Source organism: Psychromarinibacter sediminicola (assembly GCF_029168335.1).
GTDB lineage: Bacteria > Pseudomonadota > Alphaproteobacteria > Rhodobacterales > Rhodobacteraceae > Psychromarinibacter > Psychromarinibacter sediminicola.
In genome coordinates this window covers 1-57671 of record NZ_JARGYC010000027.1, presented here as the reverse complement: position 1 = coordinate 57671, position 57671 = coordinate 1, and the positions used below count along the sequence as shown (strand labels likewise).

The following is a 57671-nucleotide window of genomic DNA, read 5'->3' as shown; positions in this document are numbered from 1 at the left end:
GTCGACGCCGAGCGCGGCGACCAGGTCCGGCTCCGGCGGGTGGGCGGTGAAATCGGCCAGCACGGCGCCGTATTGCCGCGCGATGGCGGCGAAGAGCGCCGGGCGCGAGATCAGCCGCCGGGCCAGGAGGATGTTGCCGAACCGGGCGTCCACCTTGGACTGCCGGTCCAGCGCGGCACGCCGGTCGCCGGGCGACAGCGCGCCGGAGGAGACGAGCACCTGCCCCAGCCGTGGCCGCGATGTCCGCGTGGACCGGAACGGCGGCGCGTCGCCGGTCGCTTCGATGCTGTTCAGGTGCGCGGGCTTCTCCACGGCAAAGCCTTTCGAGATATTGCTCGCAGGCTTGTGGAACTTCGTTAATTTTGTCTTAATTCCGGGAGGTTGGCGCCGGGCGGGGGCGCGCGGGTCACGCTTGCCGGGCTAGAGCCGCCCCAGGTAGATCCGGTATTCGACCGGGGTGATCTCGGAAGTCAGCTTGGCGATCTCGTCGTATTTCAGCGTCGCGAAGATGTGGCGGAAGCGGTCGCCGAAGACCTCCGCGATGAAATCGGACGCGGCGAAGGCGTCGACGGCGGTGCGCCAGTCATGGGCGAGCGGCTGCGGCGCCGGGGCCGAGGGGTCGTCGATCGGCAGCGGCAGTTCGGGCGTCGCGTCGAGCCCGTGGAGCACCCCGCCGAGGATCGCGGTGATCGCCAGGTAGGGGTTGCAGTCCGCCCCGCCGATCCGGTGTTCCAGCCGGGCCGCGGCGCCCGCGATGTCGGGCAGGCGCACCGCGGCGCCGCGGTGGTCGAGGCCCCAGTCGGGCCGGTTGGGCGAGAAGGAGCCGGGCGCGAAGCGGCGGAACGAGTTCAGATGCGGCGCGAGGACGGCCTGCGCGTCGGACATCGTCGCCAGCACGCCCGCCACGGCATGGCCCAGCGTGTCCGATATCGCCTCGCCGTCGCCGGCGAAGATGTTGCCGTCGCCGCCGGTCACGGAGACATGCACGTGCATCCCGTTGCCCGGATGCTCGGCATAGGGCTTGGCCATGAAACTGGCCTCCATCCCGTGCCGCGCCACCACCCCGCGCACCAGCCGGCGGAACAGGACGGCGGTATCGGCCGCCTCCAGCGCGTCGTCGGTGTGGTGGAAGTTGATCTCGTACTGGCCGGGGCCGTATTCGGCGATCAGCGAGTCGGTGGCGAGGCCCTGGGCGGCGCTGGCCTGCTGGATCTCGGTCAGGATGTCCTGCGTGCGGTCGAGGACGTTCAGCTCGTAGTTCTGCGCATCCGGCGCGTGGGGCGGCGGGCTGGGCGGCTCGTCGGGGGTCTCGCGGGGGCAGAAGATGTAGAACTCCAGCTCGGTCGCGATGACCGGGGTCAGGCCGCGGTCGGCGAACCGGGCGAGCATCGCCGACAGCTTGTCGCGGGCCGACAGCGGGCTGACGATCTCGCCGTCCTCGGTCATCTCGCATTGCACCTGGGCCACGTGGCCCTCGGCCCAGGGGACGGGTTTCAGCGTGCCCTCAACCGGCACCATGACGGCGTCGGGGTCGCCGACGGCCATGCCCAGCCCGGTCTCGGCGATCTCCTCGCCCATGATGTTGGGGGCATAGGTCGACAGCGGCAGGCGCACGCCGCCATCGGCCAGCTTCTTCGCGTCCGTGCCCGGCAGCCATTTGCCGCGATGGATGGCGTTGATGTCGGGCAGCAGCAGTTCCAGCCGGTCGGGCGTGCCGTGCCGGGCCTCGTAGGCGGCGAACTCGTCGAGAAAACCCTTCATGCAGCGGCCGCCGCGGCGCGTTCGTCGCGCTGCCGTGCCGCGATGGCGCGTTTCGAGACGAGCGACGCGGTGATCACCCCGACCGTCACGATGGCGATCAGGATGGTGGAGAGGGCGTTGATCTCGGGCGAGACGCCGAGACGGACGGAGGACCAGATCTTCATGGGCAACGTGGTGGCCGAGGGGCCGGTGACGAAGGAAGCGATCACCAGGTCGTCGAGCGACAGGGTGAAGGCGAGAAGCCAGCCGGATATCACGGCGGGCGCGATGATCGGAAGCGTGACCAGACGGAAGGCCTCGAACGGGGTGCAGCCGAGGTCGAGCGCGGCTTCCTCCAGCGAGCGGTCGAAGCTGTCGAGCCGCGACGAGACCACGACCGAGACGTAGCACATCGAGAAGGTGGTATGCGCCAGCACGATGGTCAGGATGCCGCGGTCCAGCCCGATGCCGATGAAGAGAAGCAGCAGCGACAGGCCGGTGATCACCTCGGGCATGACGAGCGGCGCGTAGATCATGCCGGAGAACAGGGTGCGGCCCAGGAAGCGCCCGGCGCGGACCAGCGTGTAGGCCGCCATGGTGCCCAGCACGGTCGCGATGGTGGAGGAGACGACGGCGACCTTGAGCGTGACCCAGGCGGCGTCGAGGAACGCCTCGTTGCGGATCAGTTCGCCGTACCAGCGGGTCGAGAAGCCGGCCCAGACGGTGACGAGCTGGGAGGCGTTGAAGCTGTAGACCACGAGGATCAGCATCGGCAGGTAGAGAAAGGCGAAGCCCAGCGTCAGCGACGTCGCGTTGATCCAGGAGAAGCGTCTCATGCCCGTCCCCGTTTTCTTGCAAAGAAAACGGGCCGGATCATTGGCAATGATCCGTTCCGGACTATCGGGACTAATCCGCGCGCGGTCATCCCTCGGCCTCCCGCTGTTTCTGCTCGTTGCGCTGGAACAGGATGATCGGGACGATCAGGATCAGCAGGAGGATCACCGCGACCGCCGAGGCCACCGGCCAGTCGCGGTTCGAGAAGAACTCTTCCCACAGCACCTTGCCGATCATCAGCGTCTCGGACCCGCCCAGCAGCGAGGGGATCACGAACTCGCCGATGGTCGGGATGAAGACCAGAAAGCAGCCGGCGACGATGCCGGGCACCGACAGCGGGATCGTCACCAGCCAGAAGGCCGACAGGCGCGAGCAGCCGAGGTCTTCCGCCGCCTCCAGGAGCGACATGTCGAGCTTTTCCAGCGTCGCGTAGATCGGCAGGATCATGAACGGCAGGTAGGTATAGACGATCCCGACATAGACCGCCGCGTTGGTGTTCAGGATCGTCAGCGGCTCGGCCACGACGCCGAGTGCCAGCAGGACCTGGTTCAGGTAGCCCTCGGAGCTGAGGATGCCCATCCACGAATAGACGCGGATCAGGAACGAGGTCCAGAACGGCAGGATCACCAGCATCAGGAGCATCGGGCGCCAGCGCTCCTCGGCCCGCGCCATGCCATAGGCGATGGGGAAGCCGACGAGCAGGGTGAAGAGCGTGGCGACGAAGGCGATGCGCAGGCTGGAGAGGTAGGCCTTCCAGTAGAGATCGTCGGTCGTCAGGAAGGCGAAGTTCTCGAAATCCAGCCCGGCGAAGAAGTCCTTCAGCCCCTGCCAGCCCTCGGAGAGGTCGAGCGTGGGGGCATAGGGCGGGATCGCGATGGCGGGGTCCGACAGCGAGATCTTCAGGACGATCACGAAGGGGATCAGGAACAGCGCCAGCAGCCACAGGTACGGCACGGCGACGACGACGAAGCGGCGCATCCTCAGCGCTCCAGCACGACGCCGGCGGCATCGCTCCAGCCGAGCCAGACGGTGTCGTCCCAGGTGAATTCGCGGGCGGCCATGCGGTCGGTGTTGGTGGACTGCGCCTTGATGACCTGCCCGCCCGGCAGTTCCACGTGATAGGTGGAGATGTTGCCGAGATAGGCGATGTCCAGCACCTTGCCGGTCACCGCGTTCGGCGCCGTCTCGGGGCGGGTGGCGGAAATGGCGATCTTCTCGGGCCGGATCGCGAAATAGGCGGTGGAGCCGGGGGCGAGCGCGACGCGGGCCTTGGCGTGAATCGACGGCTGATCCTCGGCCCAGGCGATCTCGACCCGGTCGTCGTCCTGCCCGGTGATCCGGCCTTCGAGGATGTTCACGTCGCCGATGAAATCGGCCACGTAGGTGGAGCTTGGTAGCTCGTAGATCACGTCGGGCGTGGCGACCTGGACCAGCTTGCCGTGGTCCATCACCGCGACGCGGCTGGCCACGGTCATCGCCTCTTCCTGGTCGTGGGTGACGATGACGAAGGTGGTGCCGGTCTTCTCCTGGATGTCCATCAGCTCGAACTGGGTCTCCTCGCGCAGCTTCTTGTCGAGCGCACCGAGCGGCTCGTCGAGCAGCAGGAGCTTGGGCGCCTTGGCGAGGCAGCGGGCGAGGGCGACGCGCTGGCGCTGGCCGCCGGAGATCTGGTGCGGCTTGCGGGTGGCGAATTTCTGCAGCTGCACGAGGCGCAGCATCTCGTCGACGCGGGCGTCGATCTCGGGCTTGGGGCGGCGCTCGCGCTTCAGCCCGAAGGCGATGTTGTCGCGCACGGTGAGGTGCGGGAACAGCGCATAGGACTGGAACATCATGTTGGTCGCCCGCCGGTTGGGCGGGATCGGGGCGATGTCCTTGCCGTCGAGCAGGATCGTGCCCTCGGTCGGCGTCTCGAACCCCGCGAGCATCCGCATCAGCGTGGTCTTGCCGCAGCCGGAGGGGCCCAGCAGGGCGAAGAACTCGCGCTCGAAGATGTCCAGCTCGATATTGTCGACGGCGGTGAAGTCGCCGAACCGCTTGGTGACGTTGCGGAACTGGATCAGCGGCTTTTCGTGCGGGTCGTCCCAGGGCGCGAAGACGGTCTGCGGGCTCATGCCGGTGCGCTCCCTTGCGCGCCGTCCCGGCGTCGGAGCCGGGACGGGCCGTGCCGCATGCGTGCGGTCAAGCTCAGGTGCCCGACTTCACGCGGGTCCAGAGGCGCGTGACGGTGCGCTGCACGCGCGGCGGGTAGGGCGTGACGGTGTAGAGATTGTCGAGCGTCGCCTGGTCGGGATAGATCGCGGTGTCGCCGATCACGTCCTCGTTGAGGTATTCCTGCGACGCGAGGTTGCCGTTGGCGTAATAGACGTAGTTCGACGCCTGCGCCATGTTCTGCGGGTCCATGATGAAGTTCAGGAATTCGTGCGCCGCGTCCGGGTTCGGCGCGTCGGCCGGGATCGCCATCTGGTCGAACCACATCAGCGCGCCTTCCTTCGGCGGGTTGTAGACGATCTCGACGTCGTTATCCGCCTCGGCGGCGCGGTCGCGCGCCTGCAGGATGTCGCCGGACCAGCCGAAGGCCACGCAGATGTCGCCGTTGGCGAGCGCGTTGATGTACTCGGAGGAGTGGAATTTCTGGACATAGGGGCGCACGGCCTCCAGCACCTCGGCGGCCTGTTCCAGCTCGTCGGGATCCTTGGAATCCGGATCGAGACCCAGATAGGTCAGCGCGGCCGGGAACATCTCGGTCGGGGCGTCGAGGAAGTGGACGCCGCATTCCTGCAGCTGCTCCATGTTCGCCGGGTCGAAGATCAGGTCGAGCGAGCCGACCGGCGCGTCCTCGCCCAGGATTTCCGTCACCTCGTTCACGTCGGCGCCGATGCCCGTGGTGCCCCACATGTAGTTGATGGAATACTCGTGGCCGGGGTCGTATTTCTCGGTCCGGTCGCGGATCACGTCCCAGAGATGCTCGGCATTGGGCAGCTTGTCATAATCCAGCGGCTGGAACGCGCCGGCGGCGATCTGGCGCTGCAGGAAGGTGCCGGTGGGCACCACGACGTCATAGCCGGAGCCGCCGGCGAGCATCTTGGTCTCCAGCACCTCGTTGGAGTCGAAGACGTCGTAGATCAGCTCGATCCCGGTCTCCTCCTCGAACTTGGTCAGCAGGTCCTCGTCGATATAGTCGGACCAGTTGTAGACATGCACTTCTTCTGCACCGGCAGAAGCGGCGGCCAGCGTCGCGGCGGCCAGCGTGGCGAGGGTGGTCTTCATGGTGTCAGTCCCCTGTTGATCATGCGGAGAGTCGTTGCTCTCTTGGCGGGCATTTGAGCGGATAACGGGCAGCCCCGCAATGGGAGTCGCGCAACAGGCGGCAACGCCGGCCTGCGCTGCGCAACTCCTCGGCAAAGCGCCTTCGGTTCGGGCGCCGCCCCGCCGGGCGCGCTGACGCCGGGGGGCGTATTGACGGTGTCGCGGATGGGCATACTCTGCGGCGCATCACCCCTTGCCGGAGCCGCCCGATGCTGCAGATCACCAATCACATGCCCACCGAGGACCTGCGCGCGCTGGATGCGGCGCATCACCTGCACCCGTTCACGCACGGCGCCGAGCTGAAGGAAAAGGGCGTGCGGATCATCACGCGGGCGCGGGGCGTGTACCTGACCGACAGCGACGGCAACGAGATTCTCGACGCCATGTCGGGCCTGTGGTGCGTGAATATCGGCTATGGCCGCACCGAGCTGGCCGAGGTCGCGGCGCGTCAGATGCGCGAGCTGCCCTATTACAACACCTTCTTCCAGACGACCCACGTGCCGGTCATCGCGCTGGCCGCCCGGCTGGCCGAGATCGCGCCCGAGGGGATGGATCACGCCTTCTTCGCCTCTTCCGGGTCCGAGGCGAACGACACCAACATCCGGCTGGTGCGGCACTACTGGGCGGCGATGGGCAAGCCCGACAAGCAGGTGATCGTCTCGCGCAAGAACGCCTATCACGGCTCGACCATGGGCGGCGCCAGCCTGGGCGGGATGCAGCCGATGCACGCGCAGGGCGGGCTGCCGATCCCGGGTATCGTGCATATCGACCAGCCCTACTGGTGGGGCGAGGGGGGCGACATGGACCCGGCCGAATTCGGCCTCGCCCGCGCGCGCCAGCTGGAGCAGACTATCGAGGAGCTGGGCGAGGACAAGGTCGCCGCCTTCATCGCCGAGCCGATCCAGGGCGCGGGCGGGGTGATCATCCCGCCCGAGACCTACTGGCCCGAGATCCAGCGCATCTGCGACGAGCACGAGATCCTGCTGATCGCCGACGAGGTGATCTGCGGCTTCGGCCGCACCGGCGAATGGTTCGGCAGCCAGGCGATGAACATCCGCCCCGACATCATGACCATCGCCAAGGGCGTGACCTCGGGCTATCAGCCCGTCGGCGGCTCGATCGTGCGCGACACCGTGGCCGAGGTGCTGAACGCGCATGGCGAGTTCTTCCACGGCTACACCTATTCCGGCCACCCGGTCGCCGCCGCCGTCGCGCTGGAGAACCTGCGGATCATCGAGGAGGAAGAGGTGCTGCGCCACGTCCGCGAGGTCGCCGCGCCGCATCTGGCGCGCGCCTGGGCCAGGCTGGGCGAGCATCCGATGGTGGGCGACGTGCAGAGCTTCGGGATGCTGGCGGGCGTGGCGCTGACCCCCGACAAGGAGAGGCGCGCCGCCTTCGCCTCGCCCAAGGGGACGGTCGGCCAGCGTTGTCGCGAGCGGTGCTTTGCCAACGGGGTCGTGATGCGGCATGTCGGCGACCGGATGATCGTCTGCCCGCCGCTGGTGATCACGCCCGAGGAGATCGACACGATGGTCGATCGGGCCTGGCGCGCCATCGACGAGACCTTCGAGCAGCTGCGGGCCGAGGATTTGTTCAGGCCCGCCTAGCGCCGGCCTTCGGGACGGCCGGGGAGCGGTTCTGACCGCGAGGCGCGCCGTGGGGCACGAAACCGGCGCCCCGCCGCCAAGCTTTGACCATCTTTGGGCGTATTCTGGTCCCGGGACCAGCGGGATATGGAGGGCGGTATGCGCTATCTGCTTCTGTTTGCAATTCTGATCGGCGGTTCGGCGACGCTGCCGATGGCGACCATGCCGGACGGGTCCGCGGAGCGCCCGGAGGCCCCCGTCGAGACCGCCGCGCTTTCGGTAAGGCCCGAGACTCCTTCGGCGGCCGCGGTGCCGGACGCCTCGGCCGTGCAGACGGATGTCGCGGCCGGCCCCGGCATGACACGCGCCGCGCCCGGCCCCGGGACGGAACACACAGCGCCCGGCCCCGGGACGACACACGCCGCGCCCCTCGGGCCGCTGCCGGCGCCGGGCCTCGTGCTGCATCTGGTCCGCGCCGCGCCCTTCGGCCGTCTGACCCGGGTCTTCGATGGCGAACCGGCGCCGGAGACGGGCCCCGAGGTCGCCATGGCCGAAACCGGCGCGGTCGGGCTGTCGGGCATGCTGACCGCCTTTTCGGCCCCGGCCGCCGCGCCGCGCGGCGCCCCGGACCAGACCGCGGCCCCCACGGCCCCGGAGGCCGCCGCAAACGCGACTGCGCCGACGCCCGAGCGCGACGGCGTTCCGTTGGGCCAAGCGAACGACGCCTATTCCGAACCGCTCGACCCCGCCGGCGATGCGGTGGGCGAGCTGTCGCTCGACGAAAGCGGCAGCGATCCGATCATCCTGGCCGTGCTGGCGGACGATGCCGGCGCGGTCTCCTCGGAGCGGCGCCCAGAGGACACCGCGGCCGCCGAGTCCCCGGCGCCGAAGCCCGAGGCCACCGCCAGCGTCGAGACCGAGACCGAGACCGAGACGCCCGCACCGATCTCCGACCGGGACATGCTCAAGGTCACTGCGTCGATCCTGAACATGCGCGCCGGGCCGTCCAGCGGACATCCCGTCGTCGCGGGTCTCGCCCAGGGCGCGCTGGCCGAGGTGATCGGTGCGGAGAAGAACGGCTGGGTGCCGGTCCGCGTGCCCGAATCGGACAAGACCGGCTGGGTCTTCGCGCGCTACATGGCCGAGGCGGGCGACGCCTGACCCGGCATCCAACGTCGGCCTGCCTGCGACAATCTGGCGTTGCCCCGAGCGGGGCGGCGCGGTCTGCCGCGGGCCGCCCTGTGCGGCGGCGGCGCACGTTTCGCTAGCGTTCCAGCCGCGCGAGCTCGTTCAACAGGTCGAGCAGCACTTCGACACGGTCCTCGCCGAACGCGGCTTCCAGTTCGCCGTAGATCCGGTTCGATTCCTCGATATGTCGTGCGATCAGCGCCTCGCCCTCCAGGGTGATCGTGACCAGCTGCTTGCGCCCGTCGCTGGGATGGGCGGAGCGCGCGGTTAGGCCTTTCTCCTCAAGCCCTTGCAGGATGCGCGTCAGGCTGGGCATCAGCAGGCACGCCTCATGCGCGATCTCGGTCGCATCGGTGGGCCCGATCTCTTCCAGGACCCGCAGGACGCGCCATTGCGCCTCGGTGACATTGGCCTCGGCCAGCATCGCCCGGATCGGTTGCATCACCCTCTCGCGGGCGCGCAGAAGCGCGATCGGCAGCGAACGCGCCGTCGCGCGGCGCTGCGGGATCTGCCGTTTCGGGGAGGGCTTGTTCATGCGCGACTTTACCTTGGGTCACTTTTTGTGACAGTCGATGCCATGGACGGGCGGTTGTCAAGCAAATCCGCTTGACAAGGAATGTGCTTATGCTTAACACGTTAAGTGAAGGCGGGAGGAGAGTCCAGTGCCGCATATCATTGTCGAGTATTCCGGGAACCTGGAGCCGGAGGCCGATCTGCCGGGCCTGTGCGACGTTCTGCGCCGCACGGCCGCGGCGCAGGAGATATTCCCGCTGACCGGCGTGCGGGTGCGGGCCTATCGCGCGGACGTCTACTCGATCGCCGACGGCGACCCCGGGAACGGCTTCGTCGACATCTCCGTGCGTCTGCGCGAAGGGCGCCCGCTGGATAAGCGCCAGGCGGCGACAGAGGCGATCTTTGCCGCGGCGCGGGAGCACCTTTCGGCGCTGCTCGCATCCCGGCCGGTGATGCTGTCGCTGGAGATGCGCAACATCGATGCCGAGCTGGCGCCGAAGCTGAACACCGTACGCGACCATATCGAGAGGAAGACAAATGGCTGAGCTGCAAGCGAATCTCGCCAAGCTGCAAGACCACCTGCAACGGTTTCGCGACGAGGGCGTCACCAACCTGATCGCCGGGCAGGCGGTGCCCGCCCGGTCGGGCGCGACCTTCGACAACGTCTCGCCCGTGGACGACAGCGTGATCTGTTCGGTCGCGAAGGGCGGTGCCGAGGACATCGACGCAGCGGCACGCGCGGCGAAGGACGCCTTCGCCGAATGGCGGGATTTCCCGCTGGCCGAGCGCAAGAAGGTGCTGCACCGGATCGCCGACGGCATCGAGTCGCGGGCCGAGGAAATCGCGTTCTGCGAATGCTGGGACACCGGCCAGGCGCTGCGCTTCATGTCGAAGGCGGCGCTGCGGGGGGCGGAGAATTTCCGGTTCTTCGCCGACCGGGCGCCGGCGGCGCGGGACGGGCAGATGCTGCCGTCGTCGACGCTGATGAATGTCACGACCCGGGTGCCGATCGGGCCGGTCGGTGTCATCACGCCGTGGAACACGCCGTTCATGCTGTCGACCTGGAAGATCGCCCCGGCGCTCGCCGCTGGTTGCACGATTGTGCACAAGCCGGCCGAGTTTTCGCCGGTCACGGCCCGGATTCTTGCAGGTATCGCACATGACGCGGGTCTGCCCCCGGGCGTCTGGAACCTGGTGAACGGCTTCGGCGAGGATGCCGGAAAGACGCTGACCGAGCATCCCGACATCAAGGCCATCGCCTTTGTCGGCGAGTCGAAGACCGGCTCGATGATCATGAAACAGGGCGCCGACACGCTGAAGCGGGTGCATTTCGAGTTGGGCGGCAAGAACCCCGTCGTGGTGTTCGACGACGCCGATCTCGACCGCGCGCTGGATGCGGCGATTTTCATGATCTACTCGCTGAACGGCGAGCGCTGCACGTCCTCGTCGCGGCTGCTGGTGCAGTCCTCGGTAGCCGAGGCGTTCAAGGCGAAGCTGGTGGAGCGCGTCAACCGGATCAAGGTCGGCCACCCGCTGGACCCGGCCACCGAGATCGGCCCGCTGATCCACAAGGAGCATCTCGACAAGGTCACGTCCTATTTCGACATCGCGCGCGCAGACGGCGCCACGATCGCCGCGGGCGGCGAGCGCACCGGCGAGGCCGGCTGTTACGTGAAGCCGACGCTGTTCACCGATGCGAAACCGGGAATGCGCGTGGCGCAGGAAGAGATCTTCGGCCCGGTCCTGACGGTCATCGAGTTCGACACCGAGGCGGAAGCGCTGGAGATCGCCAACGGCGTCGACTACGGGCTGACGGGCTATGTCTGGACCAGCGACCTGACCCGCGCGCTGCGCTTCACCGACAAGCTGGAGGCGGGGATGATCTGGGTGAACTCCGAGAATGTCCGCCACCTGCCCACCCCCTTCGGCGGCATGAAAGCAAGCGGCATCGGCCGCGACGGCGGGGACTGGAGCTTCGAGTTCTACATGGAGCAGAAGCATATCGGCTTTGCGACGGGGCAACACGGCATCGCGCGCCTCGGGGCCTGACAGGGCCCACGGACGCAGGAGGAGGAGAGAGAGATGGGCGAAATCGTACTTGCGGCCAAGATGACGCACGTGCCGACGATGATCATGTCGGAACAGGAGGGGCCGGTGCAGGGCACGCGCCAGGCGGCCATCGACGGCCACCTGGAGATCGCGCGGCGGGCCAAGGCGCTGGGCGCCGACACGGTGGTGATCTGCGACACCCACTGGGTGGTGAATGCCGGCTATCACATCAACGCCAACGATCACTTCGAGGGGCTGTTCACCTCGAACGAGTTCCCGCAGTTCATCCAGAACCTGCCCTATCGCTACGAGGGCAATCCGGCGCTGGGCGATGCCATCGCGGCCAAGGCGCGCGACAAGGACGTCTACACCCTGTCGCATCAGCTCGGTTCGCTGGAGCTGGAATACGGCACGCTGGTGCCGATGCGCTTCATGTCCCGCGAGCACGAGATGAAGGTCGTGTCGATCGCCGCCTGGTGTACGGTGCATTCCCACGAGGCGTCCCGCAAGCTGGGCGAGGCGATCCGCGAGGCGGTGGAGGCGAGCGACTCGAAGGTGCTGCTGGTGGCGTCCGGCTCGTTGTCGCACCGGATCTGGCCGAACGACGAATACGCCGCCAATAACGGCACCTTCACCATCTCGAAGGAGTTCAACCGGCAGGTCGACCTGCACGTGCTGGAGCTGTGGAAGCGCGGCGAGTGGGACACCTTCCTGAAGATGCTGCCCGAATACGCCGATTTCTGCTGCGGCGAAGGGTCGATGCACGACACCGTCATGATGCTGGGCGCGCTGGGCTGGGACGCCTATACCGGCAAGGGCGAGGTCGTCACCGACTATTTCCCGTCCTCCGGCACCGGCCAGACCAACGTGATCCTGCCGGTTCAGTGAACCATGAAGACCGTGCCGCATCCGTCGCCCGTTGCCGGATTATTGCGAATAATCCGGCCCGTTTCCTTTGAAAGGAAACGGCGTCGGGCGGCGGACGGCGCGCCATAAGGAGACCGACATGCCCGTACCCGCCCCGAACCTCTATCCGCCGTTCAACATCGTGCGCCTGAGCCATGTGGAACTGATCGTGACGGATCTTGCGAAGTCCCGCGCGTTCTATGTCGACACGCTGGGACTGCAGGTGACCGACGAGGACTCCGACGCGATCTACCTGCGTGCCATGGAAGAGCGCGGCCACCATTGCATCATCCTGCGCAAGGGCGACCGCGCCGAGGCCCGCGAACTGGGCTTCAAGCTGTTCGACGAGGACAGCCTGGACAAGGCGGAGGCGTTCTTCCGCGGCAAGGGTCTGCCGGTGGAATGGGTCGAGCGGCCCTACCAGTCGAAGACGTTCCGCACCCGCGACCCGCATGGCATTCCGCTGGAATTCTACGTGAAGATGGACCGGCTCCCGCCGATCCACCAGCAATACGGCCTGTATCGCGGTGTAAAGCCCTTGCGGATCGACCATTTCAACTGCTTCTCGCCGAATGTCGACGAGAGCGTGGCGTTCTACAACGAGCTGGGCTTCCGCGTCACCGAATATACCGAGGACGAGGAGACCGGGCATTTCTGGGCCGCCTGGATGCACCGCAAGGGCGGCGTCCACGACATGGCGTTCACCAACGGCACCGGGCCGCGGCTGCACCACACGGCCTTCTGGGTGCCGACGCCGCTGAACATCATCGATCTTCTGGACCTGATGGCCACGACCGGCTGGGTTTCGAATATCGAACGCGGACCGGGGCGGCACGGCATTTCGAACGCCTTTTTCTTGTACATCCTCGACCCGGACGGGCACCGGATCGAGATCTACTGCTCGGACTACCAGACCGTCGATCCGGATCTGGAGCCGATCAAGTGGGATCTGAAGGATCCCCAGCGCCAGACGCTCTGGGGCGCCCCGGCGCCGCGGTCGTGGTTCGAGGAAGGCAGCCTGTTCCAGGGCGCCGAGCCGCGGCCGTCGCTGATGAAAGCCCAGCCGATCGTCGCGCCGTGACGCGGCCGGAGAGGCGTATTTTGAACGAGAAGAAGCAGGGGACGGCATGAGATTTGCGACCGTGAACGCGGGGGGAGAGCGGCTCTACGGCGCCGTGATGGAGGATGGTTTCATCGCGCTGAGCCGGGATTTTCCGGGCTGGCCGAGCCTGCGCGACGTGGTGGCCGCGGACGGGTTCGCGGCGCTGGAGGCGGCGGCGACGGATCTGGCCGTGACGCATCGGCAGGGCGACTTCGCCTATGAGATACCGGTGCCCGACCCGGAGAAGATCCTTTGCGTCGGCGTGAACTTTCCCGACCGCAATGCCGAATACAAGGACGGGCAGGAGGCGCCGCCGAACATGTCGCTGTTCCCGCGGTTTCCGCGGTCGTTCACCGGGCACGGGCAGCCGCTGATCCGGCCGCCGGAATCGGAGAAGCTGGATTACGAGGGCGAGATCGCCGTCGTGATCGGCAAGGGCGGGCGGCGCATTCCGGAGGCGGAGGCCTACGACCACATCGCGGCGCTGACGCTGTGCAACGAGGGCACGATCCGCGACTGGGTGCGGCATGCGAAGTTCAACGTGACGCAGGGCAAGAACTGGGACCGTTCCGGGGCGATCGGGCCCTGGCTGGTGCCGTTCAGCGACAGGGCGCAGCTTGAAGACGTGGAGATAACCACCCGTGTGAACGGAGATATCCGCCAGCAGGACCGGACGAGCCGGATGCTGTTCCCGATCCCGCGGCAGATCGCCTATATCTCGACCTTCACGACGCTGGTGCCGGGCGACATCATCGTGACCGGGACGCCGACGGGGGCCGGGGCGCGGTTCGACCCGCCGATCTTCCTGACGCCGGGCGACGAGATCGAGGTGACGGTCGACGGTATCGGAACGCTGGTGAACGGGGTGGCGGACGAATGACTCCCGAAGAGATTTCCGCAGCCGGGGACGCGCTTTACGAGGCGGAGGCGACACGCGAGCAGGTCGGGTTGCTGACCGTCGCGCATCCCGGGATGGAGATGGCCGACGCCTACCGCGTGCAGGCCGCGTTCTGCGCGCGCAAGGCCGCCGAAGGGGCGAAACCGATCGGCTGGAAGATCGGGCTGACCTCGCGCGCGATGCAGGCGGCGCTCCAGATCGACGTGCCCGACAGCGGGGTGCTGTTCGACGACATGCTGTTCGACACCAGGGCGACCGTGCCGGCCGGGCGGTTCATCGCGCCGCGGATCGAGGCGGAGATCGCCTTCATGATGAAGGAGGGGCTCGCGGGTGACGTGTCGCGGGAGGACGTGCTGGCCGCGACCGACTACGTGGCCCCGAGCCTGGAGATCCTCGACACCCGTATCCTGCGCCAGGACCCGGCCAGCGGGCAGCCGCGGCGCATTTGCGATACCATTTCCGACAATGCGGCCAATGCCGGGATCGTGCTGGGCGCCGAGCGGCATGCGCCGGAGGCGGTCGATCTGCGCTGGGTGGGCGCCATCGTGTCCCGCGACGGCGTGGTGGAGGAGACCGGCCTCGGCGCCGGGGTGCTGAACGACCCGGTGCAAGGCATCGTCTGGCTGGCCGAGCGGCTGGGCCAGTACGGGCAGGGGATCGAGGCGGGGGAGATCGTCCTGTCCGGCAGCTTCATCCGGCCCGTCGAAGCCCCGCCGGGCAGCCGGTTCGCGGCGGATTTCGGGGCGTTCGGCAAGGTGGAGATCGCCTTCGGCTGATCGGCGCGGCGGGGCCCGGCCGCTTCCGTCCCGCGCCGATCTGGCGTAGGAAGAGAGGCCATGCCCGTTCGCTTCGACACGCTCGCCTCGTTTCTCGACCACGGCTTCGATACGGTGATCGACGTGCGGTCGCCGGCCGAATACGCCGAGGATCACATCCCCGGCGCGATCTCGCTGCCCGCCATGTCGAATGCCGAGCGCGCCCGCGTCGGCACGATCTATACCCAGGAGAGCCCGTTCCGCGCGCGCAAGATCGGGGCGGCCATCGTAGCGCGCAATGTCGCGGCCCATCTGGAGGGGCCGCTGGCGGAGATGGAGGGCGGCTGGCGGCCGCTGGTCTATTGCTGGCGCGGCGGCCAGCGGTCGGGTTCGGTCGCGACGATCCTGAGCCAGATCGGCTGGCGGACCGAGACGGTGGAGGGCGGCTATCGCAGCTATCGCCGGCTGGTGGCGGCGACGATGCACGACACGGCGCTGCCGCACCGGCTGATCCTGCTCGATGGCAATACAGGGACGGCGAAGACCGAGCTGTTGCACCGGGTGGCCGCGCGGGGCGTGCAGGTGGTGGACCTGGAAGGGCTGGCGCGGCATCGCGGCTCGCTTTTCGGGGCCGTGGCCGCGCCGCAGCCGGCGCAGAAAGCGTTCGAGTCGGCGCTGGCGGCGGCCTTCGCGCGGCTCGACCCGGCGCGGCCGGTGCTGGTGGAGGCGGAAAGCTCGAAGATCGGCGAGCTGCTGGTGCCGCCCTCGGTCTGGGCGGCGATGCGGGCCGCGCCTGCGCTGCGGATCGCGGCGCCCCTAGAGGCCCGCGCCCGGTATCTGGCCCGGGCCTATGCCGACCTGACGGCGGAGCCGGACGCGCTTGCGGCGACGCTGGATCAGCTGATCCCGTTCCAGGGGCGCGAGACGGTCGCGGGCTGGCAGGCGCTCGCCGCGGCGGGGGAGCATGTGACGCTGGCCGATCAGCTCATGCAGCAGCACTACGATCCGCGCTACGCCAAGTGGCGCGCCCGCCAGGAGAGCCGCGATCTGGCCGAGATCGCGGTCCCGGACCTGACCGACCGGGATCTGGAGGTGGCGGCCGACCGGATCGCCGAGACCCTGGCCGCTCGCAGCGCGGCGTGACAGCCGAGCCCAAAAGGCCTCAGCGCACGGTGACGAACGGCGCCCCCGCGACCACGCGGCCGATCCGCGCGGCCGGCACGCCGGCATCCTGCAGCCGGAACAGCAGCCGCTCCGCCGTCTCGCCGGGCACGGCCGCCAGCAGCCCGCCCGCCGTCTGCGGGTCGAACAGAAGCTCCGCCCGTGGTCCGAGCGGCACCGACATCCGCTCCGCCACGGCGCGGTTGTCCGGATAGAGCGTCGAGCGGAGGCCGGCCGTCGCCAGCTCCTCGGCCCCCGGCATGACCGGCACCGCGGCGAGGTCGAGTTCCGCCGCCACGCCGGAGGCCTCGCAGATCGCCATCAGGTGCCCGGCAAGGCCGAAGCCCGTCACGTCGCTCATCGCATGCGCCTTTGCCAGCAGGCCGGCCGCGGTGTCCTGCGCCATGCCCATCTGCCGCAGCGCCGCCACGACCCAGGCGCCGCGCGCCTTGCCCTGCATCTCCGCGGCGAGGATGGTGCCGGAGCCCAGCGGCTTCGTCAGGATCAGCGCGTCGCCGGGGCGGGCGCCGGCGACCGTGATCGGCGCGCGCGGGCACAGGCCGGTCACCGTGAAGCCCACGGTCAGTTCGGCGCCCAGCGAGGAATGCCCGCCGACGATCTCGGCCCCGGCGGCGCCGAAGACCTCGGCCGCGGCGGACATGATCTCCGACAGCCACGCCTCCTGCAGTTCCGGCGCCAGGCGCGGCAGGATCACCTGGGCCAGCGCCGCCTGCGGGGTCGCGCCCATCGCCCAGATGTCGCCCATCGCGTGGATCGCGGCGATGCGGGTTTGTGTCCAGGGATCCTCGGTGAAGGCGCGCAGGTGGTCGGTGGTCACGACTTGCCGGACGCCGCCCAGCGCCAGCACCGCCGCGTCGTCGCCGGGGCGGGTGAGCACGTCGTCCCGCCCGGCCCCGGGCAGCGCGGCCAGCACCCGGCCGAGCGTGGCGCCGCCGACCTTCGCACCGCAGCCGCCGCAGGCGGGCTTGGCGCCGCGCGCCTCGACCATTCCGGCGGCATGGCGCCGGGGCAGGGCGGGCGGCGGCATCTCGGGCAGCTCGTGGAACTTGCGCATGAACTTGCGGTCGATCCGGTCCTTCCAGCGCCAGAGCCAGCGGCCCTGCAGCACGAGGCCCCGTTTCTCCATCAGCGCCGACCGGTCGCCGAGCGAGATCAGCTTCAGGTAGTCCGCCTGCGGCCGGTAGCGGCGGAGCCGTCCCGTGCCGGAGAGCAGCGTGCAGAGGTTGTCGTAGAGATAGGGCGCCTGGCGCACCGCGTAGACCCCGGCCTTCGGGCGCGGGGCGTGAGACAGGTGGGCGCAGTCGCCGGCGGCGAGCACCGCCGGGTCGGTGACCGATTGCAGGGTGGGGCCGACGGTCACGAAACCGTCGGTCAGGTCCAGCCCGGTCTCCGCCAGCCAGCCCTGCGGCCGTGCCCCGGCCGCCCCGACGGTGAGGTGCGACGGCACGGTTTCGCCATCCGCCAGCACCACGGCCGTCTCGGTCACTTCGGCGATCTGCACGCCCTCGCGCAGGGTGACGCCCAGCCGGGTCATGTTGGCCAGAAGGGCGGCGCGGGCCTTGTCGCCCAGGCCGGGCAGGGCGCGGTCGGCGTCCAGGACGGTGATCGTCGGGCTGTGCCCGTCGGTGCGCAGCGCGTGGGCCATGGCCATCGACAGCTCGACCCCGCCCACGCCGCCGCCGATCACCGCGACCTCCGGGGGCGTGCCGGCGGCGACGGACTCGCGGAAGGCGCGCCAGCGCTGGGCATAGGGGCCGAGGGGCTTGGCGGCCGCGCCGTGGGGCGCGAATCCGCGCAGCTCCGCCGGATCGGACGAGATGCCGATGTCGATCGAGGCGACGTCGTAGCGCACGGGCGGGCGGCCCGCGACATGCACCGCCCGCGCGGCACGGTCCAGCCCCGTCGCCCGGCCGAAGACGACCCGCGCGCCGGCGAAGCGTGCCAGCTTCACCAGGTCGATCTCCAGCTCCGCCCGCGCGTAGTGGCCGGCCACATGGCCCGGCAGCATGCCGGTATAGGGCGCCTCGGGGTTGGGGTCGATCACCGTGACCCGCACGCCGGGCAACGGCCGCATCCCCCAGCGCCGCAGAAGCAGCGCATGGGCATGGCCGCCGCCGATCAGTACCAGCTCGCGGGTCAGGGGCAGGGGGGCGGCAGGCATCATCGCAGGGGCTCCGTCATCCGGCCACAGCTAGAGCAGATGCGCGGGAAAGGCGATGCGGCCTATGGCGCCAGCCACGCGCCGCGCCAGCCGTCCGCCCGGGCGTAGAGCGCGCGGCGGTGGTAGTCGTCGCCGAGATGCACGGCGTCGATCTCGTCCACCGTCATCGTCAGGACCGCGAAGCGCGCCGGGTCCGCGGCACGGTCGTAGGCGTCGGACCGCGGCAGGACCGTTCCCGGGGCGGGCGTCACCCCGTAGGAGGCGCGCGAGCCGTCGGGCACTGCGCGCCAAAGACCCGACACGGCGGCGCCGGTCGCCACCGTCATCCGCCCGCGCAGCCGGGTCTGCAGCTGCAGGCGCGGCTCCCAGACATGCAGGCTGACGCGCGGATCGGCGGCGATCTCGCCGCACTTGGTGGACTCGTTGTCGGTGTGGACGGCAACCGTGCCGTCGCCCCGCGACACGTCCCGCAGCACCACGGTCCGCGCCTCCGGCCCGTCGCGCCCGACCGTGGCCAGGGTCGGCTGCCGGGCCGCGACGCTGTCGTCGCGCGTGGCCCGGTCCAGTTCGTCCCACAGCCGGGTCAGAAGCCCGTCCAGTTCGGCATACCAGTGCATGACCCCTCCGCATCCGCCGTGTCGGCGGACACGATGCGGCATGCGGCGGCGAAGTCAAACGCGGCGCGGCGTCAGTCGTCAGTCCACGGGCAGACCGCTCGGCACCGCGTCGGGCCGGCCCAGGGGCCGCGCCTCGGCGCTGCGGCCGGTCAGGCAGTTGAGGAAGGCCACGATGTCCGAGATGTCCCGCTCCGACAGGGGCGGCAGGTCGATGTCCACCCGGGCGGCCAGACGCGCCAACTCGTCGCTGTCGCCCTGCAGCGCGAAGTCCGCATCCTGCAGCCACGGGACATCGGGCAGGCGGGCCATGTCGGGCGTCCAGCGGTCCAGGCTGCCCAGCGGGTCGACATGGTGGCGGATCATCGCCTCCAGCGTCGGCATGGCGCCGTTGTGGCCATAGGGCGCCGTCAGCGCCACGTTGCGCAGCGACGGCGTGCGGAACCTGTAAAGGTCGTTCAGGTCGTCGGTCTTCAGCATCCGTCCGATGTCGCGCGGCAGCGGATCCCATCCCCTGGTCTTGCCGGGGCCGAATTCGGGCAGGGCGAGGGCGTGGAAGGACTGGTCGGTGAACAGCGGGCCGGAATGGCAGCTCGAACATTCGGCGGCGCCGAAGAACAGCTCCATCCCCCGCGTTTCGCGGTCGTTCAGCGCGTCCGGCTCGCCGGCGAGATAGGCGTCGAAGTCGCTGTCGTGGTTGCGCCACTCGCTGGCCTCGAAGGCGGCGATGGCGTTGGCGATGTCGACGATTGTGATGTCCTCGGCCGTCTCGATATGCGCGAAGGCCTCGGCGAAGAGCCGCCCGTATCCCGGCACGACGCGGACCCGCGCCTCGATCAGCGGCCAGCCCTTGTGCAGCCCGTCCACGACCGCGTCGGCGATCTCGTTCTCGCCCACGCCGCCGGCCATCTCGTCATGACTGGTGATCGGGAACATCGCCTGCGCGGCGAGGATCGAGTTCAGCCCCTTGGGCAGATGCGCCCCGGCGGGCGAGTCGAAGCCGTTGCCGTAGATGTCGGAGACCGACAGCCGCCCGTCGTGGAACACCATCGTCACGCTCTTGTGCCCGAGGTTCCAGATCGGCGGCGCGCTGCGCGGGATGCGGGCGTGGATCTGCATGTCGTCATAGCCGGGCGTCCGGTCGGGCCCGATGCCTTCGCCGCCCTCGCCGATGCCCAGCGACAGCCCGTCCGCGCCACCCAGGTCGTGATGATGGCAGGTCCCGCAGGAGATGTTCCGGTTGCCCGACAGGATCTTGTCGTAGAACAGAAGCCGTCCGAGTTCGGCCTGCTTGCGATCCACGGCGATGAAGTCCGCCTCTGTCAGCGGATCGGGTAGCTCCAGCGCGGCCGCGGGGAGGGAGATGAATGGGCCAAGGAGACCCGCCAGGAGAAACTTGTGCAGTTGACGTCGCGGCGCCGTCCGCCCGCGACGCACGCCGAACAGGAAATTGATCATGCCCACACCCTGAAAATCGAACCGAAAATCCTCTCTATCCCGACGTTCGATCACGATTATTTCAAGACCCGAGTCGCGAACAGACTGTTTCCGCTGCGCTGCGGGGCAAGGGCGGCCCGGAAAGCCTCCTCCGGCCAAGGCGTTGCCGTTCGACGGGTTCGGGCGTGGACTGGCGGAGCGCGCCGCGCGGGGCCAGGCCGGTGTTAACCATCTGTTAAATTTAAATCTTTTTGTCGTGCCGCCTTCTTCACATTTCTGCCTGACCGTCCCGCCAGAAGGGCCGGACCACGCCACACGAACGGAGCCGGCCTGCCTCGATGATACTCGATGATCTCACCTTGCGTTCGCCCCTCTGGAATCTCGCTCAGCGTCTGACGCGCACGGGTCGCCTGTCCGGGCCGGTCCCGGTGCGGCCGCCACGGGCCGGGTGCTTCGAGGCCGGCGCCACGATCCTGACGCCCGAGGGCGCGCGCGAGGTGGCGGGTCTGCGGGAAGGCGACCTGCTCGTGACCGCCGGGCAGGGCGCGCTGCCGGTCCGCTGGGTGGAGACCTGCGCGCTGTCGGAGATGGGGCCGAGGCGCCGGTCGGCGCTGGTGCCGCTGCGCATCGCGCCCGGCGCGCTTGGCCCGGCGCGGCCGCGGGGCGCGCTGATCCTGGCGTCGGATCAATGGGTGCGGGTCGGCGGCGGGCCGGTGGCGCGGCTTCTGGGGCGGGGCCGGCTGATCCTGCCGGCGCGCAGCCTGCTGGGGCTGGACGGTGTGGCGCCGGCCCGGACGGACGGCACGGTCCGCTATACCCGCCTGCTGCTCGATCGGGACGCGACGGTCTTCGTCAACGGGGTCGCCCTGGACGTGGCGATGTTCAGAAGCGGGACGGACGGCGCCGCCTGAACTCAGCCAGGCCGCGCCCGGAGGCGGCCCTGTCGGACCTGTCCGACGGCGCTTCGCGGCTCCGACGACCTCAAACGAAAACGGGCATCGCAGTCTCCCGCGATGCCCGCATGGTGTTCCGGTCTTCGGCCCTTGCGAGCGCGGTCAGCCGTTCGCGTCGGCCGAGGCGGGCTTGCCCTGACCCTGCGGCGCGGCGCCGGACGCGCGGGCGTTGCCGCCGCCGCTCTTGCCGCCGCCGCCTTCCTTGGCCAACGGATCGTCGCGGCGCTGGACCGAGCCCTCGAAATGGGCGCCGCTCTCGATCGCGATGGTCTTGTGGATGATGTCGCCCTCGACGCGGGCGGTCGAGGTCAGGCGCACCTTCAGGCCGCGCACCCGGCCGACAATCCGGCCGTTCACGACGACGTCGTCGGCCACGACCTCGCCCTTCACCGTGGCGCCTTCGCCGACGGTCAGCAGGTGGGCGCGGATGTCGCCCTCGACATTGCCTTCGACCTGGATGTCGCCGGTCGTCTTGATGTTGCCGACGATGGTGATGTCCTGCGACAGCGTCGAGGCGGGGGGTTTCGCCTTGGGCTGCGGCGCGGGCGCGCTCTCGGCCGCGGGGCGGGAGGGCGTCGCGGGCTCGGATGCAGGCTTGGCCGCCGGCTCGTCGGTGGGCTTCGCTCCGGGCTCGTTGATTCGGCTCTTAGAAAACATCTCTCGCTGCCTTGATATAGGTCATCGGATTCACGGGCTTGCCGCCGATCCGCACTTCGTAGTGGAGGTGAGTGCCAGTCGATCGACCCGAGTTCCCCATATCACCGATACGGTCGCCGCGCGATACCCGATCCCCGACCTTCACGCGAATTTTGCTCATATGGGCATAGCGCGTCTCGATCCCGAACTCGTGCTGGATCTTCACGAGACGGCCGTAGCCCGACTGCCATCCGGCGTGGATCACGACGCCGTCGGCGGTGGAATAGATCGGCGTGCCGTGGCCGGCGGCGAAGTCGGTGCCGTTATGCATCCGCCCCCAGCGCATCCCGAAGCCCGAGGTGAAGCGGAACGACGATTTCAGCGGCAGCGAGAACGGCGTCTTCTGCAGCGCGATGCGGTAGAGGTTCATCTTGTCGAGCTGCGACAGGATGGAATTGGCCCGCAGCGAGTCCGGGTCCGGCTCGGACCCCTTGGTGGAGAAGGTCAGCGGCGTCGTCGGCCCGCCCTGGCCGGAATAGCCGCGGCGCACGGTCTCGATGATCGAATCCGCCGACAGGCCGGCGGAGGCGAAGATCTCGTCCAGCGGCTCCAGCGAGATCGACACGGCGTCTTCGAGCTGGGTGAAGATGCGGTCGTTGCGCTCTTCCATCAGCCGCTTTTCGTATGCCATTTCTTCGGCGGCGGCCTTCGCCTCGGCGGCGATCATCGCCATCGTGTCGCGCTCTTCTGCGGCGGTGTGCAGCGCGGCGGTCAGGAAATCGAGCGTCGTCTCGGTATCCTCGACCGGGCTCGTCTCGGTCTCGGCGACCACGCCGTCGAGCCGCGCGAGCGCGACCTCGGCCTCCTCGCGGGCGGCGTCGCGTTCCTTCATGGTGCGGCGCAGGGTGGTCTGGATCACGTCGATCCCGGTCTCCAGCTCCTTGCGCCGATCCTCGCTGTCCAGAAGCGCCGACTGCATCTCGGAGATCTCCGCGAGCGCCGCGTTGAACCGCTCCTGCGCGGCGCGCGCCTCCTCGGCGCGCAGGTCGCGCTCGGCGGACAGGTCGGCAAGGCGCTCTTCGTAGAGCGTGCGCTCGCGCTCCGCCTGCTCGCGCAGCGAGCCCGATCCGATGCTGTCCATGAGAAGGATGGCGGTGGCGATGATGGCCCAGCCGACAAAGACGGCGCTGCCGGACCACGCGATGGCCTGAGTGGCAGGGCTCAGGCGAATATATTTGGTGTCGGTATCGGAGCGAAGGAAGACGCGCTGTTCCGGAAAGACACGTTCGAGTACGCCGCGCAGCCTATGCCCGATCCCTTCAAAAGATTGCACTGTCCCGTTCCCCATTCTTTTTCGCGCGGCGCGTCCCCAAGCACCGCACTGAAACGTGCTTACCCGCGGAGGGGCTTTACGGCAACAGGTGTTGACAACCTTCTAAGAACACGTGCCAAATTCGAGCGAGATGGGCGGGTTTTCGCCGATTATTCACAGCCCGTGGTCAAGGCAGGGCCTTGACGGCGGACAGAACCTCGGCCACATGGCCGGGCACCTTGACCTTGCGCCAGATGCGCTGGACCAGGCCGTCCGCGTCGATCAGGAAGGTCGACCGCTCGATCCCCATGAAGCTGCGGCCGTACATCTTCTTCTCGACCCAGACCCCGTAATCCTCGCAGACCTCGTCCTCGGCGTCGGACAGCAGCGGCACGTCCAGACCGTGCTTGTCGCGGAAATTGTCGTGCCGGCGCACGGTGTCGCGGCTCACGCCCAGAACGCGCGCGCCGGCCGCTTCGAACGTCGCCAGCGCCTCGGAGAAGTCGAGCGCCTCGCGGGTGCAGGCCGAGGTGTCGTCCTTCGGGTAGAAATACAGGACGACCTTCTTGCCGCGCAGATCCGACAGCGTGATCGTGTCGCCACCGTCGCGGGGAAGCGTGAAATCGGGGGCGGGGGCTCCGGTTTCGATCATGTGAACGCTCCTGCTTGGCCGATTAGTTGAGGTGGCCAGGGTTTTGGTTCAGTTCTAGCCCGGTTCGCGCCACAATAAAGTCCGGGGAGAGGATTGGCCACCGGCCGGAGGAAGATTGAACGACACCAGCCAGACGACGACCGCCCCCGTCCCGGCCCGGCGCGGACGGCCCCGGCGTCGCCGTGCCGGACTGCTGGTGCTGTTGTCCGTGGCCGTTCTGTTCGTGTTCAGCGGCCTGGGGTTCCTGGCGCTGACGGGGGCGCCGGTCGAGGCGCCGGACTGGGTGACCACGGAGGTGGAGAAGCGGCTGAACAGGGGCCTTGGCGGCGGCCGCGTGACCGTGGGCGGCATCGAGGTCGCGGTCGACGGGGCGATGGTGCCGCGGCTGCGGCTGCGCAATGTCGGCATCATCGACAGTCGCGGCGCCGAAGTGGCCCGGCTGAACGAGGTCAGCGCCAGGCTGACCGCGCCGGCGCTGCTGCAGGGCGCGGTGCAGATGCGCTCGCTGCGGGTCCGCGGCGCGCAGATCACCGTGCGGCGGCTGTCCGACGGCACGTTCGATTTGTCGCTGGGCAACGGGATCGGCGCGAGCGGCACGCTTGCCGGCGTGCTCGACCGGATCGAGCAGACATTCGCCACCGCACCCTTGTCCGGCCTGGAGCGGATCGAGGCGGCGCAGCTCACCATCACGCTGGAGGATGCCCGCTCGGGCCGGCTCTGGCAGGTGACGGAGGGGCGTATCGTCCTGCTGAACGGCCCGAACAGCATCCGGCTGACCGTCACCGCCGACGTGTTCAACGGCACCGAGGACCTGGCCACGACGGTCCTTGAATTCGAGACCGACAAGGGCTCGCCCCAGGCCAGCCTCAGCGCGGTCTTCGAGAATGCCGCCGCTGCCGATATCGCGGCGCAGTCGCCCGCGCTGTCCTTTCTGGAGGTGCTCGACGCGCCGATCTCCGGCTCGCTCGCGGCGGAGATCGCACCCGACGGGGATGTGGGCGGTCTGGAGGGCGCGCTCGAGGTTGGCGGCGGCGTGCTGCAGCCGACCCCGGAATCCAAGCCGATCCGCATCGACGGGGCCGAGGCGCGCGTGGCCTACGACGCCGCCCGCCAGCGCCTGCGCTTCGAGGAGTTGTCGCTGGCCACGGCGGCCGCGAAGGGCCGCGCCTCGGGCCAGGCGTTCCTGAAGGACTTCGCGGGGCGGTGGCCGCAGACCATGGTGACGCAGTTCCGCCTGTCCGCCGTCGAGGTCAAGCCCGAGGGCATGTTCGCCGAGCCGATGACCTTCGCCGAGGGCGCGGTGGATTTCCGGCTGCAGCTCAACCCGTTCACCGTCGAGATCGGCCAGCTGTCTCTCGTCGACGAGGATCGCCGGTTCCGCGGCGCCGGCGAGATCTCTGCCGACGACCGGGGCTGGAACGCCTCGCTCGACCTTGCGCTGAACCTGGTGCCGCTCGACCGGCTGCTGGCGCTCTGGCCGGTGAACGTGGCCGAGGGCGCGCGCGAGTGGATGGCCACCAACGTCTCCACGGGGCATCTCAAGGATCTGACCGGCGCCTTCCGGATGGACCGAGAGACGCCGAAGGGGATGCTGTCGCTGAGCTTCAGCTTCGGCGAGGCGACGGTGAAGGCAATGAAGACGCTGCCGCCGATCACCGGTGCGGCGGGCTATGCCAGCCTGACCGGCGAGACCTTCACCGCCGTCGTCGAACAGGGCGAGATCGCCGCGCCGCAGGGCGGGGCGGTCGACGTCGCCGGAAGCTACATGCGGGTGCGCGACGTCACCGTGAAACCGGGACGGGCCGAGATCACCGTTAAGACCGACAGCACGATCACCGCCGCGCTGTCGCTGATGGACCTGCCGCCCTTCGAGATCCTGAAGAAGGCGAAGATCGACGCCGACGTGGCCGAGGGGCGGGCGCGGCTGAGCGGCGACGTGCGCCTCGCGCTGGTCAAGCAGCTCGACATCGAGGAGATCGAGTACGACGCCGCCGGGACGCTGACCGAGCTGCGCTCGGAGCGGCTGGTCGAGGGCCGCGTCGTCAGCGCCGAGCGGCTGGAGCTGCGCGCCAACCCGACCGGCATCGCGATCTCGGGCAAGGGCCGGCTGGGGAAGGTGCCCGCGAATGTCGTCTGGTCGCAGCAGTTCGGGCCGGAGCACGCGGGGCAGAGCGTGGTCGAGGGCACCATCGCGCTCGGCCAGGCCTTCCTCGACGAATTCAATATCGGGCTGCCGCCGGGCTCGGTCACCGGCGAAGGCGTCGGCTCGATCAGGGTGGACCTCGACAGGGGCGCGCCGCCGGCGTTCCGCCTGGTCTCCGACCTGAACCGGCTGGGCCTTCGGCTGCCGGCGCTCAACTGGTCGAAGCCGGTCAACCGGACCGGCCGGCTGGAGGTGGCGGGCACCATGGGCGCGGCGCCGACCATCGACCGGATCGAGATCGAGGCGCCGGGGCTCTCGGCGTCGGGCGTGATCGGCCTGACCGACAGCGGCAGCATGGCGCGGGCCGACTTCGACCGCGTGCGCGTGGGCGGCTGGCTGGACGGGCCGGTGACGCTGATCGGGCGCGGCGGCGCGGCGCCGCAGGTCCGGGTGACCGGCGGCACCGTCGACCTGCGCGAAGCGAGCTTCGGCCCCGGGGCCGGCAACGGCGGCGGGGGCGGCCCGCTTTCGCTGCAACTCGACCGGCTGATCGTGTCCGAAGGCATCGCGTTCACCGACTTCGCGGGCGAGTTCGAAACCCGCGGCGGATTTCAGGGCAACTTCACCGCGCGCGTCAACGGCCGCACGCCGGTGCGCGGCACCGTCGTGAACACGGCGACCGGAAGCGCGGTGCGCCTGCGCTCGGACAATGCCGGGCGCGCGATGGAGGCGGCCGGCGTGCTGAAGAACGCGCGCGGCGGCTCGCTGGAGCTGACGCTCGTGCCGACGGGGCGCGAGGGCATCTACGACGGCTGGCTGCGGGTGCGGAACACCCGGATCGTGCGCGCGCCCGCGATTACCGAGCTGTTGTCCGCCATCTCGATTGTCGGGCTGATCGACCAGATGAACTCGGGCGGGATCACCATGTCCGAGGTCGACGCACGGTTCCAACTCTCGCCCGAGCGGCTGACCCTGCTGCAGTCCTCGGGGGTCGGGCCGTCGCTGGGGATTTCGCTGGACGGGGTCTACAACCTGACGAGCGGCGAGATGAACATGCAGGGCGTGGTGTCGCCGGTCTATTTCCTGAATGCCGTCGGGCAGGTCTTTTCGCGCCGCGGCGAGGGATTGTTCGGATTCAGCTTTCGCATCCGCGGCCAGGCGGATAATCCCAGCGTCTCGGTCAACCCGCTGTCGATCCTGACGCCGGGGATGTTCCGCAATATCTTCCGCAGCCCGCCGCCCACGCCGACGCAATGAAACTCTCCGATTTCGACTTCGACCTGCCCGACGAGCTGATCGCCACACGGCCCGCGCGCCCGCGCTCGTCGGCGCGCATGCTGGTGGCCGGGCCGACCACGCCGGCCGACGAACATGTCAGCGACCTGCCCGCCTGGCTGGCGCCGGGCGACCGGCTGGTCCTGAACGACACCAAGGTGATCCCGGCGCGGCTCGAGGCGACGCGCCGGCGCGCGACGGGGCAGGGCGAGGCGGTGGCGCGGATCGAGGTCACCCTGCTGCAGCCCCGCGCCGACGGCACCTGGGCGGCGCTTCTGAAGCCGCTGCGCAAGGTGCGGGACGGCGAGACGCTGCGCTTCGCCGCCGACCTGAGCGCGGTGGTCGAGGGGCGCGGCGACGGCCAGGCGCATCTGCGCTTCGACCGGCCCTGGGACGCGGTGGAACGGGTGCTCGACCGCGAGGGCGCCATGCCGCTGCCGCCCTACATCGCCGCCAGGCGGGCCGCCGATGCCGCCGACCGCGAGGATTACCAGACGATCTGGGCCGAGCGCACCGGCGCCGTGGCCGCGCCCACCGCCTCGCTGCATTTCGACGCGGCGCTGATGGACGCCCTGCGCGCCCGCGGCGTGGCGTTCACCCGCGTCACGCTCCATGTCGGCGCGGGCACTTTCCTGCCGGTCAAGGCCGACGACATCCGCGACCACAGGATGCACGCGGAATGGGGCGAGGTGACGGAACGCGCCGCGGCCGAGATCGCCGCCACCCGTGCCGCCGGCGGCCGGGTGATCCCGGTGGGCACGACGGCGCTGCGGCTGATCGAGACGGCCGCCCGCGACACCGGCGCCATCGCGCCCTGGACCGGCGAGACCGACATCTTCATCACGCCCGGCTTCGAATTTCGCGCGACCGACGCGCTGATCACCAATTTCCACCTGCCGAAGTCGACGTTGCTGATGCTCGTCTCCGCCCTGATGGGCCGCGAGCGGATGCTGGCGCTCTACGCCCATGCCGTAAGGCAACGCTACCGCTTCTTCTCTTACGGCGACGCATCGCTTTTGTTACCGGGAGCCGGAAACGACAGCTTCGAGTCGCGCGCGGACAGGAAAGCGGTCCGGGAACGCGGATAACCGAAGCGCAAGACGGCAGGACAAGGCGAAAAGCCATGAAACAGGTGCTGGCCAGCTCCTGGGCATTGTTGCTCGGGATCGGGCTGCTGATGATCGGCAACGGGCTGCAGGCGTCGCTCATGGGGGTGCGGGGCAGTCTCGAAGGGTTCACCACCTTCGAGCTGTCGGTGCTGACCTCGGCCTATTTCCTCGGCTTTCTCGGCGGCTCGCGGCTGACGCCGGAGCTGATCCGCCGCGTCGGTCATGTGCGCGTCTTCGCGGCGCTGGGATCTTTCGCGTCGGCCGTGCTGATCCTGTTTCCCGTGGTGACCGAGCCCTGGGCCTGGACGATCCTGCGGGTGGTCATCGGGTTCTCCTTCTCGGGCGCCTATGTCACCGCCGAGAGCTGGCTGAACAACGCCGCCACGAACCAGACGCGCGGCCAGACGCTGTCGATGTACATGATCGTGCAGATGAGCGGCATCGTCGCGGCGCAGGGCATCCTGTCGGTCGGCGACCCGTCGGGCTTCGTCATCTTCATCATCCCGTCGGTGCTGGTCTCGATCTCCTTCGCGCCGATTCTCCTGTCGATCTCGCCGACCCCGGCCTTCGGCACGGCGAAGTCGATGAAGCTGTCGGAGCTGTTCGTCGCCTCGCCGCTGTCCTTCATCGGCATGACGATCATGGGCGGGGTGTTCGCGGCGGTGTTCGGCATGTCGTCGGTCTACGCGGCCGAGATCGGGCTGTCGGTCGGCCGGATCTCCATCTTCATCGCGATGTTCTTCGTCGGGCCGATGGTGCTGCAATACCCGATCGGCTGGTTCTCCGACCGCTTCGACCGGCGCCTCCTGATCATGCTGGTGGCGCTGGCCGGCGGCGTGGCGGCGATCGGCGGCTATTTCCTGGCGGGCAGCTTCACCGCCCTTCTCATCGCGGCCTTCGTCGTCGGCGGCACGGCCAACCCGCTCTATTCGCTGCTGATCGCCTATCTGAACGACTACCTGGAGCCCGACGACATGGCCGCCGCCTCCGGCGGGCTGGTCTTCGTGAACGGGGTGGGGGCGATCATCGGGCCGTTCTTCACCGGCTGGCTGATGGGCGCCTTCGGCGCGCATGCGTTCTGGCTGTATGTCGCCGTGCTGATGGTCGCGGTCGCCGGCTACTCGCTCTATCGGATGACCCAGCGGCCCGCGATCCCGGTCGACGAGACCGCCGCCTATGTCAGCGTGATGCCCACTGCGTCCCCGGTGGCGCTCGAGGCTGCACAGGAATGGGCCATCGAGCATAGCGAGGCAGAGGAAGAACAGTCCTGAACTTGCAGGAATCGCATACTTGCCAGGTAGTTTGGAATTTGTAACGAATCGAACTGTCTGGCGGGGACACGAGCGCAAATGGAGTATGCCGATGGCAAACCCTGAAGACATCCTGGCCTACTGGCTCGACGAGGTCGGGCCCAAAGGCTGGTACGGCAGCAGCGAAGAGCTCGACGCCGACATACGCAACCGCTTTGCCGAGGACTGGCAGCGTGCCATGGACGGCGCCTATGCTTTGTGGCTGACCTATCCCAGCGGGGCGCTGGCCTACATCATCCTGACCGACCAGTTCCCGCGCAACATGTTCCGCGGCGAGGCGAAGGCGTTCGCGAGCGATGCGGTCGCGCTCGCCGCGGCGAAACTGTCCATCGCCCACGGCTTCGACATGAAGATCGACGAGCCGGCGCGACAGTTCTTCTACATGCCGCTGATGCACTCGGAATGCCTGACCGATCAGGACCGCTGCGTGCGGCTGATGAAGACGCGGATGCCGCTGACCGGTGCCGGCAACCTCAAGCATGCGAAGGCCCATCGCGAAGTGATCCGCCAGTTCGGCCGCTTTCCCTACCGCAACGACGTGCTCTCGCGCGCGACGACCCAGCCGGAGGCGGCCTTCGTCGGCGAGGGCGGCTACCGCAAGGCGCTGGAGCAGGTTTCGGCCTGAGCCACGGGAACCAACTGCCGCGCCCATCCGTTGGAGCGGCAGGAGGTTCGACCGATGAAACGCATGACGACATGGACGGTGGTGCTGCTGATCGGCGTCGCCGTGATTGCAGTCTATCCCTGGATCCCGCGCGGCGCGACGCCGGCGGAGACGGGCTTTTTCCCCGACTGGCTGATCCCGCTGGGCTACTTTATCGCCGGCGCCGGCGCGGCCGGGCTGTATCTGGCCTGGACGTGGAAACGCGGCGTCAAGCACGACTGAGTGCGACCGGACGCTGCCATGAAACCGACACTCGTCTGGACGACCGCGCTGCTTGCCGGGGTCGCGGCGCTGGCCGCTTATCCCGTGCTGGCGCAGGAGGCCGGAGCCGCCGCCGGGTTCCATCCGGCGCAACTTCTGGTGCCGGTTGGGTTCCTCGTGTTGCTGAGCGGTGCGGCGGGCCTGTTCCTGACCTGGTGCGCCAGTCCGGCGAGCGCCGAGTGACCCGGACCATGCCGCCGAAGAAAGAGCCTGCATTCGCGGGCTCTTTTGCTATTCTGAGCCATGCGCGGAGCGAAACCCGGGCCTGACCGTGCGGGGATTGGAACTTGCCCCATGGTCAGGTAATGGGGGATTGTTCAACGTTAAACAATGTCCCGGGCGGAGGAGAACATGGCCGGAAAATCCTACGACATGATCGTGATCGGGTCAGGGCCCGGAGGCTACGTCTCCGCGATCCGCGGCGCGCAGCTGGGCAAGAAGGTCGCCATCGTGGAGCGCGAGCACATGGGCGGCATCTGCCTGAACTGGGGCTGCATCCCGACCAAGGCGATGCTGCGCTCTTCCGAGGTGTTCCACCTGATGGAGCGGGCCAAGGACTTCGGCCTGAAGGCCGAGGGCGTCGGTTACGACCTCGACGCGGTAGTCAAGCGCTCGCGCGGGGTGGCCAAGCAGCTGGCCGGCGGCGTCGGCCACCTGATGAAGAAGAACAAGATCGACGTGGTGATGGGCGAGGCGACGCTGCCGGGCAAGGGCAAGGTCTCGGTCAAGACCGACAAGGGCACCGAGGAGCTGACGGCCAAGAACATCGTGCTCGCCACCGGCGCCCGCGCCCGTGAGCTGCCGGGGCTGGAGGCCGACGGCGATCTGGTCTGGACCTACAAGCACGCGCTCGAGCCCAAGCGGATGCCGAAGAAGCTGCTGGTGATCGGCTCCGGCGCCATCGGCATCGAATTCGCCAGCTTCTACAACACCCTGGGCGCCGAGACGACGGTGGTCGAGGTGATGGACCGCATCCTGCCGGTCGAGGACGCCGAGATCAGCGCCTTCGCCAAGAAGTCGTTCCAGAAGCAGGGCATGAAGATCATGGAAAAGGCCATGGTCAAGCAGCTCGACCGGGCGAAGGGCAAGGTGACGGCGCATATCGAGACCGGCGGCAAGGTGGAGAAGCACGAGTTCGACACGGTGATCTCGGCCGTCGGAATCGTCGGAAACACCGAGAACCTGGGCCTTGAGGAGCTGGGCGTGAAGGTCGACCGCAGCCACGTGATCGTGGACGAATACTGCCGCACCGGCGTCGAGGGGCTTTATGCGATCGGCGACGTGGCCGGTGCCCCCTGGCTCGCGCACAAGGCCAGCCACGAGGGCGTCATGGTCGCCGAGCTGATCGCCGGGCAGAACGACGTGCATCCCGTCCGGCCCGAGAGCATCGCCGGCTGCACCTATTGCCAGCCGCAGATCGCCTCGGTCGGCTACACCGAGGCGGAAGCCAAGGAGAAAGGCTACAAGATCAGGGTCGGCCGTTTTCCGTTCATCGGCAACGGCAAGGCCATCGCGCTGGGCGAGGCCGAAGGCATGGTCAAGACGGTCTTCGACGAGAAGACCGGCGAGCTTCTGGGCGCGCATATGGTCGGCGCCGAGGTGACCGAGCTGATCCAGGGCTACGTGGTGGGCCGGCAGCTGGAGACCACCGAAGAGGACCTGATGGAGGCGGTGTTCCCGCATCCGACGCTCAGCGAGATGATGCACGAGTCGGTGCTCGACGCTTACGACCGGGTGATCCACATCTGAGCCGCATGGGCGACGGGGCCTGCCACGGGCCCCGTCGCCCCGGCATCCCGTCGCGTCAGCTATAGGCGATCAGCCGGCCGCAGATCAGGATCGCCGGCCAGAGCATGAGCGACAGCGCCGCGGACCATGGCGGAATGCGGCGCAGATGCAGGGCGGCGTTGGCGAGGGCGACGGCCAGCAGCGCCATCTTCGCCTGGAACCAGCCGTTCACGGCATAATCCCCGGCCTGTGTCACGAACAGCAGCGCACCGCAGGCGGCGGCCAGCGCCAGCCCCGCCGCGGCCCAGCGGCGCAGCAAGGCGACCGCCGCGTTCCGCCGCCGCAGAACCTGCACGTCCATCGGCAGCACGGCGCCCACCAGCAGCGCGATCCCCAGGATGTGGCCCGCGTTCACGAACGGATAGACCCAGCGCGACCGCTTGAGGAACTGCGCCAGCCCGGTCGCCTCCAGCGTCTCGGCCAGCCAGATCACATCCGGTCGGGGTAGAGCACGTATTGCGTCCCGTCGATGGTGATCGCTTCGGCCTTCACCATCCGCTGCTCGGGGTCGGCCGAGCGCGCGCCGAGGATGGTGATCTCGGTGCCCGGCGCCAGCATGGCGTCGGTCAGGCCCGCGCGGTCGTTGCGCCAGGGCTGGCCGATCTCGGCGGTCCAGGTCTCGTCCTCGACGGTCAGCGTCAGAACGCCGTGCGGGTTGCCGAGATCGGCGGTCTCGATCACGCCGGTGAGCTCGAACTTGCCGCTCTCTGTCCAGCGCCAGCCGTGATGGGCCAGCGCGGGCGTGGCGAGGCCGGCGGCGAACAGGGCCAGCGCGTGGCGACGGTCGATCATCATGGAAACACCTCCGATCTGTCCTGCACGACAGGGTAGGGGCCCGGGACCGCACGTCACCCAAACTCTGCGTGACTGGCGTAGGTCGGCCGGCGCGCTTACAAGTCGGCCCGGGGGCGGGACGGTGCGTTTCCCCCCGATCCGGCGATAGGCGGTGGACCTCATGGCGGCAGAGACGCAACGAACCGACTGGCGGCTGGTGCTGCTGATCTGGGCCGCCGGGCTGGGGGCGGCGGCGCAATACGGCAAGATCAGCGTGATCTTCGACCGGCTGCCGGAGGTCTACCCGCAGGCCGGCGCCGCCCTGGGCTTCGCTGTGTCCTTCGTCGGCTTCCTGGGCATAGTGCTGGGCGTGGTCGCCGGGGTGCTGGTCGCCCGCATCGGCTATCGCCGGGCGCTGCTGGCGGCGCTGATCACCGGCGCCGCGGTGTCGGCCGTGCAGAGCCTGTTCCCGCCGATGCCCGTCTTTCTCGCGCTGCGCGTCGTGGAGGGCGCGGCGCATCTCGCCATCGTCGTCGCCGGGCCGACGATGGTTGCCCAGATCACGGCAGAGGCGGACCGGGGGCTCGCGCTGACCCTCTGGGGGACGTTCTTCGGCGTGGCCTTCGCGATCCTGGCCTGGGCGGGGGTGCCGTTCGCGCACTGGGTGGGGCTGCCCGCGCTGATGCTGGCGCATGCGGCCTATATGGCGCTGATGGCCGCGGTGCTCTGGCCGATCCTGCCGCGGGTGACGTCGCGCCCGGCCGCGGCGCCGCGGCTGGCCGACCTGGCGCGGGCGCACCGGCGCATCTACCTGAGCCCGTTCATCGGCGCGCCGGCCTATGGCTGGGTCTTCTACACCGCCTGTTTCGTCGCCGTGCTGACCGTGATCCCGCCCTATCTGCCCGATCACATCCGCGCCTTTACCGTGGGCGCGATGCCGCTGATGTCGATCCTGTCCTCGCTAACGCTCGGCGTCTGGCTTCTGCGGCACATCGAGGCGGTGCAGGTGGTCATGCTGGGCTTCGCCGCCTGCGCCGCGCTCTGCGTCCTGCTGGCGGTCTTTCCCGGCGCGCCGGTGCTGGCGCTGGCGCTGGGGGCCGGGCTCGGGCTGGTGCAGGGGGCGAGTTTTGCGGCCGTGCCGCAGCTGAACCTCGCGCTCGACGACCGGGCGCTGGCCAATGGCGGGCTGGCGCAGGCCGGGAATCTCGGCAACACGCTCGGCACGCCGCTGATGGTCGGCGTGATCGCGCTGGGCGGCTATGGCGGCCTGATGACGGCCCTGGGCCTCTTGTTTTGCGCGGGCGGCGCCGTACATGTGGGGCTTCGGCGCCGGCGCTTGCGGCAGATCGCCTGACACCGGCTGCCAAACAGGCGATTACCTGTGGATGTTCCGGGTATGTTCCAATTTTCGATTGGAGACTCGGCCGCCTTGGGTTAATTGTTAGTCGCTGGTTAAGAGGGCCCCCATGGCGGATCTGAAGAAGATTGAGGTGCGCGGCGCGCGCGAGCACAACCTCAAGGACATCGACGTCGAGATTCCCCGCGACGAACTGGTGGTGATCACCGGGCTGTCCGGCTCGGGCAAGTCCTCGCTGGCCTTCGACACGATCTATGCCGAGGGGCAGCGGCGCTATGTCGAGTCGCTCTCGGCCTATGCGCGGCAGTTCCTCGACATGATGGAAAAGCCGGACGTCGACCATATCAGCGGCCTGTCGCCGGCGATCTCCATCGAGCAGAAGACGACCTCGAAGAACCCGCGCTCCACCGTCGGCACGGTCACCGAGATCTACGACTACCTGCGCCTGCTCTTCGCGCGGGCCGGCACGCCCTATTCGCCGGCCACCGGCCTGCCCATCGAAGCGCAGCAGGTGCAGGACATGGTCGACCGCGTCATGGCGATGGAGGAGGGCACGCGCGGCTACCTGCTGGCGCCGATCGTCCGGGACCGCAAGGGCGAGTATCGCAAGGAGTTCCTGGAGCTGCGCAAGCAGGGCTTCCAGCGGGTGAAGGTGGACGGCACCTTCTACGAACTGGACGAACCACCGACGCTCGACAAGAAGTACCGCCACGACATCGACGTCGTCGTCGACCGCATCGTCGTGCGCGAGGGGCTGGAGACGCGGCTGGCGGATTCGTTCCGCACCGCGCTGGACCTCGCCGACGGCATTGCCGTTCTGGAAACCGCCCCGCGCGGCGGCTCTTCGGCCGCTGGCGCGGCCTCTTCGCCGGGCGAGGAAGGCGCGGCAGCGGCTGACGCGCCGGAGCGCATCACCTTCTCCGAGAACTTCGCCTGTCCGGTCTCCGGCTTCACGATCCCCGAGATCGAGCCGCGCCTGTTCTCGTTCAACGCGCCCTTCGGGGCTTGCCCGAAATGCGACGGGCTGGGGGTGGAGCTGTTCTTCGACGAACGGCTGGTGGTGCCGGATGCGGGCCTCACGCTCTACAACGGCGCGCTGGCGCCCTGGCGCAAGGGCAAGTCGCCCTATTTCCTGCAGACCATCGAGTCCATCGCCCGCCATTACGAGTTCGACAAGAACCTCAAATGGAAGGACATCCCCGAGCGGATCCAGCAGGTCTTCCTCTACGGCTCGGGCAAGGAGGAGATCCAGTTCCGCTATGACGAGGGCGGCCGCGTCTACCAGGTGTCGCGCCCCTTCGAAGGCGTGATCCCGAACATGGAACGCCGCTACCGCGAGACCGACAGCGCCTGGATCCGCGAGGAGTTCGAGCGCTATCAGAACAACCGCCCCTGCGGCGCCTGCAACGGCCACCGGCTGCGCGACGAGGCGCTGGCGGTGAAGATTTCCGGCATGCATATCGGGTGGGTGGTCGAGAAGTCGATCAAGGACGCCTACGACTGGTGCCGGACCGTCCCGGACCATCTGACCCAGCAGAAGAACGAGATCGCCCGCGCCATCCTGAAGGAAATCCGCGAGCGGCTGGGGTTTCTGAACAATGTCGGACTGGAGTACCTGACGCTCAGCCGCAATGCCGGCACGCTGTCTGGCGGCGAAAGCCAGCGCATCCGCCTGGCCAGCCAGATCGGCAGCGGTCTGACCGGCGTGCTCTATGTGCTGGACGAGCCCTCTATCGGCCTGCACCAGCGCGACAACGACCGGCTGTTGCAGACGCTGAAGAACCTGCGCGACCAGGGCAACACCGTGATCGTGGTGGAGCATGACGAGGAGGCGATCCGCGAGGCCGACTATGTCCTCGACATCGGCCCCGGCGCCGGCGTCCACGGCGGCCATATCGTGGCCCGGGGCACGCCCGCCGAGATCGCGGCGAACCCGGACTCGATCACCGGCCAGTACCTGACCGGCGCCCGCGAGATCGCCGTGCCGGCGACGCGCCGCAAGGGCAACCGCAAGAAGGTGACGGTCGTCGGCGCCACCGGCAACAACCTGCGCAAGGTCGACGCGGCCTTTCCGCTGGGCCGGTTCATCTGCGTCACCGGCGTCTCGGGCGGCGGCAAGTCGACGCTGACCATCGAGACGCTGTTCAAGTCCGCCTCGATGCGGCTGAACGGCGCCCGGCAGACGCCGGCGCCCTGCGAGACGATCAAGGGGCTGGAGCATCTCGACAAGGTCATCGACATCGACCAGCGACCCATCGGCCGCACGCCGCGGTCGAACCCGGCCACTTACACCGGGGCCTTTACCCCGATCCGCGACTGGTTCGCCGGGCTGCCGGAGGCGAAGGCGCGCGGCTACAAGCCGGGGCGGTTCTCCTTCAACGTCAAGGGCGGGCGCTGCGAGGCGTGCCAGGGCGACGGGGTCATCAAGATCGAGATGCATTTCCTGCCCGACGTTTACGTGACGTGCGAGACCTGCAAGGGCGCGCGCTACAACCGCGAGACGCTGGAAGTGACCTTCAAGGGCAAGAGCATAGCCGACGTTCTCGACATGACGGTCGAAGAGGCGCGGGAGTTCTTCAAGGCGGTGCCGTCGATCCGCGACAAGATGGACGCGCTGCACCGGGTGGGGCTCGACTATATCAAGGTCGGCCAGCAGGCGACCACGCTTTCGGGCGGCGAGGCGCAGCGCGTGAAGCTGTCGAAGGAGCTGTCCAAGCGCTCGACCGGCCGGACGCTCTACATTCTCGACGAGCCGACGACGGGGCTGCATTTCGAGGATGTGAAAAAGCTTCTGGAGGTGCTGCACGAGCTGGTGGACGCGGGCAACACGGTGATCGTCATCGAGCACAATCTCGACGTCATCAAGACCGCCGACTGGCTCGTCGATATCGGCCCCGAGGGCGGCGACGGCGGCGGGATGATCGTGGCCGAGGGCACGCCCGAGGACGTGGCCAAGATCCCCGAGAGCCACACGGGGCGCTATCTCAAGGAGATGCTGAACCCGCGGCGGAAGGTGGCGGCGGAGTGACCGCCGCCCGCCCCGGCGTCAGTCCAATAGGTCGGCCAGCGCGCCGACGAAGGCGATGACCTCGCGGGTGTCCTCGTCGACGCGGTAGAACCGGTCGCCCACCCGGTAGTAGTCGTAATACGGGTCCAGCCCGTAATAGGCCGGGTCCTGCACGATGACGTCGTCGCCATGGATCCGGTCCCCGGGGGCGTAGACCCGCACGTGATCGCGGTCGCTCCAGTCGCCGGTGTCGGGCGCGGCCGACGGGGCCTTCTTTGCCAGTCCCGGAGGAACGCAGGGCGGGTTCTTTTTCGCGAGACCGGGCGGACAGCCCTGTGCGGCCACGGCGCCGGGTCCGCCCCGGCCGTGCCCGTTGCCCTGTGCCTGCGCCAGGGTCGCCGTTGCGGCCAGAGCCGCGGCAATCAGAATGGTCGTGCGTGACATGTTCTCACCTCCGTTGGCTGGATAACGCAGTTCGCGGCGGGAGGTTGCGCCGATCTTCGGGGTCGGCGTCGGCCTGCCGACGGACCATGCAGCAAGTGGCGGAGCCTCGCGCGCGGCGCCACGGCCGGGCCGCGCGATGTCGGCCCCGGAGGCCCGGAAGGGGGAAGGACGCGGGCCCGCGGTTACTCCGCCGCCCGCATCTGCAGCATCTTCAGCAGCGCGGCGTCATAGGTCTTGTCCGGCCCGTCCGGCCCGGGCACGGTGTCCTCTTCGGGCAGCGTGTCGTCCCACAGGATCTCGGGCATCGTCACCTTCCGCGCCGACCGGCGCAACGCCCAGTCCCGCGCGCCGGCGCTGGTGCGGTTCATCGACATCCGCGCGAACAGCCGCGACAGACCCAGCGCATAGCTGTGGACCCACGCCTTCAGCGCCAGCATCGACGGCGTCACCACCAGCGTCAGGATCGTCGCCACGCCAAGGCCGAACACCACCGCCGTCGCCAGCTGCTTCCACCACAGCGAGGTCGGCGAGTTGATCGAATAGCCGCCCTGGATGAAGTCCAGCGACAGGCCCAGCATCATCGGCGTCAGGCCGGCCATCGTGGTGATCGTGGTCAGGATCACCGGCCGCAACCGCGCCTCGGCGGTGCGGACGATCGCCTCCACCTCGGGCATGTAGCGCTTGTACGCCTGGTAGGTGTCGATCAGCACGATGTTGTTGTTCACCACGATCCCCGCCAGGGCGACGATCCCCGTGCCGGTCATGATGATCGAGAACGGCTGCTGCATCACCAGCATGCCGATCAGCACACCGGTCGTGGACAGCACCACCGCCAGCAGCACCAGGACCGAGTCGTAGAACGAGTTGAACTGCGCCAGCAGGATGATGAACATCAGCCCCAGCGCGCCGCCGAAGGCCTGCATCAGGAAGTTCTGGCTCTCCTGCTGGTCCTCCTGGTCGCCGGTCCATTCCCATTCGACATCCGCCGGCAGGTCCGCCTCGGTCTCCAGCCAGGCCGTCAGCGTTTCGATCCGCTCGGTCGCGGTGACGGGCACGGTGCTCAGCCGCTCGTCCGCTTCGGCGTCGCGGATCGTCCCGGCGTCGAAGCCGCTGGCGAAAGCCACCACGTCGAAGCGCCGGCCATCGGCCAGCGTCAGGTCGGCGGCGCGCGCCGCGCCGTCTTCGTCGAGCGGGCGGACATAGGCCGCGATGCGCGCCTCGTCCTCCGCGGCGCCCGCGTCCGAGACCTTCAGCGCGGTCATTCCCTCTGCCACCGCAGCCTTCACGTCGTAATACCGCTTCTGGTTCACCCGGTCGATCTGCTCCAGCTTCTCGACGGGCTTCAGCGTCAGGAAGTTCGACAGCGGGATCAGCCCGTCTGCGGTGCGCACCTTCAGCGTCTCCAGCGTCGACAGCAGCCGGTCCTTTTCCGGGAACCGCACGCGGATGTCGATCTCCTCGTCCGAGGACGGCACCCGCATCGTGTCGAGCAGCAGGCCGCGGGTGACCAGCTGCACCATGCCGCCGATGGTCGCCACGTCGGCGCCATAGCGGCCGGCGGCCTCGACATCCACGTCGATCTCCCAGTCGATGCCGGGCAGGGGGGTCGTGTTCTCGACGTCGATCAGCCCGGCCGTTCCCTCGAACGTCTCCGTGACCGTGTTGGCCGCGCGCTCCAGCTCGGCCAGGTTCTCGCCGGTCAACCGCAGGTGAACCGGCTTGGCCGAGGCCGGGCCGCGGCTGAGGTTCAGGATCTCGGTCTTGATGCCCGGGAGGCCCGCCAGCCGGCGCTCGATCTCGGCCAGGATATAGTCGCCGTCGTACTCGTCCGCGACGCTCTCCGTCTCGACGACGCCCAGAAAATCCTCGCCCTGTTCGCGCGGCCGATCCTCCCAGCGCGTCAGTTCGAGCTGCACCTGCCCGACGGAATCCCGCGGCCCCTGCGCGCCGCCGGTATTGGTGTCCAGCCCGCCCTCGCCGGCGAAGGCAAAGACGTTGGCGACGCCCGGCACGCCCAGCACCACGTTCTCCACCTCGCGCAGCAGGTCGTCCTTTTCCTGAAGCGACAGGTTGCCCCGTGCCCGGACATAGACGATGGCCTGCTCCGGCTCGGTCTCGGCGAAGAAGTCGACGCCCAGGTTGTTCTCGCCGTAATAGGAGAACACCGACACCACGAAGAACAGCACCGCCCCGATGGTGACGAGCGGCATGATCGGGTTGCCCGCGATGCCCTTTATGAACCAGCCGAACAGCGTGTGCCGGTGGCCCGAGCGCACCTTGCGGGCCGTCCGCTCGATCTTTACCGAGTGCATGGTGATCCCGGTCAGGATCGTGCCCAGCAGGAACAGCACCGCCCCCGGCAGCACCGCCCAGGCCCCCGGGATCGGGTTCGCCATGTCCAGCGGCGCGAACAGGTACTCGGAGTTCAGCACCTGCATCGCGCCGATGAAGACGAGATACGCCGCCGGCAGCACCAGCACCGCCCGCAGAATCCACCACGGCAGCAGCCGCCGCAGCGCGTCGCTCGTCCGGTCGAACTTGCGGCTGATGCGGCCGGCCACGCCGCCCATGATCGGCAGGTAGACCAGCGCCACGATCAGCGAGGCGGACAGCACGAAGATCAGCGTGACCGGCAGCATGCCCATGAATTCGCCCGCCACGCCCGGCCAGAACAGCATCGGCAGGAAGGCGCAGAGCGTCGTGGCCGTCGAGGCGACGATCGGCCAGAACATCCGCTGCGCCGCCTCGACATAGGCATGCATCGGGCCGGTGCCCTCCTGGATGCGCTTGTCGGCGTATTCGACGACCACGATGGCCCCGTCCACCAGCATCCCGACGGCCAGGATCAGGCCGAACATCACGATGTTGGACACCGTCACGTCCATCACCGCCAGCAGCACGAAGCACAGCAGGAACGAGGTCGGGATCGCGAAGCCCACCAGCAGGGCGGACCGGATACCGAGCGACGCCAGCACCACGATCATGACAAGCGCGATGGCCGTCAGCACCGAGCCTTCCAGCTGGCTGACCATCGAGGCGACGGTGAAGCTCTGGTCGTTCGACGTGCCGACCTCGATCGCCGCCCGCAGCTCCTCGGGCCAGGTCTCCTGCGCCGCCGCCACTTCGCGCTTCACCAGCTCGGCGGTGTCGATCAGGTTGTAGCCCTTCTTCTTGACCACCTGCAGCGCCACCGTCGGCTCGCCGTTGAACCGCGCCGTGCCGGTCCGGTCCTCGAAGGTCAGCCGGATATCGGCCAGCTCGCCCAGCGTGACCGAGCGGTCGCCGTCGCCGACGATCTTGATGTCGTAGACGTCCTGCTGGCTTTGCAGCGAGGCGGGGATCTTGACCGAGAAGGTGCCCGTGTCCGTCTCCACCTCGCCGGCGGCGATCAGCAGGTTGTTGTTGCTGACCGCGTTGATCAACTCGCCCGCGGTGACGTTGTAGGCCTCCAGCCGCAGCGGGTCGATCACAACTTCGACCATCTCCTCGCGGTGGCCGGCCAGCGGCGCCTCGAGCACCGGGTCGAGCGCCTCGATCCGCTCCTGCAGGTCGTTGGCCACGCGCAACAGCGTGCGCTCCGGCACCGCGCCGGTGAGGTTGACGATGACGATGGGGAATTCCGAGAAGTTGATCTCGTTGATCGAATACTGCTCGGCGCCGTTTGGGAACTCGGCCTCGGCGGTGTTCATCGCGTCGCGCACGTCGGCCAGCGTCTTGGTCTTGTCCCAGCCGAACTCGAACTCCAGCGCGACGCCGGCATAGCCTTCGGCCGCGGTCGACGACATCGAATCCAGCCCGTCGAGATCGGCGAGCTGCGTCTCCATCGGCTTGATCAGCAGCTTCTCGCTGTCCTCCGCCGAGATGCCGGGGAAGGGGACCGAGATGAAGATCGCCGGGATCTCGATATCCGGCTCGCCCTCCTTGGGCAGGGTGGCATAGGCCAGCGCCCCCGCCCCGATCGACAGGACGATGAACGCGATCACCATGCGGGCGCGGCTCGCCGCCCAGCTGACGATGCCGGTCATCGGCCCGCCGGTGATTTGCTCGCTGCTCATTCGCCGGTCTCCCGGATGCTGGGCGACACGCGGACGCCCTCGGTCACGAATTCCTGGCCGACGACGATGACGTCGGCCTCCTCGCCCAGACCGGAGACATACATGCCGTCGCGGGTGTCGCGCAGCACCTCGACCGGGCGGAAGCCCACGGTGTTGCCCGCCTCGACGACGCGCAGGCCCAGCACGCCCTCGTCATCCAGCGTCAGCGCGCTCTGCGGCACCAGATGCGCGACCTGGGTATCGGACTGGATCACGATCTCGGCGGTCTGGCCGTCGCGGATCTCCAGTTCCGGGTTCGGCACCTCGATCTCCACCCGGAAGGTGCGCGTCGACGGATCGGCCGAGCGCGACAGGAACGTCACCTCGCCCACCACCTGCCGCCCGCCGGAGGCCAGCCGCGCGCCGGCGCGCGCGCCCTGCTCGACCTTGTCCACCTGCGCTTCGGGCACGAACCCCACCAGCTTGATCGGGTCGAGCTGGATCACGGTGGCGCAGAGGCCGCCCATCTGCGAATTCAGCAGGCTGCCCAGCTCGGCGGTGTCGGTCTCCAGCAGCCCCGCGAAGGGGGCGGTGATCGTCAGCCGCTCGATTTCCTTCTCGGCCGAGGCGACGGCCGCCTCCGCGCTCTGGATGCCGGCCATGGCGCTCTCGACGCCGGATTTCGCGGTCTCGACGGCGGCCTTCGCGCCCTCCAGGTTGCTCTCGGCCGAGATCACGCCGACCCGCGCCGACTCGACGCCGCTCTTGGCGGATTGCACGGCGGCCTTGGCGCTTTCCACCTGGCCCTTGGCGGATTGCACGGCCGCCTTGGCGCCCTCCACCTGGCCCTTGGCGGACTGGACGGACGCCTTGGCGCTCTCGACCTGGCCCTTGGCGGACTGCACAGCGGCCTTGGCACTCTCGACCTGCTGCTTGGCGCTCTCGACGGCGGCCTTGGCGCTTTCGACCTGGCCCTTGGCGGCGGAGACGGAGGCCCGGGCGCTTTCCACCTGGCCGCGGGCGGTCGCGACCGCGGCCCGCGCGCCTTCCAGGACCGACAGCGCGTTCTGCACAGCCGCCTTGGCCCCTTCGAGCTGCGACAGCGCGTTCTGCAGGCCGGCCTTCGCGGCCTCGTGCGCCGCCTTGGCCGCGGCCAGACGGGTTTGCGAGCCGAAGCCGCTGTCGGAAAGCTGCGAGGCGGCGTTGAGGTTGATCTCGGCCTCTTCCACCCGGGCGCGCATCTCCTCCACGGCCGCCTCCGCGGCCGGGACGCCGGCCCGCGCCTGCGCCAGGTTCGCCTCGGCGGCCGGGACGCCGGCCTTCGCCTCCTGCAGCCGTGCCTCCGCGGCCGGGACGTTCGCTTCGGCCTCCTTCAGCCGCGCCTCGGCGGTGGGCACGCTGGCCCGCGCCTCGGACAGCCGCGCCTCGGCGGCCGGGATGCTGGACAGCGCCTCGCTCAGCCGCGCTTCGGCAGTGGGCACGCTGGCCCGCGCCTCCTGCAGCCGCGCCTCGGCGGTCGGCACCTGCGCCAGCGCCTCGGCCAGCGCCGCCTCGGCCGTCGGCACGCTCGCCTCCGCCTCGGCCAGGCGCGCCTTGGCCTCGGGCACCCGCGCCTTCGCCTCGGCGATCGCCGCCTCGGCCGCGGGCAGCGCGGCCTCGGCCTCGGACAGGCGGGCGCGGGCGGCGGGCAGGTTCGCCCGCGCCTCCGCCAGCCGCCCCTCGGCCTCGTCGAGCGTCACCAGCCGGGTGCCCGGGTCGATCTCGCACAGCACGTCGCCTTTCTCGACGAAGGCGCCCTTGCGCAGCGGCTCGGACACGACGGTGCCGTTGGTCTCGGCCATCACCTCGACCTGGCGGATCGCCTCGGTCCGGCCGCGCACCAGCACGACCTGCTCGATCGGCTCCGCCTTAGACGGCAGCACGACGACCGGGACGGCGCCGTCCGCGCCCTGCGCCTCGGACGGCGGGGCGCTTTCGTCCTCCGCGGCCGCGGCGTCGTCCGACTCGGCGGAGTCCGCACCGGCGGGCTCTCCGGCCGCGAAGGCGATGATCTCCTCGCGCTGGAAGATCACGAGATACAGCGAAACCATTACGAGCGCTGCGACGAGAAGGGACATGATGCGCATGCGCGACCCCTGACGAATGACCTGTTCCGTTGCCCATATAGGCAATCGCCCGGCACCGCGAAGGCAACCGGGCATGTTTATTACGCTAAACCGTTCGGTTCAGATTACTCTTTTCTGCAACGCGGCGCAAGGCGCCTTCAAAGCGCTGTGGGCCGGTGGGCGCAAGCGCCCCGCGCTGACCCCTTTGCACCGGCGCATACGGCGTGTAAAAGCGGCGCGAACCGGCAGGGGGGCGACAGGCGCGTGCACGACAGCGACAGTTTCATCGAAGAGGTCTCCGAGGCCGTCCGCCGCGACCGGCTGTTCGGCTATTTCAGAAAATACGGCTGGATCGCGCTGGTCGTCGTTCTGCTGATCGTCGGGGGCGCGGCCTGGCGCGAGTATTCCAAGGCGCAGCAGCGCGCCGAGGCGCAGGCCCAGGGCGACCGGATCCTCGCCGCGCTCGACGCCGAGGACGCCGCGGCCCGTCACGAGGCGCTGGCCGAGATCGAGACCGGCGACGGCGCGCAGGCCGTCGTCGAGATGCTCGCCGGGGCCGAGGCGCTGGCCGCCGGCGATCCGGCCGCGGCCGCCGAGGCGCTGCGCGCGGTCGAGGAGAATGCCGAGCTGGACCCGGTCTACCGGCAGATGGCCACGCTGAAGCGGGTCATGCTGATGACGTCCGAGATGCCGCCGCAGGAGCGAATCGATGCGCTCGCGCCGCTGACCACGCCGGGCGCCGCGTTCCGCGTGCTGGCGGAAGAGCAGATCGCCCTGGCCGAGATCGAGCAGGGTGACCGCGAAGCCGCGCTGTCCCGCCTGCGGTCGCTTGTCGAGGACACCGAGGCGACGGGGGCCTTGCGCCAAAGGGCAAATCGGTTGATCTTGGCGCTGGGTGGCGAGCCGGACGCGGCGTAACGCAAGCGCGGCGGCTGGGGGCGACGATCTTCGCCGGCCGAACGATAAACGGGGCCCGACCGAACGGGGCGCCCGGAGAATGCGAGGAGACGCGAGCCGTGCAGATGACCAGAACGATCGGGCTGGCCGCGGGACTGGGCGTCCTGCTGGCGGCCTGCGGCGAACGCGAGACGATCCTGCCGGGGGAACGGCTCGACATCCGGTCCGGGGCGACGGTGGGCGAGGCCGCGCAGTCCGAACCGGAGGCCCCGGTCGACCGCGCCTTCAGCGCGCCCGCGCCGGTCTCGGTCGCGTCCTGGACCCACCGGGCTGGCAATCCGTCGCACAGCATCCCGCATGCCGCGCTCTCGCCGCAGCCCAGCCGCATCTGGTCGGCCGATATCGGTGACGGCAACAGCCGCAAGCACCGCATCACCGCCGATCCCATCGTGGCCGCGGGCCGCGTCTTTACCCTGGACAGCCGGTCGATGGCCGCCGCCACCTCGACCTCGGGCGAAAGGCTCTGGACCCGCAGCCTGGTGCCGGAGAGCGACCGTGAGGGCGACGCCTCGGGCGGCGGCATCGCCTTCGGCGGCGGCAAGGTGTTCGTGACCACCGGCTTCGGCGAGGTCCACGCGCTCGATCCGGCCACCGGCGCCGAGATCTGGGTGCAGAATCTCGACGCCCCGGCCACGGCCAGCCCCACGGTCGTGGGCGGGCTGCTTTACGTCATTTCGCGCGACAACGTCGCCTGGGCCATCGACACCGCGACCGGCCGCGTGCGCTGGCGGGTGCAGGGCACGCCCTCGGTCTCGGGCATGATCGGCGGCGCCGGGCCGGCCGTCACCGACAAATACGCGATCTTCCCCTTCGCCAGCGGCGAGTTGATCGCCGCGCTGCGCCAGGGCGGCGTGCGCGTTTGGGGCGCGACCGTCTCGGGCGGGCGCAAGGGCGCGGCCTATGCCAACATCACCGACATCGTCGCCGATCCGGTCGTCTCGGACGGGGTGCTGTACACCGGCAACCAGTCCGGCCGTGCCGTGGCGCTCGACCTGGAATCGGGCGAGCGCATCTGGACCGCCGAGGACGGCGCCTACGGGCCGGTCTGGGTCGCGGGCGGGTCGGTCTTTCTGGTGTCCGACCAGGCGGAGCTGATCCGGCTCGACGCCGCGACGGGGCAGGTGATCTGGTCGCAGGAGCTGCCCTATTTCAAGGCGAACCGCGTCAAGCGCCGCAAGTCGATCTACGCCTATTTCGGCCCGGTCCTGGCCGGCGGCCAGCTCTGGGTCGCTTCCGACGACGGCAAGCTGCGCGCCTTCGACCCGGCCTCCGGCGCGCTGCGCCAGGCGATCGACATCCCCGGCGGCGCGGCGTCGAACATCTCGGTGGCCGGCGGCACGATGTATGTCGTCAGCGAGAACGGCCAGCTTCACGCTTTCCGTTGACCGCGTTTTCCTTTATGGAGCGAGCCTTCCGACCGCCGGGCAGCAGGATCTTCTAGAAGATCCTGCCCGCGCAAAATCTTCCAGAAGATTTTGCCGGGGCAGATTTTTCTAGAAAAATCTGGCTATTCCGGCGCGATGCTCAGAACTGGGGACGCAGATGTTCACCCTCGCCATCGTCGGCCGCCCCAATGTGGGCAAGTCGACGCTCTTCAACCGCCTCGTCGGCAAGCGCCTCGCCCTGGTCGACGACCAGCCCGGCGTCACCCGCGACCTGCGCGAGGGCGAGGCGCGGCTGGGCGATCTGCGCTTCACGGTGATCGACACGGCGGGGCTGGAGGACGCGCGCGACGACAGCCTGCCGGCGCGGATGCGGCGGCTGACCGAGCGCGCCGTCGAGATGGCCGATATCTGCCTGTTCGTCGTGGATGCCCGCGCCGGCATCCTGCCCGACGACCGCGTCTTCGCCGAGATCCTGCGCCGCAAGAACGCCCACGTGATCCTCGCCGCCAACAAGGCCGAGGGCACGGCGGCCGAGGCCGGCGTGCTGGAGGCGTGGGAGCTGGGCCTGGGCGAGCCGCTGCCCTTGTCGGCCGAACATGGCGAGGGGCTGGGCGACCTGTTCCATGTGCTGACGCCGCTGGCCGACGCCTACGCCGCCCGCGCCGCCGCCGAAGAACCCGAAGAGCCCGTCACCGACCTGACCGTCGATGCCGAGACCGACGCGGATCTTCCCGCCTACCGCGCGCCCACGCCGCAGCGCCCGCTGCAGGTCGCGGTCGTGGGCCGCCCCAATGCCGGCAAGTCCACCCTGATCAACGCGCTGATCGGCGAGGATCGCCTGCTGACCGGGCCGGAGGCCGGCATCACCCGCGACGCGATATCGGTCTCGTTCGACTGGGGCGGCACGCCGACCCGGATCTTCGACACCGCCGGGATGCGCAAGAAGGCCAGGGTGCAGGACAAGGTCGAAAAGCTCTCCGTCGCCGACGGGCTGCGCGCGGTGAAATTCGCCGAGGTGGTCGTGGTGCTGCTCGACGCCGCGATTCCCTTCGAACAGCAGGACCTGCGCATCGCCGACCTGGCCGAGCGCGAGGGCCGGGCGGTCGTCGTCGCCGTCAACAAATGGGACGCCGAGACCGACCGGCAGGGCAAGCTGCGCGACCTGAAGGAGGCGTTCGAACGCCTGCTGCCGCAGCTGCGCGGCGCGCCGCTGGTGACGGTCTCGGCGCTGACGGGGCGCGGGCTCGACCGGCTGCAGGACGCCGTCGTCAAGGCGCACGAGGTCTGGAACCGCCGGGTGCCGACCGCCCGTCTCAACCGCTGGCTCGCCGACATGACCGCCGCCCATCCGCCGCCCGCGCCGGGCGGCCGCCGCATCCGGCTGCGCTACATGACCCAGGCCAAGACCCGGCCGCCGGGCTTCGTGGTGATGTGCTCGCATCCCGACAAGCTGCCGGCGAGCTACACGCGCTATCTGGTGAACGGGCTGCGCGACGACTTCGACATGCCGGGCACGCCGATCCGGCTGTGGATGCGCTCGCAGTCCGAGCAGAACCCCTACAAGGACCGCAAGAAATCCACGCCGTCGCGCCTGCGCAAGCATCTGGGCAAGAAGCCGCCGGGCGCCTGACGCGCCGGCGGCAAGCGCCTTGCAAGGCGCCTGCAGGCGGTTTTCGGGACCGCTTGCGCGTTGCGCCCGGCCCACAGCGGCGCGCGGCGCGCGGCCGGCCGCTATACATCCCGTCCCGCGTCCGCCTAGGATTCCGCAAGGGAGACAGAGGACGGCCGGACAGGTGACGCCCAGGGAACGCACCCGCGCCTACACGGCGCGCGACAACCGCATCGCCGCGGTGCAACTGGCCGCGACCCTGGCCGTCTATGCCGCCGGCCTGGCCGTCGCGATCCTGCTCGTGCGCGGCGACCGCTGGCTCGCCGCGCTGCCGGTGATGTTCGTGACCGGCATCGCCGCCGTCCGGCTCTACATGCTGCAGCACGACTGCGGCCACGGGTCGTTCTTCACCACGCGCCGCGCCAACGACATTGCCGGCACGCTCCTGTCGCCGCTGACGCTGACGCCGTACAAGGCGATCCGCTACAACCACAATCTGCATCACGCGCATATCGGAAACCTCGACCGCCGCGACTCCAGCGAGATCTACGTGATGACCCTGGCCGAGTACCGCGCCGCGCCTTGGTGGAAGCGCGCCGCCTACCGCGCCTATCGCAGCTTCGCGATGCTGTTCCTGATCGGGCCGACGCTGCTTTACGTCATCCGCTACCGCTGGCCGCGCAATGCCCGCAAGTCCGGGCTCGGCAACCTGATCGTTCACAACGCGCTGCTGGCCGGGCTTCTGGCCGCGCTGTGGCTTGGCTGGGGCTGGCCGGCGATCTGGGCCTGGCTGGGTTCTGTCATCCTCGGCGTGTCCTGCGGCGTCGTGATCCCCTACGTCCAGCACAATTTCGAGGATGTGGTCTGGACCCGGCCGGAACAGCTGCGCTTCGACCGGGCCGCGATCGAAGGCTCCGCCGTGCTGGATTTCGGCGCCCTCTTCGACATCTGCACCGCGAACATCGCCTATCACGACCTGCACCACCTGAACCCGCGGATTCCCTGCTACAACCTGAAACGCTGCCACCGCGATCTGGACGGCACGTTCCGCACGCGCCGCATCGGCTGGCGCGAGGCGGCGGGCTGCCTGCGCTGGAAACTCTGGGACGAAGAGGCCGGCCGCATGGTGCCGTTCCCGCCCCGCCGCGCCGCGGCGGCTGGACAAACGCGAGCGAATCCTAATTATTAGGCGCGCGCCATCGCCCGTTCCGGGCGACAGCTGAAGGCATCTCGATGGGGGGCGTCATGAGCGACTACGCATCGCCGGAACTGCGCAAGCACCTTCTGAAATACACCGGAAAGAACGACCTTCTGGCCGCCGCCAGCTATTTCGGGACCTTCGCGGTGTTCTTCACCACGCTCTACCTGGCGTTGACGCTGTTCGAGACCTCGGTCTGGCTGTCGCTGCCGTTCTGCGTCGTCACCGCCTTCGCCGGCGTGCGGCTCTACGTGCTGATGCACGACTGCGGTCACCATTCGCTGTTCTCCTCGAAGCGGGTGAACGACATCGCCGGCTACGTGCTCTCGCCCTTCGCGATGACGCCGTACCGGGCGATGCAGTACAACCACAACATGCACCACGCCTATCTCGGCAATCTCGAACACCGCGAGACCACCGAGATCTACACCATGACGCTGAGGGAGTGGAACGAGGCCGGTTTCTGGAAACGGCTCTACTACCGGCTCTACCGCAACCCCTTCGTGCTGATCCCGGTGGGCGCGATCTGGACCTATTTCTTCGCCTATCGCTGGCCGCAGAACACGCCGAAGATCGGCGTCGCGGGGGTGCTGCTGCACAACCTCGCCTTCGCGCTGTGGCTGTTCGCGATCTGGTATGTCTTCGACTGGCAGGGCCTGTTCGTCTTCCTCGGCATCTCGGCGCTGTCGGGGATGATCGGCGTCTTCCTCGTCTACCTGCAGCACAATTTCGAGGACACCTACTGGGACCGTAAGCCCGACCTCGACTTCCGCCGCGCCACGCTGCAGGGGTCGTCCTGTCTGAACCTGGGCCACTGGTGGGATATCGGCACCGGCAACATCGCCTATCACGACATCCATCACTTCATGCCCGCGATCCCCTCCTACCGGCTGCGCAAGTGCCATTTCGAGCTGCCGCCGGAGCTGGAGATGCCGCGCATCGAATGGCCCGAGGCGATCCGCTCGTTCAAGCTGAAGCTCTGGGACGAGGAGCAGGAGCGCCTGGTACCCTTCCCGAAGGAGCGGTCCGTCGCCGCCGTCCCGGCGGAATAGCCGCTGCCAGATTGAGCGCGACCGCGCGTTGTCTTTTCTGAAATCGGAGAGGCGACGCGCTGGCCGGCGGGCAGGGGAGGCTGCACGGTCTGCCCTCAGGACGCCACTTCGAAGGTCTGGGCTTACCTGTTTGGGCGCGGAGCGAGCAGCGACAGCGCCAGGATGAGAGCGGCGCCGAGCGCGGCGGCCAGCGCCAGCAGCAGGTTGGCGGAGAGGTTGGCGACTGTGATCCCGACCAGCCCCCAGGCCAACGGCAGCCCGTAATCCGGCGCCCGGCCCAGCCGCGTCAGCACCCCGGCCGCGGACAGCAGCGCCGCGATCAGCGCGATCCATGCCCAGGCCAGCGCCCCGGGCCCGATGCCCCAGCCGGCGCCGATCAGGGCCACCGACACCCAGGCGGCGGCGGTCAGCCAGCCCGCGTAGAGCGCCAGGGGCACCCGCGCCCACCATGTGTCGCGTCGGGGGGCCACGAACAGCGCCCAGAGCGCGGTGGCCAGCATCCCCCAGATCAGGACCGTGGCCATCAGGGGCGAGCGCAGCGCGATGGGGATCCAGGCCGCGCCCAGCACCAGCGAGATCGTCAGCGGTATGCGCGTGCGGTCCCAGTCCTCGGCGTCCGCGCGCTTGACCAGCCCAAAGCCCGCATGGACCAGCAGCCAGCCGTAGATCAGCGTCCAGATCGAAAAGGCGTAGCCCGCGGGCTGCACCGGCGGGTCGTCCTGCGGCACCGGGAACTGGCCCGGCTCGAACCCGCCGAAGCTGTTCGAGACGATCGGCGACATGACGAAGGCAATCGCCCCCGTCACCACCAGCACCGATTTCATCCGCGCAGTATCGCTCACGCCAACTCGCCTTTTGCCGTCACCTGTGTCTTCCCGCCAAGATAGGGGTGCAGCGCCTGAGGCAAGAGGACGGAGCCGTCTTCCTGCTGGCCGTTCTCCAGCACCGCGATCAGGCAGCGGCCCACCGCGACGCCGGAGCCGTTCAGCGTGTGGACGAAGTCCGGCTTGCCGCCCTCGGGCCGGAACCGGGCGTTCATCCGCCGCGCCTGGAACGCGCCGCAGACCGAGACCGAGCTGATCTCGCGATAGGTGTCCTGGCCGGGCAGCCAGACCTCGATGTCATGCGTCTTGCGCGCGCCGAAGCCCATGTCTCCGGTACACAGCACGATGGTCCGGTAGGGCAGGCCCAGGCGTTCCAGGATGTCCTCGGCGCAGCGGGTCATCCGGGCGTGCTCGTCCAGCGCGGCGTCGGGATGGGTGATCGACACCATCTCGACCTTCTCGAACTGGTGCTGGCGCAGCATGCCCGAGGTGTCCTTGCCCGCGCTGCCCGCCTCCGACCGGAAGCACAGCGAATGGGCGGTCAGGCGGATCGGCAGCTCGGCCGCGTCGAGGATCGTCTCGCGGACGGTGTTGGTCAGGGTGACCTCGGAGGTCGGGATCAGCCACCAGCCCTCGCGGGTCTGATAGCTGTCCTCGGCGAATTTGGGCAGCTGGCCGGTGCCGACCATCGCCTCGTCGCGGACCAGCACGGGGGCGTTGGTCTCGGTCAGGCCGTTCTCGGTGGTATGGACGTCCAGCATGAACTGCGCCAGCGCCCGGTGGAGCCGGGCCATGGCGCCGCGCATCACCACGAAGCGCGAGCCGGAGAGCTTGGCGGCGGTCTCGAAGTCGAGGCCCTGCGCGCAGGCGAGCTGGTAGTGCTCCTTCGGCTCGAAATCGAAAGCCCGCGGCTCGCCCCAGCGGCGGATCTCGACATTGTCGTCCTCGTCGGCGCCGTCGGGGACGTCGTCGAGGGGCAGGTTCGGCAGGCCCATCAGGAGCTCTGCGAGCTTCGCGTCGCCCTGGCGGGCCTCGTCCTCCAGCGCGGCGATCTCGTCCTTCTTGGCGGCGACCAGGGCGCGGAGGCGTTCGAACTCGGCCTCGTCGCCGCTGGCCTTGGCCTTGCCGACCTCCTTGGAGGCGGCGTTGCGCTCGGCCTGGGCGGTCTCGGCCTTCTGGATCGCCTCGCGGCGGGCGGCGTCGACGGCGAGGATCTCGGGCGAGGCCGCGGCCACGCCCAGCCGGGCGAGGGCGGCGTCGAAGGCGTCGGGATTCTCGCGGATGAAACGGATGTCGTGCATGGCTCCGGCCTCGGATCGGGTGACGGCGGGGGTTATGGACGATTCCGGGGGGATGTGGAACCGGGAAAGTGTCCAAGGTTGGACGCCTAGTCAAGTCTCTGATTTCAATGGCGATACCGCTAACAGGATCCTTGGACGTCCACGCGGCACGGCACGGGATCGGCCGCGCCGCCGCCTAGCGGTCGCCGTCCAGCCAGCTTTCGAACCGGCGGGTCCGCAACTCCTCGGTATTGGCGTACCACAGGCTGTCGCGCACCAGCGCCCGCGCGCCGTGGCCCGGCGCGTTGGGCAGGAAGACGCGCATCGGCGCGCCGGTCTCGGGATTCTGGCCGATGCGCTCGAAGGCGGAGCGGCGGGCGGGCCCGTAGGGGATGCGCTCGGCGAGGCGGGCCATCGCGTCGGGGCCGAGGGCGTGGGCGAGAAAGGCGCGCGCGGCCTCCGGCGCATCGGTCGAGGCGGCGATGGCCCAGACCTCGATGCCGATGATGCGGCCGTCCCAGACGATGTTGATCGGCGCGGCCTGCGACCGGGCGGCATCGAAGAACCGGCCGTTGAAGCCCGCCGCCATCACCGCGCGGCCGTCGGCCAGCATCGCGGCGGGCTCGGCCGGATCGGTCCACCAGACGATGTCGTCGCGGATCGCGTCCAGCCGCCGCATGGCCAGCCGCAGGCCCCGGTCGGTGCTGAGCAGGCCATAGACCTGTTCCGGCGGCACGCCCTCGGCCAGCAACGCCCATTCGAGGATGCCGTCGGGGCCGCGCTGCACCGCGCGCTTGCCGGGGAAGCGGTCGGTGTCGAAGAAATCGCCGATCCGGCTGGGCTTCACGCCGGGAAAGGCGCGCTCGTCATAGGCCATCACCCGGGCATAGACGTTCTGCGGGATGGCGCAGCGGGTCGGGCCGGCCGGCGCGAAATCCGCCAGCGCCGCGCGGCCGAGCAGGGCGGCGGCGTCGATCTCCTGCAGCAGCCCGGCGGCGCAGGCGACGCGGGCCTGGTCGGAGAGCATGTCGATCACGTCCCAGCCTTCGGCTGCGGCGCGCCGCGCGATGGCGGCGGCGGTGCCGTCGTATTGCACCACCTCGGTCGCGATGCCGGTCTCGGCCTCGAACGGCGCGATCACGGCGCGGCGCTGGGCCGCCTCGTAGCTGCCGCCCCAGCTGACCACCGTGAGGTCCGCCGCCGCCGCGGGGAGCGCCTGGGCAAGGAGAAGGACGAGGACGAGGGGGAGGGCGAGGCGCAGAAGGCTAAAGCGACGCATTCTCTTCCTTTCTCAGCCGTTCGGATTCGTCCAGCCAGGCGGCGACGACATCGGCCTCGGACACCACGCCGAGGAGGCGGCCGCTGGCGCTGTCGACCACCGGGACGGCATCGCCGACGAAGCCGCGCAGCCGCTCCATCGCCCCCGCGACGTCGGTCGTCTCGTCGAAGGTCAGGGTCGGCGGGCGCGCGGCGTCGCCGACCGTGGCCGCCGGCGCCCCGGGGGTGAAGACGCCGGCGAAGCGCCCGTCGGGGCCGGCGACGAAAGCCTGCCGCCAACCCTGCCGCGACAGCCGGTCGGCGACCGCGTCCGGCGCCTCGCCCGTCTCGGCGACGACCGCGTCGTCGCGGACAAGGTCCAGCACGCGCAGCGCGGCGAGGCGGGCCCATTCGCGGCCGAGCGACAGATCGACCCCGCGCCCGGCGAGCTGGACGTCGAACAGCGACCGCCCGAAGAGGCGGTGCGAGACGAGGTTGGCGAAGACCACGGCGACCATGGCCGCGATGGTCACGTCGTAGCTGCGCGTCAGCTCGAACACGATCAGCACGCAGGTCAGCGGCGCGCCGATCACCGAGCTGGCGAAGGCCATCATGCCGCAGATCGCGTAGACCGCCACGCCTGAGGTCGCCACGCCCGCGACGCCCGTGGCCAAGGTCCAGAACAGCGCCCCCATCAGGCTGCCGATCAGCAGCGCCGGGCTGAACACGCCGCCAGAGAAACCGGCCCCGATGCAGAGCGCCGTCAGGACGATCTTGGCGGCGACCAGCACGACCAGCTCCGCCATGCCGAAGGCGCCCTCGATGGTGGTAAAGCGCAGCGTCTCGGCCCCGATGCCCAGCACGTCCGGCAGCGCCAGCGCGGTCGTGCCCACGGCGAGCCCGGCCAGCGCGGGGCGCAGTTCGGGCCGCGCGACGGCGAGGGCGAGCCGCGGCCCGGTGGCCAGCAGCAGCCGCATGAAGCCCACCGCCGCCAGCGCCACGAGGATGCCGAGCACGGCGAACAGCACGAATTCGTGCCCGCGGGAGACGCCGGCGAACTGGATCAGGAACAGCGCGGGGCGGTCGAAGATGACGTTGGCGATGACATAGCCGGTGGCCGAGGCGACCGCGACGGGCGCGAAGGCCTGCGTCGCGTAGTGGCGCAGCACCACCTCATGGGCAAAGACCAGCCCGGCGATGGGCGCGTTGAAGGCCGTCGAGATCGCCGCGGCGACGCCGCAGCTGACGGCGATGGCCGCGAGGTTCGGCACGCCCAGGCGCAGCCGCCGCGCGACGCCGCCGATCATCGCGCCCAGATAGACCATCGGCCCGTACTGGCCGACCGACGCCCCGACGCCCAGCGACAGCGCCGCCGTCGCGGTCGAGACCAGGCCGCTGCGGGCCGGGGGCAGGGCCGCGCGGAACTGCACCGCGCGGATCACGTCGGGCGGGCCCAGCGGCCGGCCGTCGGGCGACAGGTGCCGGTGCGCCAGGCCGACGAGCAGGCCGCCGATCGTGGGCACCAGCAGGGTCGCGGCGGTGACGATTCCGGCCTGCCGCTCCCACTGGACCCGGGCGCGGGGGTCGACGAGCAGCAGGCTGTTGAGGGCGGAGACGATCTCGACCAGCGCGATGGCGGCGAAGGCGGCGAGCGTGCCGATCGCGAGCGCCGCGCCGGTGAGGACCAGCATGCGCAGGGCCGGACCGGCCGTCGCGTTTTCCCGGCTGCGTCGCATGGAGGGCAGTGTTACGGCTCCGGCGCGCGAAGACAAGCCGCGCGCGGCGCGGCCGTGGCGGCATCGGCCCTGGCCCGAGAGCGCGCGCGGCGCGGCGGCATCGGGGCCGGTCTCCGGGGCCGCGGCGGCGCGGCCCGGCCCCCCGAATTCCCTTGACCCTACAGCGCCTTGCGCCGACCATACCGGACACGCCCCCCGCGGGCGATGCGGCGGCACATCCGCACACCTCCGGGCCGGCTGGGGCAGCGACGCAGGCACATTCCGTTCGGGCAGGACGCCTTCGCGCGGCCATGCCAACGAAACGGAAGGAGGACAATCATGCGTTGCTTCACGGTTCTCGGACCATCGCAGTCCGGAAAAACGACCCTCACCCAGGCGCTCGGCGCGCTCGACGGCCGCGCCGATCAGAGCAGCTTCTCCGACCGCTTCACGCTGACCACGTTCGCGTATCTGGGCGAGCCCTGGGGCGCCTTCGACATCGCCGGCGGCACCGACAACCTGGGCGCCGCGGGGCACGCGCTGGCCGCCTGCGACCATGCTGTCGTCGTCGTGTCTCCCGACCCCGAGCAGGCGCCGCAGGCCGCCCCCTACCTGCGGCTGATCGAGGAGGCCGGGGTGCCCGCCACGCTCTTCGTCAACCACATGGACGGGTTCGAGGGCCGGGTCCGCGACACCGTGGCCGCGCTGCAGCACTATGCCGCCCACCTTCTCGTCCTGCGGCAGGTGCCGATCCGCGAGGGCGGCGAGATCACCGGCGCCGTCGACCTGATCTCGGAACGCGCCTGGGAGTACCACGAGGGCAAGCCCTCCTCGCTCGTGGAGATGCCCGAGGCGATGAAGGACCGCGAGCAGGAGGCGCGCACCGAGCTTCTGGAGCATATCGCCGATTTCAACGACGACCTGCTGGAACAGCTGATCGAGGACCGGGTGCCGGCGCCGGAGAACGTCTTCTCGATGGTCGCCGAGATGCACAAGAACAACCAGATCATCCCCGTCTTCCTGGGCGCGGCCGCGCATCGCAACGGGCTGACCCGGCTGATGAAGGATCTGCGCCACGAGACCGCCGGGCCGGAGGCCGTGGCCGCGCGGCTGGGCGTGGCGCCGCATGCCGTCGTCGGGGTCTATGCCGACAACCGCAAGCATGTGGGCAAGTCGGTGCTGCTGCGCGACCTGGGCGGCGGGCTGGCGCAGGGCAAGTCGCTGGGCGGCGACACGCTGGGCGCGCTGAACGGGGCGGACGGCAAGCCCGCGGCGGCGGTCGAGCCCGGCGGGCTGGGCGTGGCGGTGAAGTCCGATCACCTGACCCCGGGCTGCGTCTATGTCGGCGACCAGGCGGTGGAGGTGCCCGGCTGGGCCTTCGGGCCGCCGCCGGTGTTCCGCCGCGTGCTGACGCCGGTGTCGGAGCGCGACGACGCGCGGCTGTCGGCGGCGCTGACCAAGATCGCGGCGATCGACCCGGGGATGACCCTGGGCCAGGACGAGGATAGCGGGCATCTGCTGGTTTGCCTGCAGGGCATGATGCATCTGCGCCGGCTGAAGCAGATGCTGACGGCCGATTTCGACATCGAGGTGAACGACGCGGTGCCCGCCGGCAGCTATCGCGAGACGATCTCGAAGAGCACCGACAAGCATTATCGCCACCGCAAGCAGTCGGGCGGGGCAGGGCAGTTCGCCGACATCCAGATCACCGTCAAGCCGCAGCCGCGCGGCGCCGGTTTCGTCTTTGACGAGGTGGTCAAGGGCGGGGCGGTGCCGCGCAACTATATCCCCGCGGTGCAGGCGGGCTGCGAAGAGGCGTGCCGCACCGGGCCGCTGGGCTTCCGGGTGATCGACGTGGGCGTGACGCTGACCGACGGCAAGGCGCATTCGGTGGATTCGTCGGACTTCGCCTTCCGCACGGCCGGGATGATGGGCATGCGCGAGGCGCTGGCCGAAAGCGGGCCGGTGCTGCTGCAGCCGATCGACCAGGTCGATATACACCTGCCGTCGGTCTATACCGGCGCGCTGGTGGGGGAGATCTCATCGCTCAAGGGGCAGGTTCTGGGCTTCGACCCGCATCCGACGGCCAAGGGCTGGGACGTGTTCCGCGCGCTGATCCCGTCGCCGGCGCAGGACGCGCTGGCGCAGTCGCTGGGCGGGCTGACCCACGGGACCGCCTGGTACGAGAGCCGGTTCGACCACTACGAGGAAATCCACGGCCGCGAGGCGGAGAAGGTGCGCGCCGACCGGGCCGACGCCATGGCCTGAGCCCCATGCGCCGTCGCGCGGCCCCCGAACG

Annotated in this window: 46 protein-coding genes and 1 pseudogene (1 of these 47 running past the window's edge); 26 read left to right on the top strand and 21 right to left on the bottom strand. The window is 69.4% G+C overall.

The genetic code is table 11. From position 1 onward, the window contains the following. Positions 1-360 carry the end of a hypothetical protein gene (locus tag P1J78_RS11850; protein WP_275567571.1) on the top strand. Its footprint begins 405 nt before the window's first position, so 360 of the gene's 765 nt are visible here — the last part of the coding sequence; the start codon falls outside the window, past its left edge; its stop codon occupies positions 358-360. Between the two features lie 60 nt (positions 361-420). Here P1J78_RS11850 and P1J78_RS11845 read toward each other — a convergent pair whose 3' ends face one another. The 5 genes from P1J78_RS11845 to P1J78_RS11825 form a co-directional block, all read right to left on the bottom strand. Continuing rightward, positions 421-1761 (bottom strand): glutamine synthetase family protein, encoded by a 1341-nt coding sequence (locus tag P1J78_RS11845; protein ID WP_275567570.1) that lies wholly within the window; start codon positions 1759-1761, stop codon positions 421-423. Then, a complete protein-coding gene (locus P1J78_RS11840) occupies positions 1758-2576 on the bottom strand; it encodes an ABC transporter permease (RefSeq protein WP_275567569.1) in 819 nt (272 codons plus the stop codon). The genes P1J78_RS11845 and P1J78_RS11840 overlap by 4 nt, the downstream gene beginning before the upstream one ends. Before the next feature lie 85 nt (positions 2577-2661). Beyond that, positions 2662-3552 (bottom strand): ABC transporter permease subunit, encoded by an 891-nt coding sequence (locus P1J78_RS11835; RefSeq protein ID WP_275567568.1) that lies wholly within the window; start codon positions 3550-3552, stop codon positions 2662-2664. A gap of 2 nt (positions 3553-3554) precedes the next feature. Continuing rightward, complete coding sequence (locus P1J78_RS11830) at positions 3555-4685, bottom strand: ABC transporter ATP-binding protein (protein WP_275567567.1); 1131 nt, start codon at positions 4683-4685, stop codon at positions 3555-3557. A gap of 73 nt (positions 4686-4758) precedes the next feature. Continuing rightward, complete coding sequence (locus P1J78_RS11825) at positions 4759-5841, bottom strand: polyamine ABC transporter substrate-binding protein (RefSeq protein ID WP_275567566.1); 1083 nt, start codon at positions 5839-5841, stop codon at positions 4759-4761. Between the two features lie 248 nt (positions 5842-6089). Between P1J78_RS11825 and P1J78_RS11820 the strand changes: the two genes are divergently transcribed. Beyond that, positions 6090-7487, top strand: coding sequence for an aspartate aminotransferase family protein (locus P1J78_RS11820; protein WP_275567565.1), 1398 nt, complete (start codon positions 6090-6092; stop codon positions 7485-7487). A 138-nt stretch (positions 7488-7625) separates the two neighbouring features. Beyond that, positions 7626-8627, top strand: a complete 1002-nt coding sequence (locus P1J78_RS11815; RefSeq protein ID WP_275567564.1) for an SH3 domain-containing protein — start codon at positions 7626-7628, stop codon at positions 8625-8627. A 103-nt stretch (positions 8628-8730) separates the two neighbouring features. On the opposite strand, the gene hpaR is transcribed toward P1J78_RS11815, so the two are convergent. After that, positions 8731-9189 (bottom strand): homoprotocatechuate degradation operon regulator HpaR, encoded by a 459-nt coding sequence (hpaR, locus tag P1J78_RS11810; protein ID WP_275567563.1) that lies wholly within the window; start codon positions 9187-9189, stop codon positions 8731-8733. A gap of 127 nt (positions 9190-9316) precedes the next feature. On the opposite strand from hpaR, the gene P1J78_RS11805 reads away from it, so the two are divergent. The 7 genes from P1J78_RS11805 (at position 9317) to mnmH (ending at position 16020) form a co-directional block, all read left to right on the top strand. Beyond that, positions 9317-9712, top strand: coding sequence for a 5-carboxymethyl-2-hydroxymuconate isomerase (locus P1J78_RS11805; RefSeq protein WP_275567562.1), 396 nt, complete (start codon positions 9317-9319; stop codon positions 9710-9712). Beyond that, a complete protein-coding gene (hpaE, locus tag P1J78_RS11800) occupies positions 9705-11216 on the top strand; it encodes a 5-carboxymethyl-2-hydroxymuconate semialdehyde dehydrogenase (protein WP_275567561.1) in 1512 nt (503 codons plus the stop codon). The genes P1J78_RS11805 and hpaE overlap by 8 nt, the downstream gene beginning before the upstream one ends. A gap of 33 nt (positions 11217-11249) precedes the next feature. Further along, positions 11250-12104, top strand: a complete 855-nt coding sequence (gene hpaD, locus P1J78_RS11795; protein WP_275567560.1) for a 3,4-dihydroxyphenylacetate 2,3-dioxygenase — start codon at positions 11250-11252, stop codon at positions 12102-12104. Between the two features lie 118 nt (positions 12105-12222). Then, positions 12223-13203, top strand: coding sequence for a 3,4-dihydroxyphenylacetate 2,3-dioxygenase (gene hpaD, locus P1J78_RS11790; protein ID WP_275567559.1), 981 nt, complete (start codon positions 12223-12225; stop codon positions 13201-13203). Between the two features lie 46 nt (positions 13204-13249). Next, positions 13250-14104, top strand: coding sequence for a fumarylacetoacetate hydrolase family protein (locus tag P1J78_RS11785; RefSeq protein WP_275567558.1), 855 nt, complete (start codon positions 13250-13252; stop codon positions 14102-14104). Next, positions 14101-14898, top strand: coding sequence for a 2-oxo-hept-4-ene-1,7-dioate hydratase (gene hpaH / locus P1J78_RS11780; RefSeq protein ID WP_275567557.1), 798 nt, complete (start codon positions 14101-14103; stop codon positions 14896-14898). Before P1J78_RS11785 ends, hpaH begins: the two co-directional genes overlap by 4 nt. Positions 14899-14958: 60 nt before the next feature. After that, positions 14959-16020: a tRNA 2-selenouridine(34) synthase MnmH gene (gene mnmH / locus P1J78_RS11775; RefSeq protein WP_275567556.1), complete on the top strand. Its 1062-nt coding sequence runs from the start codon at positions 14959-14961 to the stop codon at positions 16018-16020. Positions 16021-16039: 19 nt separating this feature from the next. Here the strand turns inward: mnmH and P1J78_RS11770 are convergent, their stop codons facing one another. From P1J78_RS11770 to P1J78_RS11760, 3 genes are all read right to left on the bottom strand, one after another. Beyond that, the gene (locus P1J78_RS11770; protein WP_275567555.1) at positions 16040-18220 is read right to left on the bottom strand and encodes a slr1591 family oxidoreductase; all 2181 of its coding nucleotides are present in this window, start codon (positions 18218-18220) and stop codon (positions 16040-16042) included. A 62-nt stretch (positions 18221-18282) separates the two neighbouring features. Continuing rightward, positions 18283-18837, bottom strand: coding sequence for a pyridoxamine 5'-phosphate oxidase family protein (locus P1J78_RS11765; RefSeq protein WP_275567554.1), 555 nt, complete (start codon positions 18835-18837; stop codon positions 18283-18285). A 78-nt stretch (positions 18838-18915) separates the two neighbouring features. Then, positions 18916-20292: a cytochrome-c peroxidase gene (locus tag P1J78_RS11760; RefSeq protein ID WP_275567553.1), complete on the bottom strand. Its 1377-nt coding sequence runs from the start codon at positions 20290-20292 to the stop codon at positions 18916-18918. Positions 20293-20699: 407 nt separating this feature from the next. Between P1J78_RS11760 and P1J78_RS11755 the strand changes: the two genes are divergently transcribed. After that, complete coding sequence (locus P1J78_RS11755; protein WP_275567552.1) at positions 20700-21182, top strand: Hint domain-containing protein; 483 nt, start codon at positions 20700-20702, stop codon at positions 21180-21182. Positions 21183-21326: 144 nt separating this feature from the next. Here P1J78_RS11755 and P1J78_RS11750 read toward each other — a convergent pair whose 3' ends face one another. From P1J78_RS11750 to P1J78_RS11740, 3 genes are all read right to left on the bottom strand, one after another. Beyond that, positions 21327-21881, bottom strand: coding sequence for a bactofilin family protein (locus tag P1J78_RS11750; protein WP_275567551.1), 555 nt, complete (start codon positions 21879-21881; stop codon positions 21327-21329). After that, positions 21871-23208 carry a M23 family metallopeptidase gene (locus tag P1J78_RS11745; RefSeq protein WP_275567550.1) on the bottom strand — a complete coding sequence of 446 codons (1338 nt, stop codon included), beginning with the start codon at positions 23206-23208 and terminating at the stop codon, positions 21871-21873. The genes P1J78_RS11750 and P1J78_RS11745 overlap by 11 nt, the downstream gene beginning before the upstream one ends. A gap of 151 nt (positions 23209-23359) precedes the next feature. Next, positions 23360-23824 (bottom strand): peroxiredoxin, encoded by a 465-nt coding sequence (locus tag P1J78_RS11740; protein WP_275567549.1) that lies wholly within the window; start codon positions 23822-23824, stop codon positions 23360-23362. Between the two features lie 115 nt (positions 23825-23939). Between P1J78_RS11740 and P1J78_RS11735 the strand changes: the two genes are divergently transcribed. The 7 genes from P1J78_RS11735 (at position 23940) to lpdA (ending at position 32335) form a co-directional block, all read left to right on the top strand. Then, entirely contained in the window at positions 23940-27224 is a 3285-nt protein-coding gene (locus P1J78_RS11735) for an AsmA-like C-terminal region-containing protein (protein WP_275567548.1), read from the top strand. Beyond that, positions 27221-28330 carry a tRNA preQ1(34) S-adenosylmethionine ribosyltransferase-isomerase QueA gene (queA, locus tag P1J78_RS11730; RefSeq protein ID WP_275567547.1) on the top strand — a complete coding sequence of 370 codons (1110 nt, stop codon included), beginning with the start codon at positions 27221-27223 and terminating at the stop codon, positions 28328-28330. The genes P1J78_RS11735 and queA overlap by 4 nt, the downstream gene beginning before the upstream one ends. A 35-nt stretch (positions 28331-28365) precedes the next feature. Beyond that, on the top strand, positions 28366-29622 hold the full coding sequence (locus P1J78_RS11725) for an MFS transporter (protein ID WP_275567546.1): 1257 nt from the start codon (positions 28366-28368) through the stop codon (positions 29620-29622). 91 nt (positions 29623-29713) lie between these two features. Next, a complete protein-coding gene (locus P1J78_RS11720; RefSeq protein ID WP_275567545.1) occupies positions 29714-30286 on the top strand; it encodes a DUF924 family protein in 573 nt (190 codons plus the stop codon). A gap of 54 nt (positions 30287-30340) precedes the next feature. Beyond that, positions 30341-30547, top strand: coding sequence for a hypothetical protein (locus P1J78_RS11715; RefSeq protein ID WP_275567544.1), 207 nt, complete (start codon positions 30341-30343; stop codon positions 30545-30547). An 18-nt stretch (positions 30548-30565) separates the two neighbouring features. After that, positions 30566-30769, top strand: a complete 204-nt coding sequence (locus tag P1J78_RS11710) for a hypothetical protein (protein ID WP_275567543.1) — start codon at positions 30566-30568, stop codon at positions 30767-30769. A gap of 168 nt (positions 30770-30937) precedes the next feature. Next, positions 30938-32335: a dihydrolipoyl dehydrogenase gene (lpdA, locus tag P1J78_RS11705; RefSeq protein WP_275567542.1), complete on the top strand. Its 1398-nt coding sequence runs from the start codon at positions 30938-30940 to the stop codon at positions 32333-32335. A 55-nt stretch (positions 32336-32390) separates the two neighbouring features. Here lpdA and P1J78_RS11700 read toward each other — a convergent pair whose 3' ends face one another. Together P1J78_RS11700 and P1J78_RS11695 are read right to left on the bottom strand one after the other, a co-directional pair. Then, positions 32391-32807, bottom strand: coding sequence for a hypothetical protein (locus P1J78_RS11700; protein WP_275567541.1), 417 nt, complete (start codon positions 32805-32807; stop codon positions 32391-32393). Further along, complete coding sequence (locus P1J78_RS11695) at positions 32804-33169, bottom strand: DUF6152 family protein (RefSeq protein WP_275567540.1); 366 nt, start codon at positions 33167-33169, stop codon at positions 32804-32806. The genes P1J78_RS11700 and P1J78_RS11695 overlap by 4 nt, the downstream gene beginning before the upstream one ends. Before the next feature lie 160 nt (positions 33170-33329). On the opposite strand from P1J78_RS11695, the gene P1J78_RS11690 reads away from it, so the two are divergent. Both P1J78_RS11690 and uvrA read left to right on the top strand, forming a co-directional pair. Continuing rightward, entirely contained in the window at positions 33330-34502 is a 1173-nt protein-coding gene (locus P1J78_RS11690; protein ID WP_275567539.1) for an MFS transporter, read from the top strand. A gap of 112 nt (positions 34503-34614) precedes the next feature. After that, entirely contained in the window at positions 34615-37533 is a 2919-nt protein-coding gene (uvrA, locus tag P1J78_RS11685) for an excinuclease ABC subunit UvrA (protein WP_275567538.1), read from the top strand. An 18-nt stretch (positions 37534-37551) separates the two neighbouring features. On the opposite strand, the gene P1J78_RS11680 is transcribed toward uvrA, so the two are convergent. The 3 genes and pseudogenes from P1J78_RS11680 to P1J78_RS25580 form a co-directional block, all read right to left on the bottom strand. Further along, positions 37552-37956 (bottom strand): excinuclease ABC subunit A, encoded by a 405-nt coding sequence (locus tag P1J78_RS11680; protein ID WP_275567537.1) that lies wholly within the window; start codon positions 37954-37956, stop codon positions 37552-37554. 182 nt (positions 37957-38138) lie between these two features. Continuing rightward, positions 38139-41981 carry an efflux RND transporter permease subunit gene (locus P1J78_RS11675; RefSeq protein ID WP_275567573.1) on the bottom strand — a complete coding sequence of 1281 codons (3843 nt, stop codon included), beginning with the start codon at positions 41979-41981 and terminating at the stop codon, positions 38139-38141. Positions 41982-42007: 26 nt separating this feature from the next. Then, a pseudogene (locus P1J78_RS25580) lies at positions 42008-42823 on the bottom strand (efflux RND transporter periplasmic adaptor subunit); the annotation flags it as partial. Positions 42824-44359: 1536 nt separating this feature from the next. Between P1J78_RS25580 and P1J78_RS11665 the strand changes: the two are divergent. The 5 genes from P1J78_RS11665 (at position 44360) to P1J78_RS11645 (ending at position 50296) form a co-directional block, all read left to right on the top strand. After that, positions 44360-45013 carry a tetratricopeptide repeat protein gene (locus tag P1J78_RS11665; protein WP_275567535.1) on the top strand — a complete coding sequence of 218 codons (654 nt, stop codon included), beginning with the start codon at positions 44360-44362 and terminating at the stop codon, positions 45011-45013. 104 nt (positions 45014-45117) lie between these two features. Beyond that, entirely contained in the window at positions 45118-46437 is a 1320-nt protein-coding gene (locus P1J78_RS11660; RefSeq protein WP_275567534.1) for a PQQ-like beta-propeller repeat protein, read from the top strand. A 157-nt stretch (positions 46438-46594) separates the two neighbouring features. Next, positions 46595-48067, top strand: a complete 1473-nt coding sequence (gene der, locus P1J78_RS11655) for a ribosome biogenesis GTPase Der (RefSeq protein ID WP_275567533.1) — start codon at positions 46595-46597, stop codon at positions 48065-48067. Between the two features lie 163 nt (positions 48068-48230). Further along, a complete protein-coding gene (locus P1J78_RS11650; RefSeq protein WP_275567532.1) occupies positions 48231-49235 on the top strand; it encodes a fatty acid desaturase in 1005 nt (334 codons plus the stop codon). A 56-nt stretch (positions 49236-49291) separates the two neighbouring features. After that, positions 49292-50296: a fatty acid desaturase gene (locus P1J78_RS11645; RefSeq protein WP_275567531.1), complete on the top strand. Its 1005-nt coding sequence runs from the start codon at positions 49292-49294 to the stop codon at positions 50294-50296. Between the two features lie 122 nt (positions 50297-50418). Here the strand turns inward: P1J78_RS11645 and P1J78_RS11640 are convergent, their stop codons facing one another. The 4 genes from P1J78_RS11640 to P1J78_RS11625 form a co-directional block, all read right to left on the bottom strand. Beyond that, positions 50419-51138, bottom strand: a complete 720-nt coding sequence (locus P1J78_RS11640; protein WP_275567530.1) for a TspO/MBR family protein — start codon at positions 51136-51138, stop codon at positions 50419-50421. Next, the gene (serS, locus tag P1J78_RS11635) at positions 51135-52421 is read right to left on the bottom strand and encodes a serine--tRNA ligase (RefSeq protein ID WP_275567529.1); all 1287 of its coding nucleotides are present in this window, start codon (positions 52419-52421) and stop codon (positions 51135-51137) included. Before serS ends, P1J78_RS11640 begins: the two co-directional genes overlap by 4 nt. Positions 52422-52596: 175 nt before the next feature. After that, positions 52597-53679 carry an extracellular solute-binding protein gene (locus tag P1J78_RS11630; protein WP_275567528.1) on the bottom strand — a complete coding sequence of 361 codons (1083 nt, stop codon included), beginning with the start codon at positions 53677-53679 and terminating at the stop codon, positions 52597-52599. Further along, positions 53666-55393 (bottom strand): chloride channel protein, encoded by a 1728-nt coding sequence (locus tag P1J78_RS11625; protein WP_275567527.1) that lies wholly within the window; start codon positions 55391-55393, stop codon positions 53666-53668. Before P1J78_RS11625 ends, P1J78_RS11630 begins: the two co-directional genes overlap by 14 nt. Before the next feature lie 318 nt (positions 55394-55711). Here P1J78_RS11625 and P1J78_RS11620 point away from each other — a divergent pair, with 318 nt between their 5' ends. Next, on the top strand, positions 55712-57640 hold the full coding sequence (locus tag P1J78_RS11620) for an elongation factor G (RefSeq protein ID WP_275567526.1): 1929 nt from the start codon (positions 55712-55714) through the stop codon (positions 57638-57640). The last annotated feature ends 31 nt before the right edge of the window (positions 57641-57671 follow it).

Bases quoted from the DNA above. Each gene is read 5' to 3' on its own strand.
- P1J78_RS11815 (WP_275567564.1), top strand. From the start codon at position 7,626: ATGCGCTATCTGCTTCTGTTTGCAATTCTGATCGGCGGTTCGGCGACG.
- P1J78_RS11675 (WP_275567573.1), bottom strand. From the start codon at position 41,981: ATGACCGGCATCGTCAGCTGGGCGGCGAGCCGCGCCCGCATGGTGATC.
- queA (WP_275567547.1), top strand. From the start codon at position 27,221: ATGAAACTCTCCGATTTCGACTTCGACCTGCCCGACGAGCTGATCGCC.
- P1J78_RS11680 (WP_275567537.1), bottom strand. From the start codon at position 37,956: ATGTCACGCACGACCATTCTGATTGCCGCGGCTCTGGCCGCAACGGCG.
- lpdA (WP_275567542.1), top strand. From the start codon at position 30,938: ATGGCCGGAAAATCCTACGACATGATCGTGATCGGGTCAGGGCCCGGA.
- P1J78_RS11645 (WP_275567531.1), top strand. From the start codon at position 49,292: ATGAGCGACTACGCATCGCCGGAACTGCGCAAGCACCTTCTGAAATAC.
- P1J78_RS11715 (WP_275567544.1), top strand. From the start codon at position 30,341: ATGAAACGCATGACGACATGGACGGTGGTGCTGCTGATCGGCGTCGCC.
- mnmH (WP_275567556.1), top strand. From the start codon at position 14,959: ATGCCCGTTCGCTTCGACACGCTCGCCTCGTTTCTCGACCACGGCTTC.
- P1J78_RS11720 (WP_275567545.1), top strand. From the start codon at position 29,714: ATGGCAAACCCTGAAGACATCCTGGCCTACTGGCTCGACGAGGTCGGG.
- P1J78_RS11820 (WP_275567565.1), top strand. From the start codon at position 6,090: ATGCTGCAGATCACCAATCACATGCCCACCGAGGACCTGCGCGCGCTG.
- uvrA (WP_275567538.1), top strand. From the start codon at position 34,615: ATGGCGGATCTGAAGAAGATTGAGGTGCGCGGCGCGCGCGAGCACAAC.
- hpaH (WP_275567557.1), top strand. From the start codon at position 14,101: ATGACTCCCGAAGAGATTTCCGCAGCCGGGGACGCGCTTTACGAGGCG.
- P1J78_RS11785 (WP_275567558.1), top strand. From the start codon at position 13,250: ATGAGATTTGCGACCGTGAACGCGGGGGGAGAGCGGCTCTACGGCGCC.
- P1J78_RS11725 (WP_275567546.1), top strand. From the start codon at position 28,366: ATGAAACAGGTGCTGGCCAGCTCCTGGGCATTGTTGCTCGGGATCGGG.
- P1J78_RS11740 (WP_275567549.1), bottom strand. From the start codon at position 23,824: ATGATCGAAACCGGAGCCCCCGCCCCCGATTTCACGCTTCCCCGCGAC.
- P1J78_RS11745 (WP_275567550.1), bottom strand. From the start codon at position 23,208: ATGGGGAACGGGACAGTGCAATCTTTTGAAGGGATCGGGCATAGGCTG.
- P1J78_RS11825 (WP_275567566.1), bottom strand. From the start codon at position 5,841: ATGAAGACCACCCTCGCCACGCTGGCCGCCGCGACGCTGGCCGCCGCT.
- P1J78_RS11690 (WP_275567539.1), top strand. From the start codon at position 33,330: ATGGCGGCAGAGACGCAACGAACCGACTGGCGGCTGGTGCTGCTGATC.
- P1J78_RS11840 (WP_275567569.1), bottom strand. From the start codon at position 2,576: ATGAGACGCTTCTCCTGGATCAACGCGACGTCGCTGACGCTGGGCTTC.
- hpaD (WP_275567560.1), top strand. From the start codon at position 11,250: ATGGGCGAAATCGTACTTGCGGCCAAGATGACGCACGTGCCGACGATG.
- P1J78_RS11765 (WP_275567554.1), bottom strand. From the start codon at position 18,837: ATGCACTGGTATGCCGAACTGGACGGGCTTCTGACCCGGCTGTGGGAC.
- P1J78_RS11845 (WP_275567570.1), bottom strand. From the start codon at position 1,761: ATGAAGGGTTTTCTCGACGAGTTCGCCGCCTACGAGGCCCGGCACGGC.
- P1J78_RS11695 (WP_275567540.1), bottom strand. From the start codon at position 33,169: ATGATGATCGACCGTCGCCACGCGCTGGCCCTGTTCGCCGCCGGCCTC.
- P1J78_RS11830 (WP_275567567.1), bottom strand. From the start codon at position 4,685: ATGAGCCCGCAGACCGTCTTCGCGCCCTGGGACGACCCGCACGAAAAG.
- P1J78_RS11770 (WP_275567555.1), bottom strand. From the start codon at position 18,220: ATGCCTGCCGCCCCCCTGCCCCTGACCCGCGAGCTGGTACTGATCGGC.
- serS (WP_275567529.1), bottom strand. From the start codon at position 52,421: ATGCACGACATCCGTTTCATCCGCGAGAATCCCGACGCCTTCGACGCC.
- P1J78_RS11750 (WP_275567551.1), bottom strand. From the start codon at position 21,881: ATGTTTTCTAAGAGCCGAATCAACGAGCCCGGAGCGAAGCCCACCGAC.
- P1J78_RS11620 (WP_275567526.1), top strand. From the start codon at position 55,712: ATGCGTTGCTTCACGGTTCTCGGACCATCGCAGTCCGGAAAAACGACC.
- P1J78_RS11710 (WP_275567543.1), top strand. From the start codon at position 30,566: ATGAAACCGACACTCGTCTGGACGACCGCGCTGCTTGCCGGGGTCGCG.
- P1J78_RS11630 (WP_275567528.1), bottom strand. From the start codon at position 53,679: ATGCGTCGCTTTAGCCTTCTGCGCCTCGCCCTCCCCCTCGTCCTCGTC.
- hpaR (WP_275567563.1), bottom strand. From the start codon at position 9,189: ATGAACAAGCCCTCCCCGAAACGGCAGATCCCGCAGCGCCGCGCGACG.
- P1J78_RS11660 (WP_275567534.1), top strand. From the start codon at position 45,118: ATGACCAGAACGATCGGGCTGGCCGCGGGACTGGGCGTCCTGCTGGCG.
- hpaE (WP_275567561.1), top strand. From the start codon at position 9,705: ATGGCTGAGCTGCAAGCGAATCTCGCCAAGCTGCAAGACCACCTGCAA.
- P1J78_RS11835 (WP_275567568.1), bottom strand. From the start codon at position 3,552: ATGCGCCGCTTCGTCGTCGTCGCCGTGCCGTACCTGTGGCTGCTGGCG.
- hpaD (WP_275567559.1), top strand. From the start codon at position 12,223: ATGCCCGTACCCGCCCCGAACCTCTATCCGCCGTTCAACATCGTGCGC.
- P1J78_RS11760 (WP_275567553.1), bottom strand. From the start codon at position 20,292: ATGATCAATTTCCTGTTCGGCGTGCGTCGCGGGCGGACGGCGCCGCGA.
- P1J78_RS11625 (WP_275567527.1), bottom strand. From the start codon at position 55,393: ATGCGACGCAGCCGGGAAAACGCGACGGCCGGTCCGGCCCTGCGCATG.
- der (WP_275567533.1), top strand. From the start codon at position 46,595: ATGTTCACCCTCGCCATCGTCGGCCGCCCCAATGTGGGCAAGTCGACG.